Below are 56,301 nucleotides of genomic sequence, written 5' to 3'. Positions count from 1 at the left end.
GCACCAGCCGCACGGGCCGCTTCGGGCGCTCCTCCCGCAGCGCTCTCTCTATCTCGCCTGTGCCCACCGGCGGCTGGCGTCCTCCTTCAGTGTCGGCGGTACGTTCCGCAGCGGTCGCTCACCACGTGCGCCCTTCCGCTCCCGCGCCGCCGAGGCGGTTGCGCCGGCGCCCGGACCTGCCCGTCACCGGCATCCAGGTCGTGCGGCGGCGAGGCAGCTCGGTGCCACCCCGCCGGCCCCCCTTCCGGGCTCAACCCGGCGACTCGTCTCCAGGGTGACGCAACAGACGGCCTCAGAGGCCGGAGTACGGCGGGAGTTCGGTGAGTCGTTCGACCGGCGTGCCGGTTTCGGTCAGTGCGGCCCAGAGAATCTCGTCGCCGCTGATCAGCAGGACCGGGCCGTACGCGGCCGTCCGCTCGACGAGTTCGGTGATGGCCCTGCGCTGCGAGGGGCGGTCCGGCGGTACCGTTTCCAGGGTCCAGCCACTTGCGAGCATTGCCTGCCGGAAGCCGAGCAGCGCCGGGATGTCCGGGCAGCACAGCAGCGGTTCCACGGGGCCGTGGCTCATCAGGGTCTCCAGGAGCAGACCGAGGTCCGGACGCGGTGCCTGGTGCCGCAGCCACCACTGGTCCGCGATCACCATCCGCCGCCGGCGGACGCGCGTCACCGCGGCGGATTCGTCGTCCGGCGTCTCCGATGGGGGAGCCTCCGTCGGCGTCGCGGCACGGGGTGGCGGCTGCGGGGCCGGCAGGGTGGGGCCCAGGACGTCGAGGAAGGTCAGGCCACCCGCGTAGTCGGTCACCAGCAGGCCGCCGGGCAGCGTGAGCAGCCGCAGCGGGGTGTTGGTCATGGCCAGGCGGGTCAGCGGTTCCGGACCATCGGCCGCAGCCGCCCGCCACAGGCGGACCGAGCCGCCGTCCGCCGTCGAGGCGACGACGCCGCTGCCGGGGAGCACCGCCACCGACCGGACCACCGCACCCGGGCGATGCCTGCCCACCACCTGTCCGGGCGCCGGGCCCGCGCCGGGGAACCACCGCACGACATGTCCTTCGTCGTCCCCTGCGTACACCGCGTGGCCGTCGTGCGAGAACGTGAGGCTGCGTCCCCGGCCGGTCAGCGTCCCCAACAGCTCCTGGCCGCTCTCGCCGGTGAGGTCCCACCGCCGGACTGTGCGGTCATGGCCGGTGGTCACAGCCCAGGTGCCTTCGGGATTCACCGCCACCGCACGTACGCGTGTCTTGCGATGGTGGCCCAGCGTCCGCATCTGCCGGGTCCCGGCGTGCCAGAGCTCGACCTGGCCCCCTCGGCCGGTGGCCAGGAAGTGTTCGCCGTCCGGCAGCGCACACACGGCGTCGTACAGCCGGCCGGTGGAGAGCGCGACGGTCTCCGGGGGCTGCGCCGCGGAGACGCTCAGCTCCGGGGCGAGCATCAGATCCCTGCCCTCGGTCACCCAGACCAACGGGCCGTACGGGCCCAGCAGCGCCAGGGCGTTGGCCGCCTGGCCCAGGGCGAGCAGCCGTTCCGGGGGACGCGCGGCGTCGGTGAGCTCCCACAGGGTCATGCCGCCCCGACCGCCGGTGACGATCCGTCGCGCACCGTCCGGGAGAGATGCCGGGGAAGCCGGGGAGGCGGGAACGGACGAGGAAGCGAGGGCAGGGGAAGCCGGGAGCGGTGTCGCGGCGATGGCCCAGGTGTCGGGAGCCCGGGTGGTGACCGGGTCGTCCCGCTGGCCGCCCTCCCACCTCAGGATCAGACCGTCGTTGCCGCCGCTGAACACCACGCTGCCCACCGGGGAGGCGTCCCCCTTGGCCTCTCCGGGGGGCCCGGCGGCGGCCAGCGCGGACACCGAGCGCTCGTGCCGCTGGATCACCCGGCTGTCACCGCCCTCCATGGGCCAGGCCATGACCAGGCAGTCCGCTCCACCGCTGACCACGTATGCCTCGTCAGCACTGACGGCCAGCCCCCACAGGGGCAGGTGGTAGCCGCCGACGGGCCGGGACCCGGTACTGCCCCGCTCCAGCGACCAGCTGAGGACCCGGTTGTCGCGACCCAGGCTCACCACCAGGCCGCGCCGGGGCGCCACGGCCAGCGTGACCGGCCCGGCCGAGTCGTGCGCGCCCAGGAGCGTCGGGGGTTCCTGCGCGCCGTCCGCCGGGTCGAGGTCGAGACGGTGCACCTGCCCACGGCGGTCTCCCGTGGCCACGTGCCCGCCGAGCACCGCCACCGCCGTCAGCAGTTCGTCCGCCAGGGTGCCGAGCACGGCGTCGCGGGTGCCGTTGCCGTCGGCGGACCAGCGCAGCACGCGGCCTTCGTCCCCGACGGAGACCACGAGGCTGCCGTCCTCGCTCAGTGCGACGCCCCGGCAGAACCCCCGGTGCGCGCCGAGCTGGATCGGCGCGGGGTCCTTCTCTCCCGGTGACCACCGGCACACCGCGCCCCCGGCGTCCCCGGTCACCGCCGTACGGCCGTCGCGGGAGAGTGCCAGGGCGTAGATCTGGTAGCCGCACCGGCCCAGCCTCCGGGGCGGATCCGCCGTGGCCGGAGACCACTGCCACAGCACGTCGTCCCTGCCCGCGAAGAGCACTTGGGCGCCGTCGGCGGACGCGGCGATCAGCGCCACCGGACCCGATGGCGTCCGCAGCCGGCGCCGGGAACGGCTGGTGGACCAGCGGGTGGCCAGCCCGGTCCGGCCGACGGCACCGGTGATCTGGCGCAGCCGGGCCGACACCACCGCCAGGAGTTCGGGGCGTGGACGGCCCGAGGTCAGCTCGTGATGGAGCAGCTGCTGGGTGAGGCTCTCCGGGCGCGCGGCCCACTCGTGGGGCGGGAGTTCCGGTACCAGCGCGTGCAACGCCCGCTGGAAGTCCGTCAGCCGTACACCCATGTCAGCCTGCCTCCGTGGGTTCGCCGCCGTCGTCGACGCGCGGGCCGGGCGGGAGGACGTCGTCGTGGCCACCGATGTCCGCAGCCTCCCGCGGTCCGCGGTTCTCCCTGGCGCGGATCACGAAGCCCCCGGGGCAGCGTTCGATGCTCAGGATCTGCTTCACCACCGGAACCTTGCCCGCGGCGAGGCGCCCGCCGTCGTAGACCATGATGTAGAGGAGTCCCGGGTTCGGTATCGACTTGGCCGGATACTCCTCGTGCAGCAGGTCGAGTTCGCGTTGGGCGTGGGCCTGCGTGGCATAGGGGGACGGCGGGGTCTCACGCTGGTTGCGGCGGACCCTGCGCAGGATGGGGTGCCCCCAGTTGGGGTGCGGGGGCTTGCGGCGGGGCACCGGCTGCACGGGCGGTGGAAGGTCCGTGTCGACGGGTGTCGCGGTGAGCGTCCAGCGGCCGCCGATGTGGTCCACGCCGAGCCGGGCATAGTGCCCGCGCACCCCCTGTCGCTTCTCCTGCGGGCTGACGGCGAATCCGGTGATCCACAGTGCGGGCCGTCCGGGGTCGGTGCCCTGCTCGTTGAGCTTGCGGGACAGGACGAAGTACTCCTTGATCGTCCCCAGCATCTCCACTGCCTCCTCGCGCGTCGGGAAGCGGTAGGAGCCGGTCACGACCGCTTTGATGGTCGGATGGCCGATGCTCGCGTAGGCCCGGGAGGTCCCCTTGCGGGCGGGTTTCCGGTGCTGCTGGTTTCCGCCCCGATCGTTGCCGGGCGTCGTCGGCGTGGGCGCCGGAAGTGGCGGAGCCGGTCCGGCGGTCGTGCCGCCCGCCGCGGGACGCGTCGTCGCCGCGGGGGGCGGCCCAGACAGCTCCGGAGGCCCGTCCGGCCACAGTTCCAGAGCTGCCGCGTCGAAGCTCTCCAGGGCCAGGATTTCCCCCAGCTGCCGGTCCACCAGGCCCAGGCCCAGCGGCAGTTCCGTGTCGTCCGCGTGGCCGAGGCAGGTCTCCAGCCAGCGCCAGTCCTCCAGCAGCCGGCGTATCCGCCGCTCGGCCCGCGCGACCTCCGCGGGCTCCGGCGAAGGCCGCAGGGCGGCGTCGAGCAGCCGGGTGAGCACCCCGGCAGTGCAGGCGAGTGCCAGCCGCCCGTCCCGCGGGTCCCACTGCGGGCCGGTGCCGTCCAGTGGTGTCAGCGCCGAGAGGAAGCGGTCCAGTTCGTCGGCGAGGGTGGCCCCCGGTGTCCGGGGACGTTCGGCGAGCACCGCCTCCCGGATCGACGGGTGCAGCACCCGGAACCGACCCCGGCGGTCGTTGTCCCGGGGGAACAGCAGGAACCGGCGTGCGGGCCCCTTCGCGATCTCCTTCGGCAGCCCGTTCTTCCAGCCACGATAGACCGGTGCATCCACCCCGTTCGAGGTCGGCGCCGCCCACAGCGTGGCGAACTCGTCGGCGGTCAGCCCCTGTGGCACCAGCCCGGCCAGCGTGAGGAAACGCTCGGTGTCCTCCCAGGCGCGCACACGCCGCTCGTCGCCGGAGCTCAGCGCCGTCTCCCGCATCCGCTCCAGCCGGTCCGCGAAGTACGAGGCGGCGTTCCCGGCCGCCGTGTCGGACCCCGGCTCCGGCAGGCGTCCAGTCTCCTCCCACTCGTCGAGCAGCCCCGAGGCGACGATGAACAGCCCGCCGGACAGCCTGACGATCTGCCCGGCGAGTTCCTCCGCGTGCTGCCGCCCGCCATCGCCGCCGGCGAGCCGGGCCACGGCGTAGTCCCGGATCTCCAGATCGGTGTCGGCACCCTGCAGGTCGAGCAGGGACGCCCGGCGTAGCCAGTCCGGACGGTCGTGCGAGGAGAGCAGCACCTTGACGCCGAGCCGCGGGGCGCCCGGATCCCGCTGGAACCGCTGCTCGAGCTCGGCCAGGAGCAGACGCAGTCCGCCCAGCTCGGCCTGTGGTTCCTCGCTCAGTTCGTTGAGCGCGTCCACCACGATCACCAGCGGCGCTCCCGGGCCGCCGGGCTGCCCGGCCTGCTGCCGCAGGGCCGCCACCAGCAGGTCGACGGTCGGCGCGGTGCCCTGCAGCACCAGGTTTTGTGCGTACAGGCCGACCACCGGCCCCTGTGCGTCCTGGACCTCCTGGCGGATGTCGACCGCCGGCGCGCCCGGACCTGCTGCCGTGATGCCGCGCCGGTCCAGCGCCTGTGCCACCTCCTGGACCAGCCGGTGCGTCGTCAGGGTGGCGAGGTTCGGCTCGCCCGGATCGCGCAGCAGGGCGAACGCGACATCGGCCGCCGACCCGGACTCCAGGACGTCGACCGCCTGCTGGAGCAGGAGGGTCTTGCCCGAACCCGGTGGTCCGGTGACGAGCAGGACCTCGTCCGTCTGCGGATCGCTCGCCCAGCGGACGATCCGTTCCAGCCGTGCCTGCCGTGGGTGCACGTGGCGGTGGAGGAGCACGGCGGTACGCGGATCGTCCGTTTCCGGCAGCCCGTCAGGGTCCGGCGCGGCGCCGATCAGCAGCCGGATACCGGCCGCGGCGAGCCGGTCGGCGTTACGCGCGGCCCGCTCGACGCGGCGGGCCAACCGCACGGGCAGCTCGTCAAGGTCGTCGACGACCAGCAGGCCGTGCCGGAGGACGCCGTCCGCGTCCTCCTCGGAGCCGTCCAGGGCGGCTTTGAGCAGCCCGCTGACGGTCGCTTCGGCCTCGTCCTCGTCGCCGGCCGCGGTGTCCGCGCTCGCCCGTCCCCCGGCGAGCCTGGCCCACGGCGTCTCCCTCGGGGCGCGGCCCGCGCTGCTGTGCACCTGGCGCCAGATCCGGGTGGCGGCCTCCAGCGAGGGCGCGCGGTCCTCTGGCCGCACGGAGGTGATCACCATCACCGGCGCGACCTCCGTGTCCCCCGCCCGGAGCCATTCCCGCAGCCGGTGGAGCACGGCGGAACGACTCATCGGTTGCGCATCGGACTGTGTCATCTGGGCCTCCCACCCGTCCCGCACCGGGCGCCGGAACTCCCTGCCCCCGTGCCTTGCCCCGGACCACCCGGGACCCCACCGGGCGCACGGGGGCTTCGACCACGCCGCTGGAACGGCCTCAGGTCCGCTCCTCCCCGGCAGACCGGGCGGACCCTTCACCGGTGTGCCGGATGCCGACGACCTCGGATTCCGGGGCGGTGTCCTCGACCTCCTGCCGGACCACGTAGCGGTCCAGCGGCCGGTCGCCCGGCACCTCGGCACCGACGACCCGGCCCCGGATCGCGCGCAGCCGCTGGTCGATCTCGGCACCGCTGGGAGGCTGCTGTTCGCCGCGGAAGGTGATGTGCCGTCCGTAGACGTCCTCCAGCAGCCCTCGCAGCAGGCCGAGCTCCCGCAGCAGCCGTTCGTCGTCGGGGCGGAGGCGGTCCGGGTGGCGCTGGTAGACGGAAAGGGCTCCGGCCAGACGTTCCAGTTCGGCGGCGTGCAGTTCGAGGCGTCCCAGGTCGGGTTCCGCCTCGGTGAGACCCGGATCGCCGTCCAGGCAGGCGGGCGCCGGGACCGGCGGTTCCTGGGCGGCCTCCTGCTGCTCGGCCGACCGGGCCGACCGCCGGTCGATGACCCGGTGCAGATGCTGGAAGAGAAAGCTGAAAGCCGCCGGGAGCGCCGCTCCCACCACTGCCGAGGTCAGCGGATCACTCATCTGGTCCCCCCTGGGCCTGCTGTCGACCACTGATCCGATTCCCCGTCAGATTACCCAGAAACAGGGCGCCGTACCGGAAAACGGTGCGGCGAGGACGGCGGTGGACACCGCGGCCGGTTCTGCTGCCTCGGGGGGGTGCGACACGGCACCCTGGCCGCCCCCGCGTCGGCGTCCCGGGTCGTCACCGTCGGCACGTCCCCGAGCGGGCAGGTCGCGGCGCCTCGCCGGGCGTGGGGCGAGGCGAGCTCCGTGTGCTACCGGGGGCGCCGCCTGCACGGCCGGGACACGCCTTCGGGGCGGGCAAGTGAGCCGGTGAGGGCGGGTGGTTGCCGACGGGTCACGCCCGCGGTGGGGCGTCTTCCTGGTCGTGGGCCGCGGTTGCGCGTCGTTCGAGTACGCGGAGCGCGGTCTCGCCCCACTCGATGTTCTCCCGCTCGAACGCCATGCCGCGCAGGAGTGTCAGGTACGGCCCGACGCGTTCGGCCCGTGCGCAGTACTCGTCCTCCGGACACCCCTTCAGGAGGCGTTCCTTGAGCCGTTCGTACCGGGCGAGCTTGGCAGCGGCCCACTCCGTACGTTCGGTGATCGCCGCTCGTACGGCCTCGGTGTCGCCGATGTCCGCGCAGTGCACCTTGACCAGAAGCTCGTCGCGGATGGTCGTCGGTTTGCCCGGCGGTTCGGCGACGTAGGCGCACACGGCTTCCAGGCCGGCTTCGGTGAGCGAGAAGAGCCGTTTGTTCGGCCTGCGCTCCTGTTCGACGACCCGTGCGGCGATGAGGCCCTCACGTTCCATGCGGTCGAGCTCCCGGTAGAGCTGCTGAGGGGTGGCCATCCAGAAGTTCGCGACGGAGGCGTCGAAGCCCTTTGCCAGGTCGTAGCCGGATGCCTCGCCTTCGAGGAGGGCGGCCATCACCGCGTTGCGCAATGCCATGAGCCGAGGTTATCTCATCGTTGATTAGTCATGGATGCGACTAATCAACAGAGCCGCACCCCCGTCGCCGAGGGGTGGACAACCCCTGGCACTCGAGCCTAATCTCCGATGCACCTATTCAACTAATTGAGCAAAGGTGAGGTCGTGCATCCGTTCCGCCAGGCCGTCGAGAACCGCGACGAGGCAGCCATCGAGGCGCTCCTCGCCGAGAACGTCGTCTTCACCAGCCCCGTCGCCTTCAAGCCGTACCCGGGCAAGGCGATCACCGCCGCGATCCTGCGCGGGGTGATGCGGGTCTTCGAGGACTTCACCTACGTCCGCGAGATCGCGAACCCCGACGGCCGTGACCACGCCTTCCTCTTCACCGCCACCGTCGAAGGACGGCAGATCCAGGGTTGCGACTTCCTCCACTTTGACGAAGAGGGCAGGATCGACGACTTCACCGTCATGGTCCGCCCGCTCTCCGCGGCCAGGGCGCTCGCCGAGGCCATGGGAGCCCAGTTCGACCGCATCGCCCGCGAAGCCGGAGAGGCGGCCGGGGCATGAGCGACGTCGCCGCCGTCGCCATCGGCGCCGGTAACGCCGCACCCACCGCCGCTCCGGCTCTCCCTCCACATCCCGGCCGGCCCTGACGCTCTTCGCCCAGCCGGGGTTCGCGCCCATGAGGCCTGGCACGAGACGGAGTTGGAGGCGGAGCCGCCGCCGTCATCGGCGCGCGGCCACTGGCGGCACGCCCCTGTCCGGACAGCCCCCGAGCCGCCGCGGAGTCAGTGCGCCCCGGCCTGCGCCTGGGCGGGGTCTGGGTGCGAAGGTGTCGACGGCCACGTCGCCCGTCCTAGACGCCCGCGGCACGCATGACGATGCGGTCGAACGCCCGGTCGCTCAGCCACCTGCGCAGCGTGACCAGCGGCCTCCCGTACCGGCCCGCCACATAACGCGTCCGGGGACGCCGGGCCGTGATCGCCCCGACGATCACCTCGGCCAGTCGGGCGGCGGGGGTGGCCTTGCCCGGCGCGTAGTTGGAGCGGCTGGCGGAGGCCAGCTTCCGGGCCAGCCCGGCGTAGGCCGACGACCCCGAGCGCTTCAGCATCGGCTCCACCATCACGTCGCCGAACTCGGTCTCGATCAGGCCCGGCTCGATGATCACCACGTCGACGCCGAACGGGGCGAGCTCCAGGCGCAGGGCGTCGGACCAGCCCTCCAGCGCGTGCTTGGTGGCGTGATACCAGGCACCGAGGGGGGTGTAGATCTTGCCCCCGACGGAGGACACGTTCACGATCCTGCCGAAGCCCTGCTCGCGCATGTGCGGGAGGACCAGTTGGGTCAGCCGGGCCAGGCCGAAGAGGTTGACCTCGAACTGGTACCGGGCGTCGTCCACCGCGGTGTCCTCGACGGCGCCGTACAGGCCGAAGCCGGCGTTGTTCACCAGCACGTCGACCCCGCCGCGCTCAGCGCTCACGCGGTCGACGACCGCCCGGACGTCCTCGTCCCGGGTGATGTCCATGCGCAGCGTGACCGCCCCCCGTTCCTCCAGGTCGGCCATCCGGTCGACGCGGCGGGCCGCGGCGTAGACCGCGAATCCCTTGTCGAGCAGCTGTTTCGCCGTCTCCTTGCCCATTCCGGACGAGGCACCGGTCACCAGTGCAGTGCGCATGATCTCCGCTTTCGCTCCGGCGGTCCCGTCGACCACCTCCGCTGCCCACGGTAGGCAGCCGCGAGGCCCGGGGCACCAGCAGAAGCCGCCAGCTCACTCGCGGAAGGCGCCGCATCCGCTCCCATCGCACCGTGGCGCCCGGCACGCAAACGGCCCTGACCAGGCCTTTTGCCAGGGTCAGGGCCGCGGGTGGCCGCACTCAGGACTGCGGGCGCCGCCCGTGGTTCGCGGCGTTCTTGCGGCGGGCCTTCTTCTTCCGGCGTCGCTTCGAGGACATCGCGCTCCTCCTCCAGGTACGGCGTGCACGTTCGCGAACACCATAGTCCGGGGCGTGCCCGCCTTCCAACGCACGCGCCCGGGGCGGCGGGGGTGCGGTGGGTGTCACGGCCCCGTCGCGAGCCAGCCCTCGCGCACGCCATGGGCGAAGAGCTTCCGCGTGAGATCCCACAGCGTCAGCGAGCCCTCCGCGATGACGGAGGTGCGCTCGCGCACGCGCGCCTCGGTGACGCCGGGGGCGCGCCACGTTCCTCCTTCGTTGCCGGCGTTCAACAGCAGCGGCTGCAGCCGGTCCATGGCCTTGGCGAACCTGGCCTCCGGGGTACGTCGCGCCTCGAACTCTTCCCACAACGCGTGGAACGACTCGTCCTGACCCTCCGGCAGGAGGGCGAACAGCCGCTTCGCCGCGTCGGCCTCGCGTTGCGCCTGGTCCTTCTTGGCGTCGTCGTCGAAGAGGCAGGTGTCCCCCGCGTAGATCTCCACGAGGTCGTGGACCAGCACGAGTTTCAGGGTGTGTTCCACATCGATCGGCTCGTTCGCGTACTCCGCCAGGACCATGACCATCAGTGCCAGGTGCCACGAGTGTTCGGCGTCGTTCTCCCGGCGGTCGGCGGCGAGGAGGGGACTCAGCCGCAGCACGGACTTGAGCCGGTCGATCTCGGTGATGAAAGCGATCTGTTCGACCAGGCGCGAGGGCGTTCCGGGCGCCACCTTCTCGAGGTCCAGCAGGGGGCTCAGCGACTCGGGGATGTGCGGGGGTGTGTTCATGCTTCTCTCCTGTGAGGGTTGCCCGCCGCCACCCACGCGCATCGCGTCGTCGCCCTGCGCCGGGCCACGTTGTGGAAGGCGGAGCGGCTGGGTCGGGGGCGTGGCTTCGCGGTCCCGGGGGGCCGTTCAGATGCGGAGCAGTTCGAGCAGGCGGCCGTGGTCGAGCTCCTCCACGATCGTGACCGCGGGCCGGTCGGAGCGGGAGTCCCGCCAGTCGACGGCGGTCAGACCGTGGCCGAGGCTTCCCGGCCCGTAGCCGACGTAGACGCGGTGACGCACCACCCGGGTGACGACCGAGGGGTCGAGGGCGACGGCCATGGCCAGCGGGTCCGCGCGGAAGTACGCGGAGCGCCGCCCGTAGCCCGGATCGGTGAGGTAGCGGTTGTCCACGAGGCGTCGGAGGCTCGCGGCCGCCTCGCTCCCACCTCGGAAGAAGGCGTCGAACTCCTCTCGCGCGAAGGAGTGGTTGACCGTCGCCTCCCAGGTGACCAGCGTGACGTCGGGGAAGTTGGCGAAGACCAGGTCCGCGGCCACGGGGTCGGCACCGATGTTGAACTCGGCGTTGAGCGTGAGGTTGCCGTGGCCGCGTACGGCGCCGCCCATGACGACGACCCTGCGCAGCAAGCGGGGCAGCCGCGGCTCCAGCCTGAGGGCGAGCGCGATGTTCGTGAGGGGGCCGAGCGTGACCAGCGTGATCTCGCCCGGCCGGCGACGCGCGGTGTCGGTGAGGGCCAGGGCGGCGGGCAGGGTCTCCTCTGCGATGTCCGCCACGGGCCAGCGGGGGATGTCGCCGAGGCCGTCCGTACCGTGGATGTCGGCGGCGTCCGCGACGGCACCGGCCAGGGGGCCGGCGGCCCCCCGGTACACCGGGGGGCGGGCCGCCTCGTCTCCGAAGGCGCCCAACAGCCACCGCGCGTTGCCGGTCACGGCGTCGATGCCGACGTTGCCCGCGACCGTGCAGATCGCGCTCACCGGGACCGAGGGCCGTTTCGGCGAGGGGGTCAGCGCCATGGCGAGGGCGTGGGCGTCGTCCAGTCCGGGATCGGTGTCGATGATCAGCGCACTCAACGCGAGCTCCATGGGTGAGGGAACGGGAGGGGCTGGCGGCCGGGATCCGAGCGGCGGCGGGGCGGCCTCGGAACCGCGCTGCCCGAGGGCGTCGTCCGCCGGTCCGGGCGGCCTGGTGACGGGGCGCCCGGTGGCCTGCCGAAGGCGCGGTGCCGGGCGGACGGAGCGGGCGTTCGGGCCCGAAAGGTGTCACCGGTCGGGCCAGGCGGCCGGCACGAGTCGTCCGGTCAGCTTCCGGTAGCGGAGCATCGGCAGCTCGGGCTCCCGCTCGACCTGCTCCGCACGGAAGTGGACCCCGGCCTTCCGCATCGACTCGAGCAGGACTTCGACCACCGCCCGGGCCAGCGGGGCGCCGGGACAGTAGTGCTTACCCGCGCCGAAGCTGAGGCCGCGGGAGGTGCTGCCCCGGTCCCGGATCCGCAGGGGTTCGGGGAACTGCTCCGGGTCGAGGTTCGCCGTCGCGAGGCACAGGTTGACCCTGTCCCCCACGTCCAGGTGGTAGGGCCCGACGGAGAGCGGGCGACGCGCGTAGCGGCTGGCGAACCGGAAGGGCGTCGCGATCCGGAACACCTCTTCCCTCACCGAGGGGATGGGAACGCGGGCGAGGACGTCGCTGTCGACGCGTTCCCCCACGACGCACAGGGAGGTGGTCGTGGGATCGTAGGCGCCCGTCACGATCTGGGTGAGCAGGGCGGTCGCGGGCTCGGGCCCGTAGGCCGGATCACTCCATAACTCACCCAGCCGCGAAACCAGCGGTGTCGGCGGCTCGGCCCGTGCCGCGTCCAGCCATGCCCTCAGCTCGCCGATGGCGTCCAGCGCCCGGTCGATGCGGGCCATGTCGATACGGGCGGTGGCGAGTTCGTCCATCACGGCCTCGCCCAGGCGGACGAGCCGCACGGCATCGGCACGGCCCACGAGAGCGACGATCGCTTCGAGCGCCATGGGGCGCGCCACGTCCTGGAGCCAGTCGACGGGCTCGTCTCCCTTCGCGGTGAGGCGCCGGTCGGCCAGCCGGGCGCAGGCGGACAGCGTTCCCGGTGCCACCGTGCCCCGAAGGAGGCGGACGGTCACGCGACGCACCCGGTCGTGGTAGGCGGCGTCGGAGAAGACCGGCCAGTAGGCGAGGAAGCGCTTCAGGGCGGCACGTCGTGTCGCGTCCTTCTCATCCATGGCGGCCAGGCGCTGGTCGGTGGACCGCTCGGACCAGACGTCGCGGCTCAGGAGGAGCCGTCGCACGTCCTCGGCCCCGAGCGCGTAGAGGCCGCCGTTCTCGGCCGCCTCCTGGTAGGGGCACGACCGGGCCGCCCGGGCCAGGGCGGTGAACGGGTCGCGCGCGCTGTAGTCGCCGAACACGTCAAGCATGGGGCCCCTCCGCGCGTCCGGCGGCCGGTAAGCGAGCGCCCGTCCGCCCGTCCGCCCGCTGCCCGTCCGTCCCCCTGTTCTTCGCGCCGGACCGGGTCCGGTTGGAGACGTGGAACATCATCGCGGCGCGGTCCCAGGTGGGTTCCTCGTCGGCCATCTCGATGATGCGGCGCAGGACGTCCTGCTCGTCCAGGATCGCTCCGACCGCCTCGGCGACGGTGATGTGCTTGGCCGGACGCCAGACGCGCTCGACGGGGTCTCCCGGCGCGATCGTCCCCTCCTCCAGGACTCGGAGGTAGACCCCGGGCCGGCGTGCGGCGTTGAAGCGCTTGGCCCAGCCTTCCTGCTTCATCCAGCCGCCGAACGTGCCGCACGCCATGCGGGGTGCGGTGACCTGCAGGAGGGCCTCCCCCACCTGCCACTTCTCCGCGAGGACGGCACCGCTGGCGTCGAAGCCGGCCAGGTCGATGTTCTCGCCGAAGACGCCGTTGCGGAGCGGCGTCCGCAGTTGCTCGGACCACCAGTCGAGGTCTTCCCGGGCATAGGCGTAGACGGCCTGGAGTTCGCCGCCGTGGAAGTCCGCCGCCTGCTCGTCGCCCTCCAGGCCTAATTTCGTGACCCGGATATTCCCTTCGACCGGACGTTTGTTGATGGCGGTGTTTCCGCGTCGCGCAAAGCTGGAGGAAACACATGGACCGGTATTGATCGAAACAATGCGTCCCATGCGGGAGAAATTACCATCGCCCCCAGGGGCGGTCAACGGTTCAACTGTTGAAAATCTCGCCACTCGCGGAGAACTTCGAGACGGCAGGGCAATGCACCGACAACGCGTGGATACCGGCACCAGAACCCGGGAGGGAATTCACGGTGAAGCGCCGGCCAAGATAATTCGGCGACTCACTGGTTCGCCGGAAATCATTTCAGTGGGGCCCAGCCGAAAGAGGCGCGTCGCCACGTACTCGACCGGGCCACAGCACTGGCCCACCGGGAGGCGGGGAGCTACCGGGAGTCCCTCGCGCGCGCCACGACGTAGAAGGCGGGGACGTTCACGCGCCGGCCGTCGGCGGTGACCGTTCCCTGGTAGTCGATGGGAGCGCTGGAGAGGATCTCGAAGCCGACGGCCTCCAGTTCCCGCTGCAGGGCGTCCTCCTCCCTGGCCACGGGCAGGGGCACACGGTCGAAGACGAATCCGAACTTCTCCGCGGGGACGCCCTCGCCGGCGAGCTTGCCGAGAATGAACTCCCGGCTGGACGGGGCAAGTTCATAGAAGAAAGCGCCACCCGTGCCGCCGGCCAGATGCGCCAGGGAGGTGGCGGCGAGCTTGAGCTCCTCGGGAGTGAAGGCGTGCAGAACCGTGCGGACGTACAGACCGGCGTCGCCGATCCGCTCGTGCAGGGCCTTGGCCTGCTCGGGCTGGAGCAGGTCTAACTGCTCGTACTCGACGCCGGGAACGCCGTGATGCTTGCGCGCCCGCTCCACGGCACTCGGGGCCACGTCCACGCCGATGACCCGGTCGAAGTGCTGACTGATCGCGACCGTCTGCGCACCATCTCCGCAGCCGACGTCGATGACCGGCTGGGTCGGATCGAGCACGCTGCCGAAAAGGTGGAGATGCGCGTGTGCGACATAGGTGGGGTCCACGTCCCACGGCGAGGCACCGCGGACCTGGGGAAGGTCGGTCCAGAAGCGATCCCACATGGCCTCGAAACGACTCACACTGACTCCTTTTTTTCGGGTGGCGACCGGTTGTCGACACGTATCCCCGCCGATCATGGACCAAGCGTGTCCGACATGTAAAGGGTTCGCCACCGATGCGCCAGAAACGCACTTTCGGCCGGTGACTGAAATCCGCCCCGAAAAATTCACCACACAGGTATCACTCTTCATTTCTGCTTACTCTGGTCACTCCTGGACCACTGGCACCACGACAGGAAGAGAGTTTTTCTCCGGTGACTCATAATCTTCTTGCGTCGCACGCCCCGATGTGCGCACGTGGCATTCCCATCGTGGATTCGGACAGCCACGGTGAGGCTCCCCGTGGACGCCGTAGCGACCGCCGGCACCGGCGGCGGGAGGAAGCGTCAGGGCCTGGCGGCGTCCAGCACGCGAAGACCTCGGGGTCCCGCCCCGGCGTGCCGCACCTCCAGCCCGGCGGTGCGGCACTGCTCGATCAGCCAGTCCTCACCCAGGCGGAGCTTCGGGTAGCCGCTGACCCGCTGCCGCCAGCCGTCCCCCGAGCGGACGTGCAGCAGGTCGTACACCATGACGGTGTCCTCGTCGAGGACGTCGAGGAAGCACGTGAGCAGTCGCTCCTCGGCACTGCGCACGGGGATGAAGCGGTCGGTGCCGCGGACCTCGCGCGTGAAGTCCCGGTAGGTGGCGACGAACCGGCCTCCCGGACGCAACGCGTCCGCGACGTCGCCGAGGAGGCGGGGGACGTCCGCCTTGGACGGCAGGTGGGGCAGCGTGTCCCCCATGCACACGACGGCCGCCGCGGTTCCCGGCTCCACCTCCCGGGGAAGGACGCCGCGGAGGTCCCCCCGCACCGGACGGATCCGGGGCGACACACCCGTGTCCTCAGCATGGGCGGTGAGTTCGCCGAGCAGGCGCGCGCTTGTGTCCACGGCCACGACCTCGGCGAACCCGAGCCGGAGCAGGGCCAGCGTCTGCGGGCCGGGACCGCACCCGAGGTCCACGGCCACGTCGTCGTCGGCGTCCGCGCGCAGGTCCAGCTCGCCCAGAAGTCGCTCCTGCCCGGAGGCTGCGTCCTCGATGTCGCCGCCGAGCATCCAGGTGTAGTGCTCGGCGAGCAGGTGGTCGTAGTGGTCGATCGCAAGGGTCATGTTCCGGTTCCCTCCAGGGCCGACTCCCCCGTGCGCACCCAGGCGGCGAGGTCGGCGAGGTAGACGTTGGCGAGTGAGGCGTCCACCGCGGCGCCGAGTGCCGCGCGGTAGACCGGCGTCGCCTCCGCGTAACGGCGCCGCCCCGCCTCGGTGATGCTTGCCGCGACGGCCCGCCCGTCACCCGGAGCGGCGGCCCGTTCGGCCAGCCGCTGCGCCTCCAGCCGCGCCACCAGGCGGGTGACGGTGCTGTCTTGGAGGCCGATGCGGTCGGCCAGCTCCCCCATCCGCGTCGGCGTGCCGTCGTCGGACCGGACGAGCGCGCACAGCGCCCGGTACTCGGACAGGGGCAGGCCGTGCTGTCGGCGCAGCGTCTCGTCCAGGTGCTTCTCCACGCGGCCCAGCAGCCGTACGGCCATGCACCAGCGGTCGTCCTGGGCGTCGTCGGCGGGTTCGGGTGTCTCGTCGGTCGGCATCGCCGGTGAACTCACCTCGGCAGCCTACCTGCTTGCACAAGCAAGTACTCACGCCCGCGCGTATCGCACCGTCACATGCGCCTGCTCGAAGAGCGGTTCGGCCCCGCGCGCACGAACCGCGCCCAACGGAGGGAGGTTCACGCGGTCACGGGTGAAGGTGGGTGGCGGGACGCGGGGCGGGGGCCCCGCCCCCGGGGGGCAGGCCGATCCGCCAGGAGAAGAGCACGGTCATGGCCACGCAGATCAGCGCGAACACGAGGACGCCTCCGACCTCACCCTGGGCGAAGTAGGAGAACGCCGCCACGGTGAACACGCCGGAGGCCAGTCCGAACGCGGAGGCGAGCATCGGCACCGCGCGGCGCGCCGACAGGCCCGCTCCGGCGGCCAGCGCGGCGCTCACCAGCGCGTCGGGGACGACGAACGCGCTGTCCACGTCGCGCACGAGCAGATTGACGCATGTCACCAGGCTGACGAGGACAGCCACACAGCGGCCGATCGTGAGGGTGGTGGGCATTTTTCCGCCTCCCGCGGTTCGCGGCGGCACGCACCGCCACAGCGACTCATGTGATGTCTACACCGTAGACGATCACGATCCGACGCGTCTACGCCGTAGACGTGATGTGAGAATGGGGCCATGGCCAGAACTCGCTTTCTCACCCCCGAACTGATCGCCCGCAAGGCGCTGGAGGTGGGCGATCGCGGCGGTGCGGAGGCGATGACGATGCGCCGCATCGCTGCGGAGCTGGGGTGCGATCCCATGGCGCTCTACCGGCACTTCGCGAACCGCGAGGCTCTGCTCGACGCGGTCGCCGACCTCGCCGTCGCCGAGGTGGGGGACCCCGGCGTCCGGATGCCGTGGGACGAGCGCATCTCGGTGACCGCCGACGCCGTGCGGGAGGCCGCGCTGAGGCATCCGGGGATCACGGCGCACCTGGCCGCGCGCCCGCCCACGGGGGAGAACGGACGGCGTATCGCCCGCGGCCTCATGGAGGCACTCGGAGCGGCCGGGCTGCCGTCGGCCACGGCGGTGCGAAGCTTCCAGACACTCACGGCCTACCTGGCCTCATCGCTGGCCATGGCGGTCCGGGCGGGGGCGCGGGACCGGCGCTGGGAGCACGTGCGCGACGTCATGGACGAGCTGCCCGACGTCGCCGCTCCGGGAGAGGAGCTGTTCGCCGTCGGGTCGGCCGAGCAGTTCCGCTTCGGGCTGCGGCTGCTGCTGGCCGGCATCAGGGCAGAGGCCGCGGCCGGTCGCTGACCGGCCGCCCGTACGTCAGCTCGTACCCGCTCCGAAGCCATCGCGGTGCGTCTGCGGAGGCGGAATCGGGTGTGGGCCCCGGGCGGCCGTGTCTGCTCGCGCCCAACCGGTGCAGCACGTGCGCATCGGGCTCGGATCGCGGGGCTCCGGAGAGGCGCTGCGCGCCGGATCGCGCAACCTCCGGCGACGCCACCACGGTACCGTCGGGCCTGACCCACCGTGGCAGGCCGCCGGCCGCGAAGTGGCCCCGCCGTCAAGCCCGTTCCGTCCGCCGGACGGCTGGTCGTCGGCTCCGGAGGCCGGCGGCACGAGGACGGGGCCGCTCCCCCAGACGCGCGGCGCTGAGGACGGGTGCCGCCGGTCGCCCGTGCCGTCAGAGGCGACCCGCGGACGACGGCGTCCTTCCCGGCGGCGGTAGGCTGCGCCGCATGACCAGCCACCGACGTCCGCCCCGGCTCCCCGCCGCCCGGGTGGCAGCGCTGCTGGTCCTCGCCGTGCTCGGATGCGTGCTCGGCATGCACGGCCCCCAGCCGCCGGGAGTGGGCTCGGTGCCCTGCGCGGCCTCGGCCCCGCACCCCACCCTCGAATCCCCGGCACCGGGCGTGGGCGCGCACGCCGGCGAGCCGCACGAGGGCGGGAGCGGTCACTCCGAGCAGGCGCGGCAGAGTTGCGAGGCCGCGCCCGGGCCCAACGCCGTTCCCGTCCCGCCCGCGCCGGCACCCGCGCCGCCGCGGGTCCCGCCGCCGTCCGGCCCGGCCACCCCGGGTACGGAGACGGCCGGGGAGCGCTCTCCGCCGTCGCTGGCCCAGTTGCAGATTCTGCGCGTTTAGGACGCGGCCGCGTCGTCCCGCCCTGCGGCGCCGACGCCTGCCCGCGATCCGCTTCCCACCGCACAGGAGTCACCCAGCATGACCACACAGCGAACGACCGCACGCCACTCCTCCGCCCGCCGGCTTGCCACCACGGCGGCGGCCGTGGCCGCCACCCTGGCCCTGGCCGCCTGCGGCGCCGAGGGTTCGAAGCCCTCCGACGGCCACGGCGGAGCGGACGGGGACCCGGGCACCGGACACCTGCACGGGCTCGGCCTCGACCCGGCCGACGGCACCGTGTACGCCGCCGGGCACTTCGGCGTCTTCCGGCTGGCTGACGGGGAGGCGACCCGGATAGCCGACCGTCACCAGGACACGATGGGCTTCACCGTCACCGGCCCCGGAACCTTCCTGGGCAGCGGGCACCCGGCGATGGACGACCCCGAGGCGACTTCCCCGCATCTGGGCCTGATCCGCAGCACCGACGCGGGCAGGACCTGGACGACGGTCTCGGCGCAGGGGAAGGCGGACTTCCACTCCCTGCAGCCCGCCGGCGAGGTGCTGTACGGGTACGACAGCCAGAGCCGGCGGGTGTGGTCGTCGGCCGACGGCGGACGCACCTGGCGGTTCGGGGCCGAGGAGGACGTCGCCGACCTCGCCGCGCACCCGAGCCGTCCGCAGGAGGTCTGGACGACGGGCGGCGAGGGGCTCAAGCGCAGTACGGACGGCGGGCGCACGTTCACCGCCGTCCCGCAGGCACCGGCCCTCGTCGCGGTCGACCGTCCGGAGGCCGACGGCTTCGTGGGGCTCGCCCCCGACGGCACGGTGCTGGCCAGTGGCGACGGCCTGACCTGGTCCGAGGAGGGCGCGCTGCCCGAGGGCGCCGAGCCCACGGTGCTGCACGCCGCCTCCCCCGCCCGCCTGTTGGCGGCGGACACGGACAGCCGGGTCTACTCCTCCCGTGACGGCGGGAGCAGTTGGGAGCTGCTGTACGCGCCCGACGGCATCGGCTAGCCGGTATCCCCCGGCCGCGAGCAGCGTCGGTGCGGGTGCGCTGGGACGCCGACCACGCCGCCCGGAGCCGGCGCTCGCCGCGGGCCGGGGGTTCCGGGCGGTGGACGCCGTCGCGGACGGGCCAGTGGGCTCGCAGCTCGCGGCGCAGTCGGGAGAGTTCGGCGGGGGCACGGGCGGGGACCCGGCTGTGGACCTGACCGTACGGTCCCGGTCGTGCAGGAACGAGTTCCATCGTCCGCCGGGCGTCCATGGAGCCGTGGACGAACGAATGGACCCAGCGGGCGGTGCCGTCGGCCGTCCGTCGTTCCCCGCCTTGCGCGTCCGAAGTCGCCTCCGGACGCCCCCGCCGCGTTCCGCCGGGATGACACCCGCCACCGGACGGGTGCGGTGCGGCCGTACCCCGGACGGTTGGCGCGGGGGCGCCGTCGGACGGGAGTGGCGAGGACCGGGCGCAGGAGGGGGTCGCGGCCCGGCCCTCGCCGTCTGCTCGCCCCGGGCTAGGGCAGGTCGTGGACGTGCGGGCCGACGGCGTTGGACCAGGCGTTGCCCGCCGTGGCGTCCCAGTTGGTCGACCAGGTCATCGCGCCCCGCAGCGAGGGGTAGGTCCTGGACGGCTTGAACTGGCCACAGCCGGTGCCCCGGGTCAGGCAGTCCAGGGCGTCGTTCACCACGGACGGGGGGACGTAGCCGCTGCCCGCGCCCCGGGGTGAGGCGGGTACGCCGAGGCCCACCTGGGACGGGTCGAGGCCGCCCTCCAACTGGATGCAGGCGAGCGCGGTGAGGAAGTCCACCGAGCCCTGGGCGTAGACCTGGCCGTCGCAGCCGAGCATCGAACCGCTGTTGTAGTACTGCATGTTGACGACGGTGAGGATGTCCTTCACATCGAGCGCGAGCTTGAAGTACTCGGTGCCGGTGTGCTGCATGTCGATGGTCTGCGGAGCCATGGTGAGGACCATGGAGGGGCCGGCCTTCGCCGAGAGCTGGCGCAGCGCCTTGCTCAGGTAGGTGGCGTCGATGCCGTGTTCCAGGTCGATGTCGACACCGTCGAAGCCGTACTCCTGCATCAGGGCGTAGGCGCTGTTGGCGAAGGCGGTGGCCGCGGCGTCGCTGTTGACCAGGACGTTGCCCTTCTCGCCGCCGACCGAGATGATCACGGACTTCCCCGCGGCCTGCTTGGCGGCGATGTCCGACCGGAACTCCTCGACGGAGGAGTAGCCGAGGGCGGGGTCGAGGTTGAAGACGATCTCACCCGGTGTGGTGGTGGAGTCGGCGAAGGCCACGGCGATGATGTCGTACTGGTCCTGTACGTCCCGGAGCTTCTGGACGGTGGCGCCGTTGTCGAAGTTCTGCCAGTACCCGGTGACCGCGTGCCGGGGCACGGCCGGGTTGCCCGGGGGCGTGTCCTTGGCGGTGCGGGCGGTCACCGCCGGGGACTTGGGCGACTCGCCCGCCGAGTTGGCGGCGGTCACCCGGAAGGTGTAGTCGGTGTCCGCGGTGAGCCCGGTGACCGTCGCGGAGGTGCCGCTCACCGAGGCGGCACGGGTGCCGTCGCGGTAGACGTGGTAGCCGGTGGCTCCGCTGACGGAGGGCCAGCTCAACGTGACCGAGGACGCGGTGACCGCGCTGGCCTCGGGGGCTCCCGGGGCGTCGGGCACGACCGGGTCGGGGTCGGTGCCGCCTCCGCCGTCGGGGCCGAACACGCTGACGTCGTCCACGTGGTAGGCGGAGGTGCCGTACCAGCCGTGGGTGTAGAGGGTCACCGAGGTGGTGTCGGCGCCGGTGGTGAAGCTGGTGGAGAGCCGGGTCCAGGTGCCTGTGTCGGGCGTCCAGGTGGACACGTCGGTGGTTCCGGTGCCGCGTGCGCCGAGGTAGGCGTAGCCGCCGCGCACCCAGGCTTCGACGGAGTACGTGGAGTCCGGCTTCACCGTGAGGGTCTGGGTGCACTCGGCGCGGTCGAGCCCCTCGGGCGTCGCGCGGAGGGCGCCGGTTCCGGTGCGCACGGGCGAGGTGACGGCCGCACCGCTGCCGGCGGTACAGGACCAGTCGGTGAGGCCGGATTCGAATCCGGGGTTCTTGACGACGTTGACGTCGGCTGCCTGCGCCGTCGTGGACGTGCCCAGGAGGCAGAGCCCGGCTCCGAGGACGAGCGCGAGCCCGGCGCCCAGCCCTCTGCGGGCGGATGTGGTGCGGTCCACTGGGGTCCTCCGGTGGGGAGTTGGGGGTGCGGGAGGCGGGCGTCCCGGCTCCCTGGGTGCGGTGGCCACCGTGGAGGTACAAGCTGGTCCAGACCAATCACATTGTCAAGACCCCGTCAAGACACACTTCACCTGGGCACGTGTCCGCTTCTCGCGCGGACGCGTCGCCCGGCTGGGTAGGAGCAACACGAGCGGCGTACGCCGGCCCGAGGGGGAAGCATGATCTATCTGCTCTGCCTGGTGGTGCTGGGAGCGTCCGCGTGGTGCGGGCACCTGGTCGTCCGCCGGTCGCGCAGACGCCGCGCGGCGTGGACGAGCGGGGTGACCGCCCCGGCCCGGGTGGTCCGCGCCCACGTCCGGAACGCCCAGGGGCCCCGGGGCACCTCGGGACAGGTGCGCTACCACGACTACGCGTTCGCCACCGCGGACGGGATCACGGTGCGCTTCACGGAAGGCGGCGGTCCGGCCAGGGACGTCGGCGACCGGTTGACGGTGTACTACCCGCCGGGCCGGCCGGACTGGGCCACGGCCGCCGCTCCGGCCCCGCGCCGGGAGGCGGCGGTGGCCGTCGTCACGCTGCTGCTGTTGCTGGCCGCCAACGCGGCCATGGGCGTCGCGCTCGTCCTTCACCACCGGTCGTGACGGCCACGGCACCCACACGGCGCGGCCCCGCCCGGGGAGTGCCTCTCCTGTAGGGGTACCCCTCGCCCGCTCACGTATCGTGAGCCGATATCGGAGACCGTAAGCCCGACCGCACGCCGAGGAGCACTGCCATGAGTCAGCCCCCCGCCACCGGTGTGCCGAACGAGCTGCGGCGGCGGCTCGGGCTGGCCGACGCGGTGGTGATCGGTCTGGGCTCGATGATCGGCGCGGGCGTCTTCGCCGCCCTGGCCCCCGCCGCCCGTGCGGCCGGTTCGGGACTGCTGCCGGGGCTGGCCCTCGCCGCCGTCGTCGCCTACTGCAACGCCACCTCCTCGGCCCGGCTCGCCGCCCGCTATCCGGCCTCCGGCGGCACCTACGTCTACGGCCGCGAGCGACTCGGCCCGTTCTGGGGCTACCTGGCGGGCTGGGGCTTCGTGGTGGGCAAGTCCGCCTCCTGCGCAGCGATGGCCCTGGTCGTCGGCGCGTACGTGTGGCCGGGGCACGAACACCTCGTGGCGGTGGCCGCCGTGGTGGCGCTGACGGCGGTGAACTACGCCGGGGTACAGAAGGCGGCCTGGTTCACCCGCGCCGTCGTGGCCGTCGTCCTGGCCGTGCTGGCCGCGGTGGTGGTCGCCTGCCTCAACTCGCCGGCCGCCGAACCGGGCCGGCTCGAGATCGGTGCCGACGCCGGAGCCGCCGGCATCCTGCAGGCCGCCGGGCTGCTCTTCTTCGCCTTCGCCGGATACGCGCGCATCGCGACGCTGGGCGAGGAGGTGCGCGATCCCGCACGGACGATCCCGCGGGCCGTGCCGCTCGCGCTCGGGCTGACACTGCTGGTGTACGCCGCGGTCGCGATCGCGGTGCTGGCGGTGCTGGGGGCCGAGGAGCTGGGCGAGGCCACCGCGCCGCTGTCGGACGCGGTCAGGGTCGCGGGCGCCGGCTGGCTGGAGCCGGTGGTGCGGGCCGGCGCGGCGGTGGCGGCGCTCGGCTCGCTCCTGGCCCTGATCCTCGGCGTCTCCCGGACCACGCTCGCCATGGCCCGCGACCGGCACCTGCCGCATGTCCTGGCCTCGGTGCACCCGCGGTTCCAGGTGCCCCACCGGGCCGAGTTGCTGGTGGGAGCCGTCGTGGCGGTGGCCGCGGCCACGGTGGACCTGCGCGGTGCGATCGGCTTCTCCTCCTTCGGCGTCCTCGTCTACTACGCCGTCGCCAACGCCTCCGCCCTCACGCTGACGCGGCAGGATCGCCGCCCGCCGCGGGTGGTGCCGCTGTTCGGGCTGGCGGGGTGCCTCACGCTGGCCGTGACACTGCCCGCGTCCTCGGCGCTGGCGGGCGCGGCCGTGCTGGCCGTGGGCGCCTCCTGGTACGGGCTGCGGCGGCTCACCGCGAACCGCCGCTGAGGCTCCCTCGCGGCCGGTTCAGCGCCGCGGCTCGTCGCCGGGCGTCGCCGTCCCGTCGCCGAGGACCTCGCGGGCCAGCTCGGCGAGGGCTCTGCGGTCCTCCTCGAGCGCCCGCTCCCCGGCCGCGGTGGCCCGGTAGACGCGCCGGGCGCGCCCGCCGACGACCCGCTGCTCGGAGACGAGCAGCCCGGCCGCCTCCAGCCGGTGCAGCGTCGGGTACAGGGTGCCGGGGCTGATCCGGTAGCCGTGCCGGGTCAGTTCCGCCGTCATCCAGGCGCCGTGGATCTCCTCCCGGGCCGCGTGGTGGAGGATGTGCAGTCGCACCGCGCCCCGCTGGAACTCCCGCACCCGTGGCCCTCCTCCGGCGGTGGCGAAGCCGATATCGGCCGCCGATTCTACGCCGCGCTCCCCCTCCCGTCGCTCAGTCCGGACCACCCGCCGGGCGGAGGGTGCGGAAGCGGACCTCGCCGTCCGCGGCGGTGGAGAAGCCGTACACCGCGGGCACAGGCAGGCTGTTGTAGTGGAAGGGGGTGGAGAAGGCGTACGCGCCGGTGTCGAGGACGGCGACGAGGTCGCCGGGGGCGAGCCGCGGCAGCGGGCGGGCCGTGGCGAGCAGGTCCCCGGCGAAGCAGCAGGGGCCCGCGACGTCCTGGGCCAGGACGTCGCCCCGCTTCTGACGGCCCGACGGATCGTGCGCGGTGACGCGCAGCGGCCAGGCGTCAGGCCGGAAGACGGTGCGGGTGGCGACGTGGGCGCCGGCGTGCGTGATGGCCACCGGGCGCCCTCCTGCGGTCTTGGTGTACTCCACGAAGGCGGTCATGAAACCGTTCTTGGCGAGCAGCGCGCGCCCGAACTCGGTGACGAGCCGGTAGTCGCCACTCAGCAGCCGGGGGGCGTGCCGCCGCAGGGCCGCCACGTAGCCGTCGAATCCGGGGTCGGGATCGTCGCTGTCGAAGTCGACCGAGAGGCCGCCGCCGATGTCGATGCCGACGACCTGCCGGCGGCCGAGCGTGGAGTTGATCTCGTCGGCGAGTTCGACCGTCCTGGCCAGGCCCCGCGCGGTCAGCTCCGGCGCGATGCCCTGCGAGCCGACGTGCGTGTGCAGCCAGGTGAGCCAGGGGCGTTCGCGGAAGGCGTCGATCAGCCGGGCGCGGTTGCCCTCGTCGTCGAGCGCGATGCCGAACTTGGAGGTGTCGGTCGCGGTGCTCATCGCCTCGATGGAGCCGGCGCCGACCTGCGGGTTGACGCGCACCCCGAGCGGCGAGGCGGAGGGGTTCGCGGCCAGGAGGGCGTCGACGCGTTCCAGTTCCTGGAAGTTGTCGACGTTGACGGCCACCCCGAGGCGCAGGGCGCGGGCGAGTTCGGCGCGCGTCTTGGCCGGGGAGTCGAAGACGATCAGCTCGGGGCCGAAGCCCGCGGCCGTGGCCCGGTCCAGCTCACCGGCGCTGGCGACCTCGCAGCCCATGCCGTGCAGCCGCAGGTGCTCCAGCACCGGCACGAGGCTGTTGGCCTTGGCCGCGAAGGTGTGCCGGACGGAGAGGGAGGCGGGGAAGGCCGACCGCAGGGCCGCGACGAGGGCGGCGACGCCGTCGAGGTCGACGAAGGCGGCGAGCACCGCCTCGTCCGGGTCGGTCAGCCCCTCCCGTACCGCCGCGCGGATGACGCGTTCGCGCCGCAGGGCGGCCTCTCCGCCGGGTGAGGGGGACATGGCGGGGGGCGGGGCGTTCACGTCGGGCGTCTCCTGGGGGGGCGAGCGGACGATGCGGGCGCAGTGGTCTGGACCGTGCTTCCGATCATCGGTGCCCGGGGCACGGCTGTCCACGGCGCGGGACGGGTCACGCGGGACGGGTCTTACGGGGGACGGGAGCCGCGACGGGGCGCGAGGTGCCGCCCGTCGTCGCGGCGCCGGGGCCCGCCAGGAGGTCCAGCAGCCTGGCGACCTCGGCGGCCACGGCGTCCCGGGCCGGGCCGAGATAGCGGCGCGGGTCGGCGAGTTCCGGCGCGGCGGCCAGCAGGGAGCGCACGACCCGGGTGAGCGTCCGGTTGAGGTGGGTCGAGATGTTGACCTTGCGCAGCCCGGCGGCCACCGCGCGGCGGAGCCCGTCGTCGGCCACCCCGGAGGAGCCGTGCAGCACGAGCGGTACCGGGACGGCCGCGCGCAGCCGGGTGATCAGCTCCTCGTCGAGGACGGCGTCCCGCGTGGGCATCGCGTGCGAGCTGCCCACGGCGACGGCCAGGGCGTTCACTCCGGTGGCCGCGACGAAGGCCCGGGCCTCGTCGGGGTCGGTGCGCACCCCGGGAGCGTGGGCGCCGTCCTTGCCGCCGACCTCGCCGAGCTCCGCCTCGACCCACACACCCCGGGCGTGGCAGAAGCCGGTGATGTCGCGCGTGGCGGCCACGTTGTCGGCGTAAGGCAGCTTCGCCGCGTCGAACATCACCGAACGGAAACCGAGTTCGACGGCCGCGCGGACGAGCTCGGGGGACTCGGCGTGGTCCAGGTGGACGGCGGCGGGCACGTCGGCGCTTCGGGCGATGGCCAGGGTGGCGAGGGCTACGGGTTCCAGGGCCCCGTGGTAGCGGACGGTGTTCTCGCTGAGCTGGAGGATGACGGGGCGCCCGGCGGCCTCGGCCCCGGCGACGATGGCCTCGGCGTGTTCGAGCTGGACGACGTTGAACGCGCCGACGCCACCGCCCTCTCGCTCGGCCGTGGCCAGGATGTCACCGGTGGGTGTGAGGGGCATGGAGTTCCTCCAGACGCACGGTCGTGCGCAGTCGGTGGTAGGCGGCGGGGTCGACGTCACCGGCGGTGGGACGCAGGACGGCGGCGGCCGACAGGGCCGCGGCCTCGCGCAGGACGCGGCGCCAGGGCCGGCCGTCGGCGAGCCCGGCGGCCAGTGCGGCGACGCAGGCGTCGCCCGCGCCCGTCGGGTTGCCGGTGAGGGCTTCGGGAGGCGCGGCGTGCCAGGCGCCGTCCGGAGTGTGGGCCTCAAGGCCCCGCGGGCCGAGCGAGGCCACGACGGCGCGCGCCCCGGCCGCGCGCAGGGCCAGCGCGGCGGCGGTCATGTCGGTGTGGCCGGTGGCCTCGGCGAGTTCGGCCGCGTTGGGCTTGACGAGGTCCGGACGGGCCCCGAGGGCCTCGCCGAGAGCGGGTCCGGAGGTGTCGAGGACGGTGCGGGCTCCGGCTGCGGCCGCCGTCCGGATCAGCCGGGCGTAGGCGTCGGCCGGGAGGCCGGGCGGAGTGCTGCCGGACAGGACGACGACGCGTGCGTCACGTACGAGGCGGGCGTAGCGGGCCGTGAACTCCGCCCACTCCCCGGGCCCGACGCGGGGGCCGGGCTGGTTGAAGACCGTGGCCTGGCCGTCCGCGTGGGAGACGACGGTGACGGTGCGCCGCGCGTCGCCGCCCACGGGAACGAGCGCCTCGGGCAGGCCCGAGGCGCGCAGTTCGCCACGGATCAGCTCGCCGGTGGGTCCGCCCGCGAGCCCGGTGACGAGCGTGGGCCGCCCGAGGAGGTCGAGCACCCGGGCGACGTTGATCCCCTTGCCGCCCGCGCGTTCGTGGGTCTCCCCCACCCGGTGCGAGGTGCCCGAGACGAGCCGGTCGACGCCGTAGGTGACGTCGAGCGCCGCGTTGAGCGTGACCGTGAGGATCAGCCGGGGCCCCACCGCCCCGCGGACGGCCGCCGGTCCGCCGCCCGGGGCGGGGCGGCCCGGGACGTCCGGGGAGCGCGGCTCCCCGGCCGGCACGGCGCCCTTGGTCCCCGTGCCGCCGACGTCCACGCCGACGACGCGCGCGGGTTCGGGCCGTGGCTCCGGCCGCGGCCCCGGTTCCGGCTCAGGCACGGCCGGTTCCGAGGACGACGGACCGGGTGAGGTTGCGCGGCCGGTCCGGGTCGTGGCCGCGGGACTCGGCGAGGTCGACGGCGAGGCGCTGGGCGCGGACGAGGTCGGCGAGGGGGTCCAGCCCGTCAGGTCCGCCTCCGGAGTGCGCGACGAGGGTGCCGCCGACGCCGGCGACCTCGTCGGCCAGGCCCGGGGGCACCGCGCCGAAGACCCAGACGAGCCGGCCGGGCCCGGTGATGCTGATCGGCCCGTGCCGGTACTCCATGGCCGGATACGCCTCGGTCCACGCCCCGGCGGCCTCGCGCAGCTTCAACGCCGCCTCCAGGGCCAGCCCGTACGTCCAGCCCGTGCCGAGGAAGGTGATCTGCTCCGGGACGCGGCCCTCCAGGGCACCGGGCGCCTCGGCCAGGGCCCGCTCGGCGTCGGCCACGGCCCGCTCGACCGGGCGCACCCCCGCGGGGAGGGCCGCCTCGGCCTCGAGGTGGGCGCGCAGCAGGGCGAGGACGGAGGTGGCGAAGCGGGTCTGGACGACCGACTCCTCGTCGGCGAAATCGAGTACGGCCGCCGCCTCGGCCGCGCGCAGGACGGGGGCCGAGGGGTCGGCGGTGAGCACCGAGATGGCGCTTGGGCCCGTCAACCGCCCCAGGAGGTCGAGCACTTCGGTGGTGGTGCCGGAGCGGGTGACGGCGAGGACGCGGTCGTAGCGGCGCCGGTCGGGGAACTCGGAGGCGGCGAAGGCGTCCGTCTCGCCGTGCCCACCGCGTTCCCGCAGGGCAGCGTACGACTGGGCCATGTACCAGGAAGTGCCGCAGCCGACGACGGCGACGCGTTCGCCGCGGCGGGGCAGGAGGTCGGCACAGCGGGGTGCGAGCTGGGCCGCCCGCCGCCAGGACTCGGGCTGGGAGGCGATCTCCCCGGCGGTGCGGGAGGGGGCTGCGTGGGACATATGGGGAAGGCTCCTCGGAAGACCGGCGGTGGACCCTTGGCGCACCGGGCCCGCGGAACCTCCCGGAGGGCGCTGAAGGCGAACGCCATCCGGGCGACCCTGAGCATCGGTGCGCGTTTCTGCTCGAAGTGAGCTTATTTCGAGCATATACAAGCATCGTTCGTCGAGGAACCGGTCCGCCCGCCCCAGCCGTCACACCTCGCACGAGGCGACCGACCCAGAAGGCCGACATCTGTGCTGAGCCCCGCGAAGAAAACGACGACGCAGCTCGCCGACGGTCGCGAGCTGATCTACTACGACCTCGACCCGAGCGCCGACCGCGAGGCGCGTGACCCACGCTCGCTCCCCGCCGTCGACAGCCGCCCGGAGCTGCGGCGCGACGAGCTCACCGGCGACTGGGTCACCATCGCCTCGCACCGGCAGGGCCGCGTCCACCACCCGCCCGCCGACGCCTGCCCGCTGTGCCCCTCCCGCGACGGACGGCACGGCGAGATCCCCGCCGCGGACTACGAGGTCGCCGTCTTCGAGAACCGCTTTCCCGCGCTCTCCGGGGACGCGGGTCGCTGCGAGGTGGTGTGCTTCACCGCCGACCACACGGCACGCTTCGCCGACCTCGCCCCCGAGCGGGCCCGGCTGGTGCTCGACGCGTGGACGGACCGCACCCGCGAGCTCTCCGCCCTCCCCGGGATCGAACAGGTCTACTGCTTCGAGAACCGCGGCGCCGAGATCGGCGTGACCCTCCCCCACCCGCACGGCCAGATCTACGCCTTCCCCTTCGTCACGCCGCGCACCCGGAAGATGATCGCCTCGGCCGAGGCCCACCGCGCGGCCACCGGCCGCAATCTGTTCGAGGACCTGCTCACGGCCCAGGAGGCCGACCCCGCCAGGACCGTCCTGCGCGGTGAGCGGTGGACCGCGTTCGTGCCCTACGCCGCCCGCTGGCCCTACGAGGTCCATCTCCTGCCGCACCGGCGCGTCACCGACCTCACCCGGCTCTCCGAGGCCGAACGGTCCGAGTTCCCCGACGTCTACCTGGAGTTGCTGCGCCGCTTCGACCGACTCTTCCCCGCCCCGGACTCGGCGGACGGCACCGCACCCACCCCCTACGTCTCCGCCTGGCACCAGGCCCCCCGCACTCGGGGAGACGAACTCGCCCTCCATCTCCAGCTGTTCACCATCCGCCGCACCCGCGACAAGCTGAAGTTCCTGGCGGGAGTGGAATCCGGCATGGACGCGTTCGTCAGCGACGTGGCACCGGAGGCGGCGGCCCGCCGGCTCCGGGAGGTGGCCTCGTGAGCCACCTCCGCCAGCGCCGCTTCCGCGAACTGTTCGCCGCCGAGCCCGAGGGCGTGTGGGCCGCCCCCGGCCGGGTGAACCTGATCGGCGAACACACCGACTACAACGACGGCTTCTGCCTGCCCGTCGCGCTGCCGCACACGACCCGTGTCACGGCACGGCGCCGGGACGACGGCCGGCTGCGGCTCCACAGCGAGCAGCGCGAGCCCGGGCGGATCACCGATCTCACGGTCGCGGAACTCACCCCCGGCTCCGTCACCGCGTGGGCCGCCTACCCGGCCGGGGTCGTCTGGGCACTGCGCGAGGCTGGACACCGGGTGGGCGGGGCCGACCTCCACATCGACGGCACCGTGCCCCCAGGCGCGGGCCTGTCGTCCTCCGCGGCGCTGGAGTGCGCCGTCGCCCTCGCCTACGCCGACCTCCACGGTCTCGGGCTGGACGGCGCCGCGTTGGCGGCCCTCGCCCAGCGGGCGGAGAGCGCCTTCGCCGGGGTGCCGTGCGGAATCATGGACCAGCTGGCCTCCGCGTGCTGTACCGCGGGTTCCGCGCTGTTCCTGGACTGCCGGCACCGGAGCTGGGAGCGGGTGCCCTTCGTTCCGCGGGCGCACGGCCTGGCCCTGCTGGTGGTCGACACCGGGGTCGGCCACGACCTGGGCGACGGCTCCTACGCGGCACGGCGCGCGGGCTGCGAGCGGGCGGCCGCGCTGCTCGGTGTGCCGGCCCTGCGCGACCTCGCGCCGGGGGACCTGCCCGGCGCCTCGGTCCGACTGCCGGGGGAACTGGCCGCGCTGGTCCGGCACGTGGTGACGGAGAACGCTCGGGTCGAGGCCGGCGTGGCGGCCCTGCGCTCTGGCCGGATCACCGAGCTGGGCCGGGTCCTGACGGCGGGCCATGCCTCCCTGCGGGACGACTACCGCGTCTCGTGCCCGCAGTCGGACCTGGCGGTCGACAGCGCACTGGCCGCGGGCGCTGTCGGGGCCCGGATGACCGGCGGCGGGTTCGGCGGCTCCGTCATCGCGCTGGCGCCGCAGGAGGCGGTGGCCTCGGTCTCCGGCGCCGTCTCGGCGGCCTTCGACGCCCACGGGCTGCCCGAGCCGCGCGTGTTCACGGCCGAACCCTCGGCGGGTGCCCGGCGCGTCGCCTGACCGGCGCAGGGCGTGGGCGGCGACGGCGAGCGACGTGGCGGCTCCCGTGGCCAGACCGGCGCGCCAGAAGCGGTGCGGGGTCAGAAGGGCGAGGACGAGGGGCCCGGACCTTGGGACGTCGCCGGGCGGTCCATGCCGGACGAGGCGATCGACGCGGCGCCGACGGCCGCCTCGTTGCCGTGAACCCACCCCATCGTGTTAGCGATAACCCTCCGGATACCCCATCAGTTCCCGCCCGCCCCCGGGACAGCCCGCCATCAGCCCCACGCCGAGCACCGTCTCGGCCGCCGCCCACACGGTCCGTCTCACCCGCCCCCCTTTCCCTGGACCAGGCGGAATGGTCAGACCCGACGCCCTCGCCCCGATGCCGTGGGCGATGCTCCGACACCTCCACACCGGGAGTCCCCGCGCCGGCGCACCGGAACCATGGCCCGGCGTTGATGGCGATGCCGATGACATGGTCATGGATAGACTGCCCGAGCCGACGGCGCGGTGGACGTGCGGCCGCGGTCGGCAGGCCGGAGGAGATGCGAACGATGTCAACGGACGTGAAGGCGACGGGAAAGGGGACCATGAGGAAGCGCGCTGCGGGCGGCGGCGTCCCACGTGAGCCCGGCATGGCCGACGTCGCACGGGTGGCCGGGGTCTCCGCGCAGACGGTGTCGCGGACACTGTCCGGCCACCCCAACGTGCAGCAGAAGACGCGGGCCAAGGTCCTCGCCGCCGTGGAGCAGCTCGGCTACCGCAAGAACAACGCGGCGAGGACGCTGTCCTCCGGGCGCAGCCGCACCATCGGCGTCGTGACCCTGCAGACCAACTCCTCCTCCCGCACGGCACTGACGTTCGGCATCGAGGGCGCCGCCCGCGCGGCCGGGTACGCGGTGTCCACCGCCACCGCCGCCTCCCTGGACACCCACGCCATCGAGGAGGCCATGTCCCGGCTGGCGGACCAACGCGTCGAGGGGGTCATCCTCGCCGTCCCGCTCATCCACGTGAGCCGCAAGATCGAGCAGCTCACCCGCTCCGTGCCGACGATCACCATCGACGGCTCCCGCACACCGGACACCGAGGTCGTCGCCGTCGACCAGACGCTGGCCGCGCGGCTGGCGACGCGTCACCTGCTGGAGCTGGGCCACGAGACGGTGTGGCACGTGTCGGGCCCCACCGAGTGGCTCGACGCCGCCAGCCGCTGCAGCGGCTGGCGGGACACCCTGGAGGCCGCGGGCGCGACCGTGCCGCCCGTGCTCGAGGGGGACTGGTCGCCCGCCTCCGGCTACCGCAACGGGCTGATCCTGGGCAAGATCCCTGACGTCACCGCCGTGTTCGTCGCCAGCGACGAGATGGCCTTCGGCGTCATCCGGGCCCTGCACGAGCTCGGCCGGCGGGTCCCGGAGGACATCTCCGTCGTCGGCGTGGACGACATCGCCCTCGCGGAGTACTGCTCGCCCTCGCTGACGACCGTGGCCCAGCCGTTCGCGGAGATGGGCACGCTGGCCGTCTCCCACCTGCTGCGTCACATCGCCGACCCGGAGGCGGCGCCGGACCCGGCCTCCGTCGAGCCGGCCCTGATCGTCCGCGCCAGCACGGCACCGGCCGCCTGAACCGCCGCTCCGGGTGCGCCCCGGGGGCGGGCCGCGGGCCTCGGTGACGGTACGGTCGGGGCGTTCGGTGGTCAGACGGAGAACGAGGAGTGGCCGGTCATGGGCGAGGCGGGGGCGGCGGTGCGGTCCGAGGTGCGGATTCCGGAGGTCGCGGGGTTCGGGAGACGGTCCGGCGCGGGCGACGGCCCGTCCCCCAAGAAGGCCGGCAAGGCGCTGCGGGAGCGGGTACCGCGCTCCGCCCACCACACGCTGGGGGCCCGGGCCGTCGACGGGGAACGGCCGGGCGCGGTCCAGGCGGTCGAGGAGTCGAGCCGCGGACGGGTTCCGGAGCTGACGCCGATACGGGTCGGACGGATGATGGCCTCGCCGTTCGCGTTCCTGCGGGGCTCGGCGGGGTTGATGGCCTACGACCTGGCCGCCACCCCGGTGACGGGCGTGTCCGCCCAGTTGTGCGGCGACGCGCACGCGGGCAACTTCGGGCTGTACGCGGACGCCCGCGGCCGGCTCGTCATCGACCTCAACGACTTCGACGAGACCGCCGTCGGCCCCTGGGAGTGGGACGTCAAGCGGCTCGCGGTGTCCCTGGTCCTGGCGGGCCGGGCGGCGGGCGCCTCGGAGGAGGTGTGCCGGGCCGCCGCCTTCGACGCCGTGGGCGCCTACCGGCGCACGATGCGCCTGCTGGCCGGGATGTCCGCGCTGGATGCGTGGAACGCCATCCCCGACGAGCGGCTGGTGTCGTACGCGGACGCCCGGGACCTGCTGGGCACGCTGGAGCGGGTGGCGGAGAAGGCGCGCAGGAACACCAGCGCCCGCTTCGCGGCCAAGTCGACCGAGGCGTGCCCGGAGGGTGGACGGCGCTTCGTCGACGCGCTCCCCGTGCTGCGCCGGGTCCCGGACGAGGAGGCCGCCGCCGTGGCGGGGGCGCTCGGTGCGTACCTGGAGACGGTCTCGGAGGACATGCTGCCGCTGCTCGCCCGCCACACCATCGAGGACGTGGCGTTCCGCGTCGTGGGAACGGGCAGTGTGGGCACGCGGTCGTACGTGGTGCTCCTGCTCGACCACCGGGGCGAGCCGCTGGTGCTCCAGGTGAAGGAGGCCCGGGCCTCGGCGTTGTCGCCGTATCTGCCCGACGCCGGGTTCGCCGCCCCCGAGGTGGCGCACGAGGGACGGCGGGTCGTGCTGGGGCAGAAGCGGATGCAGGTCGTCAGTGACATCCTGCTCGGCTGGACGACGGTCCAGGGACGCCCGTTCCAGGTGCGGCAGTTCCGCAACCGCAAGGGCAGCGTCGACCCGGCGGCGCTCGCCCCCGAACAGCTCGACGACTACGGCCGGATGACGGGCGCCTTGCTCGCCCGGGCGCACGCGCACAGCGCCGACCCGCGACTGGTGACCGGGTACTGCGGCAAGAACGAGGAGCTGGACGAGGCGGTGGCCGCGTTCGCCGTCGCCTACGCGGACCGCACCGAGGCCGACCACGCCGAGCTGCTGGCGGCGGTCAGGACCGGCCGGCTGGCGGCCGAGCCGGGGGTGTGACCGGAACGGGCGCCCGCAGCGGCCCCGGGCTCTGCCGCCGCACCCGGAGCCGGGGCCCGGGAAGCGGCCCGGCCCCTACTCCGGTCGCAGGGCCCGGGCCTTGAGGAAGGCGTAGTGGAACGTGCCGTCCGGCTCCGCGGCCCGGAGCAGGTCGCGCACGCCGCGGTCGAAGTCGGCGGGGGTGATGAGCCCGGCGGCGACGGCCTCGTCCCGGACGCCGGCGACCATGGCGGTGAAGGTGTTCCGGGTGAAGCCCTCGGCCAGTTCGGGCCGGCCGCCGTCGACGTACACGGTGCGCGGCCGGACCTGGACGTCCGTGTACCCGGCGGCGGTCAGCAGTGGATACAGCCGCCGCCCGAGCAGCCCGTCGCCCCCGCCCGCCGACTGGAGCCGGACGAGGCAGTCGATCGCGGCCCGGGCGTGCGGGCTGTCGGGGTGGAGGAACGCCGAACCGTGGTCGCCCTCGATCACGGTGAGGCTGCCGCCTGGCCTCAGCACGCGGCGCAGGCCGCTCAGCGCGGCCCCGGGGTCCGGCAGGTGCTCCAGGACGAAGCAGACGAAAAGGTGGTCGAAGGAGGCGTCGGGGAACGGCAGGTCGTGCAGGTCCGCCCGGCGGAACTCGACACCCGGGACCCGGGCTCGGGCCTGGGCGAGGGAGTCCTCCGAGACGTCGACGGCCACCAGGCGGGCGCCCGGGCTGGCCGCGGCCAGGTGCACCGTCTGCGCGCCGACGCCGCAGCCGACCTCCAGGACCGTGCTGCCGGGAGGGTAGGCCGTCCCTCCGTGCAGCAGCTCGGCGAGCGTGCCGGCCTGGTCGTTCAGGCGGCGCGACTCGTCGGCGGAGTAGCCGTGCACGTACGGCGTCGGAGCGCCGGGGGAAAAGGGCAGGGTGGTCTGGGCTGCTGTCATGGGTTTCAGTCTTGGCCCACAATGGTCCGGTGAACAGGTCCAATGACGGCGTGTTCGAGCAGACCAACACAGGTGGCTCCGACTTCCTTCAGCTCGATGCCCGGCAGGCTCCGCCCGGTGGCCTCGCGCACTGGCTGGCCGACCGGCTGCGCCGTGCCGTCGCCGACGGACGGCTGCCGGTGGGCAGCCGGCTGCCGCCGAGCCGGGTGCTCGCCGCCGAACTGCGGGTGTCGCGGGGCGTGGTGACGGAGGCGTACCGACGGCTGGCCGAGGACGGGCACGTGAGCGGGCGGGGACGCGGCGGCACGGTCGTCGTGGCCGCTCCGGTGGCGGTGTCTCCGGCGGTACCGCCCCGGCCTGCCGGACCGGCCCCGGAGGACGGGGCGTTGTTCCGCGGCGCCCCGGGCGCCGACGTCTTCGAGGCGATGCGGGCGTCCGCGGCCCGGATCGACCTCTCCCCCGGTCTCCCCGATCTCGCCGCCTTCCCCCGGGCGGCCTGGCTGCGGGCGGAGCGGGCCGTGCTCGGGGAACTCGCCGCCACCGAGCTCGGCTACGGCGATCCGCGCGGGGCGCCCGTGCTGCGCCGGGCCGTCGCCGGCTGGCTCGCCCGCAACCGCGGCATCCGGGCGGCTCCGGAGGACGTGGTGATCGTGGCCGGGGTGGCCCAGGCTCTGGCACTGCTCGCCCTCGTGCTGCGGGACGAGGGCAAGGACGCGGTCGCCGTGGAGGACCCGGGCTCGCTGGGCGTCCGCCAGCAGTTGCGCGGCTGGGGCGTGCGCACGCCCCCGGTACCGGTGGACGCGGAGGGCCTGCGGGTCGACGCCCTGCGGCAGTCGGGGGCGCCGGCCGTGCTGCTGACACCGGCTCACCAGTTCCCGACGGGCGTGGTCCTCGGTGGCGAGCGGCGCCGCGCGGTGAGGCGCTGGGCGGAGGAGGGCGGCCTGGTTCTGGAGGACGACTACGACGCCGAGCACCGCTACGGCCGACCGCCCGTCGCCGCCCTCCGGGCCCTGCTCCCCGAGCACGTCTGCTACGCGGGCAGCGTGTCCAAGGTGCTGGCCCCCGCGCTACGCGTGGGCTGGCTGCTGGTGCCCCGGCGGTACCGGGACGCCGTCGTCGACGCCAAGCGGCTGATGGACCTCGGCAACGCCGTGCTGCCGCAGGTGGTCCTGGCGCGGCTGATGGAGTCGGGCGAGCTGGAGCGCCATCTGCGGGCGCTGCGACGCCGGCACCGTCGGCGCCGGGACGCGATGGTCTCGGCGATCGCCGAGGAGCTGCCGGGTGCCGTGGTGCACGGAACGGCGGCGGGGCTGCACCTCCTGGTCACCTTCGACGACGGGCTCGGCACGGGCGGGCTCAGCGACGTCGAGGTCGCGGCCGAGGCGCTGGCGCGCGGGGTGAAGGCCCAGCCGCTGTCCTGGCACGCCCGGCTGCCCACGGGACCGGGGCTCGTCCTGGGGTACGCGGCATGCGCGCCGACGCGGATCCGGCAGGGCGTGGCCGTACTCGGCGACATCCTGCGGGACGGCGGTGCCCGGCATTCCCGGCGCCACTCCCGCTGACGGAGCCCGGCCGTCGTCGTCCGCCGACCTGCGGCCGTCCACGGTGTTGACCGGGCGGTGAGACGCCTCCCGTACTGACCGCCGAATCGCTCGGCGCTCTCGGCCCGCAGCTCCTGCGCGCACGCGACCCTGCTCACCCCCGGAAGCCGGCGCTCCTGCGGGACACCGGGGGGGGCTCAGCCACCCCCGGTCGCGAGCGCCTGGAAGGGCAACGCCTCGGCGCCGGCGGTCGTCTGGGCCGGGCACGGCATCCGGTGCGGGCTCGGCACGGACGGCACCCGGGCCGGACGGCGGACGGCCCGGCGCCACGTAGGGCGGCCCGCAGCCGTGCGCCAGGGCGTGTTCGGCCGCCGCGGCCGCGACCTCCACGGAGAACCCGAGCCGCGAGAGCCCCCGGCCACCGCCGTACGCCCGGGTAGCACGGTGGCGGAAACCGTTCCCGGACGCGGTCGGGCGGGTGTGCTTGGCTCCACGTCCCCGGGGTACCCGGGGACTCCGTGCGGCCGGGCGCGGTGCGCCGGAGACGTCGGCGGGCCCGCGGCCGGCGGCGCTGGTGAAAGGCGTCCGAGGAGGTCGGCATGCGTGTTCGCGGATCCGTCGTCGTCGTGACCGGGGCGTCCGGAGGCATCGGACGCGCCACGGCCGAGGCGTTCGCCCGGCGGGGCTGCGCCGTCGTCCTCGCCGCCCGGCGTGAGGGCGCGCTGCGGGCGGCGGCCGAGGAGTGCGAGCGCCACCGCGGCGCCCGGACCCTCGTCGTTCCCACCGATGTCACCGACAACCACCAGGTCACCTGGCTGGCCCACCGTGCGGTGGAGGAGTTCGGGCACGTCGACGTGTGGGTGAACTGCGCCGCCGTCGGCGTGTTCGGCCCCTTCCGCCGTGTGCCACTGCCGGATCTGCGCACGGTCCTGGACGTCAACGTGCTCGGCTCCGTGCACGGCTCCCGCTCCGCGTTGCGGACGATGCGGGCGCACGGCGGCGGCACCCTGGTGAACGTCTCCTCGGTGGTGGGCGAGGTGAGCCAGCCCTACACCCACCTGTACGGGATGTCGCAGGCCGCGATCCGCTCGCTGAGCGGCAGTCTGCGGCAGGAGCTGCGGCTGAGCGGCGACCGGAACATCCGGGTGTGCACCGTGCTGACCGGGACGGTCGACACGCCGCTCTTCCGGGAGGCAGCCAACTACACGCGGCGCGCGGTACGGCCGATGCCACCGGTGTACAGCCCCGAGCGGGTGGCGCGGGCGATCGTGCACGCCGTCGAGCGACCGCGGCGGGAGATCGTGGTGGGGGCGGGGAGCCGCTCCCTGATGCGGGGCGCGCGGTTCGCTCCGGCGCGCGCGGAGCGGCGGATGGCCCGCCGGGTGGACCGGGAGCACCTCTCACGGCGGCGGTCCGCCCGCCCCGGGCACGGGAACCTGTACACCCCGGAGCCCGGGACGGGCAGTGTGCACGGCGCGCGGTCCGGACACCGGACCGCCGTGCGCCGGGCGACTCTCGCGGCCGGGCTGGCGTGCGCGGCGGCGGCCGGCGGGCGGGCGCTCACGCGCTGAGCGCGGCGATCCGCCCGGGGACACGCGCCCGCCGGACGGATCAGGTGCGGTGGGCCTCGGTGCCGAAGCCCAGGGCGCGCATGATCTCCTGGACGTTGTCGTAGGTGTGCCCGGCGGGCAGCCCCGAGACGAGGTCCACGAGCCGGTCGGGGGCGTTGTTCTCGCGCAGCGTGCGCAGGAGGTCGTTGCGCTGGGCGGGGTAGACGCTGATGCCCAGGTGCCGGGCCAGCTCGTTGCGCAGACCGACGTCGTCGGGGGTCATCCCGGGCGGGGTCCCGCCGGTCAGGGTCGTGCCGGGCGCGAGGTCCGCCTCCGGCTGGTCCTCTCCCGGGGGTTCGGCCTCCCGGGAGTCGTCGGCGCGCGTCGAGCGGCCCGCCCGGAGCTCGCTGCGCACCGCCTCCTTGGCCGCGTCGTCCCGCATCGGGCCGCCCTTGTTCGGTCCGTGCTGCATCGTCATCGGGTCCTCTCCTCCAAGGAAGGACGGGCGACGGCTGAGCCGCGCCGGGGCGCAGGCCGGTTGGCGGCGGCTCACGCCGTACGGCGTGTGGGGCCGCTGGGTACCCGCCGGGCGGGGCCGCGAAACGATCGCCTCGGCCGGCCGCCGCCGGGAGGACGCCCGGCCCCGGGGCAACGGGGCGCCCCGGGGCAGGGCGGCTTCACCCGGCCGGTGTCATCGGGTGGCGCGCCTCAGAAGTCGACCAGGACGCGGTGGTCCACGCGGCCGACGGACTCCAGGTCCCAGCGGGTGGTGTAGGCGCGGCGGATCTCCTCGATCGACGCGTCACTGCGCCAGGCGGTGTGGGCCGGGTACAGGAGGATCAGCTCGTAGGACTCCTCGCTGTTGATGTCGCCCTCGTGGTCACGCCACTGCCCGTGGCCCTTCTGCAGAGTGAGGCCCGAGGGGAAGCGCGGGGTGATCTCCTCGTCCAGGAAGGCGTGGAACTGCTCGTCGGTTATCGGTGGTTCGCCGTTGTGGCGGCCGGTGCCGAAGAACAGGCGGGTCTCCAGCCAGCGCTCGCCCCGGTACGGCCGGGTCTCGGAGCCGGGCGCGGCCTCGGCGGCCCCGGCGGGGGCGAGGCTGGTCGGCGCCGGGGCGGAGGCCGGGTCGGAGTGGCGGTCGAGGGCGAGCGCGAGGAGTGACAGCGCGCTGATGAGCAGGGCCGTGACGGTCAGGTTCACCAGCAGCCGGTGTGACGCTCGCAGCGGTGCTCCGCCCGGGGTGCTCCACACGGTGGCACGCTCCCTTCTGGGCCCGTGGGGGACGGGCCCGACGTCCCGCCGCCGTACGGTGGCGGCAGGGTGGTCTGGAGGTGCCGCGCGGCGTCGCGCAGCGCACCGGGAAGGTGCGGGGCGGCGACGGCGGAGCGCGCGGCCCGCCGCGCGAGCGTCGCCGCACGGGCCGAGCCGATGCCGCCAGCGCTCTGGGCCATGCGAGCCGCCAGCGCCGTCGCGTCGTGCCACGCCCCGGCGCGGAGCGTGGCGGTGAGCAGCTCGGCGTCGAACAGGGCCCGGAAGCCCGTGGTGCCCGGTTCGCCGTCCGTCGCCATGGTCAGTGTGTCGACGGCGCGGTGCCACTCCCCGAGGCCCGCGTGGGTGAGCCCGAGATGCCCGGCGACCTCGTCCTCGTCCACCCACCAGGCCCAGGCCGGATCGCGCGGGGACGGGCCTTCGCCGACGAGGCCGCGGGCGAGGTCGGCGGCGGCCAGGGCGGCGCCGCGACGGCCGCCGAGGGCGTGGGCGCGGGCGCGGCGGAGGTGGAAGACGGCCGCGACTCGGGCGGGCAGGCGGGGCTGCTCCAGCGCGGCGTCGGCGAGACGGAGCGCGGTGTCCGGGCGGCCGAGGTGTGCGGCCTGCATGCTGAGCGTGGCCAGGGTGAGTTGCTCAGTGGCCCGGTCCCCGCAGCGGCGCGCCAGGGCCAGGGAGAGCCGGCAGAAGCGGTGCGCGGCGTGGTGTCGCTCGGCGTCGAAGAGGAGCCATCCGGCGACCTGGGCCAGCTCCCCGAGGGCCGCCCCGACGTCGCTCCCCCACCCGAGCTGCGGCCCTGCGGCCGTGCCCGGCGGCACGGCCCGGACGCCCGCCCACGCGCCCAGGGCCGCGCGGGCCGCCTCGGGCCCGGCGACCGTCGCCCCGGCGCGGGCCTCCAGGGCCAGAACCCGCGTGGTGGCTCCACGCACCCGTGCGGCGTACTCCCCCGCGGCGCGGGCCGACCAGCCGGCCTCCATCAGCGACTCCTCGTCTCGCACGTCCTGCGGGCCGAGGGCGCCCGGCCGCCACGGGGGCACGACCGGAACGTCACGCCCCGGTCCGGGCACGCTCCGCCTCGGCCGGATCACGGCCTGCGGTCAAGACTCTGAAATGGTCCGCGACGCGTGTCAACCACGCGATCTCCTCGTCGATGTCCCCGTCGGGGGCGTGGGTGACGGACTCCGGGCCGCCGGAGCCGGGGCCCGGGGGCCCGGCGGTGCGGGCCGTCAGGGCGCTGCGCAGGAGCAGCGCCTCGTAGGAGGGCGCGGTGTCGGACAGGCCCAGGCGCCGGGCCTCGGCGCGGACGCTGTCCGGGTCCATGTAGGGGCGCAGGGCGAGTTGGCCGTCGCGTATCTCGATGACCCGCCGGTAGAGCCGGTACTCGAGGTCCCGGCCCGGGACGAACTCGTGCAGCCGGGTGGGCGGGGCTTCCAGCGCGATGCCGGGGTTGGCGCGGTAGAGCGCCCACCACAGCGGCCGCAGCCGCCGGTAGGAGCGGTAGTGCCCGCACCACTGGGCGGCCTCGGACAGCCTCGGCCCCCAGGAGGGGACGGTCCAGCCGAACACCTGGAGGAGCGAGCCGATGCTCCCGGCGATCCAGTACAGGTCCGACCACGGCTCGACGAAGCCGGTGGAGACGGCGAGGATCTGCCAGTAGCGGATCAGGCAGTAGACGAGGATGAGCGAGCCGCCGACGGCCACGGCCCACATGCCCGAGCGCAGCCAGGAGCGGTGGGCTATGCGGGCGTAGCGCAGGGACAGCCGTACCGCCTCGACCTGGCCGACGGCACAGACGGCGAGGTACAGCGCGAAGTAGGCGGCGTACCGGGGGTTCTCCAGGTTGAGCAGGACGGTGACCTCCGCCGAGCCCTGCCGCTTGGGCGGGTTGACGAAGAAGAACAGGACCGCCAGCACGGCGAGGGCGAGTCCGTAGCCGAGCATGCGGTTGCGGGCCTTGACCGCCGCCTGCCCGGGGCCGTGGGACCAGTGGACGAGCACGACCTGCTGGGCGGCGGTGAGCACGACGACGAGGGCCTGGCACAGGAAGGTGGTGATGTTCGGGTAGTGCAGGATCCGCGCGATGTCGTCGCGCACCTGGTCCAGTTCGACGAAGAAGCTGAGACTGGAACACAGGAAGTACACGCACAGGGCGATGTAGGCGGCGTCGCGCCGGTGGCGGGGCAGCGCGGGCAGCTTGTACAGGACGGCGGCGAGACCGCCGAGCGCGCAGGTCCACGACAGGACTTGGTAGAACATCCTAGGGCCGCTCCTGGGGTGCTTCCTGGCCGACGACGCTCTCGATCCGGGCGATCGTCTGGGCGGCCTCGGCCGAGACGTCCCAGGTCGCTTCGGCGGGTTTGCGCTGCACCCGGGTCAGCAGCACGGAGGCCATGACCTCGGCTTCCTGTTCCTCGGCGGCCAGATATCCGCAGCGCCCCAGCATGCCGCGCACGACGGACGGTTCGAGGTTGGGGAAGAGCAGCTGGATGGACTGGTCGTCCAGGTCCCCGCCGCGGTGGTGGTCGCAGAGGATGTGCGCGAGCTCGTGCGCGACGATGTGCTCCTGGTGCAGCCTGCTGGTGTGGCTCTCGTACAGCACGAAGTCCTCGTCCTGGGTGGCGATCCACAGTCCGTAGACGCCGGTGTCCCGCAGGTCGACGGCGGCGAGCCGGACGGGGCGGTCGCGCCGCCGGCCCACCTGCTCGGACAGGGCGAACATGTCGGGCGAGTCGGCGACTTCCAGAGCGCCGAGGATGTCCTCGCAGGTGCGGCGCAGGGCCTTGAGGTGACGGCCTCGCCGCTGCCGTTCGTTCCGGCGGGAAGGGGCGGCGTTCATCAGTACTCCGTCGGTGGGGTCCCAGCGGGACCGGGTGGGGGTGGGGCTCCTCGTGGCGTCCGTGTGACGAACAGGGTAATGGCGTGCTCACCCGTGTGGGCACCCCGTGCGACGGCCGCGTGACCTCATCGGGGTCCGCCCCGTTGGCTGGTTGTGACAGCAACCTCCTCGGGCGCCCCGTGGCGAGGGCGCGGACCCATGCCACGTCCCGCATCTGACGAAACGGTTCCTCACGCCGGGACCACGCCCATCTACACCGCCCTGCTGCGGCAGTGGACCGCCCAGGACCGCGCGGTGCCCGGCCGGGTGGACGCGGAGTGGGCGGCGCTGGCCGACTACGCGTCCTGGCGCGCGCGAAGCGCCACCGACCGGCGTCCGCACCCCCCGCGGCTCAGCCGCGCGGCCCGGGCGGGGCAGGACACCCGTCACCTCCCGCCGGCACCCTCTGCCTCCTGACACGCCGGTACGCCGCACCTCCGCGAGCGCCTGCGGACACGGCGGGCCCGGGCAGCGAGGAAGAGCCCGCGGGTCCGGCGCAAGTTTCAGAACGTGGCCGCCTTCTGACGGCACGGCACCGCTCCCGCCACGCACCCAGGGGCTCCCCACAGGCGCCGGGAGCCCCTTCCGTTTTCGGCCGCTTCACCCGCTTCTCCCCACACGCGTCCGCACCCGGGTCTAGCCTGAGCGGCCCGGACACCGCGAAGCGGACGACGAGAGGTGCTGATGGGTGAGTTACGGGTGGCGATGGACATCGGCGGCACGTTCACCGATGTCGTCGTCTACGACGAACGGACCGGACGGTACCGGGCTGGCAAGGCCTCGACGACGCCCGGGGACCTGACCGGGGGCGTCCTCGCGGCCCTGGACTCGGTCGTGACGGACGAGGCGGACATCTCCTTCCTGGTACACGGCACGACCCAGGGCCTCAACGCACTGCTCCAACGGAGCGGGGCCCGCGTCCTGTTGCTGGCCGGAGCCGCGGCGCCCGACACCTACCACATCGCCCGGGGCCCGCGAACGCGCCTGTACGACCTGCGCTACCGCAAGCCCGAACCGCTGGTGCCCCTGCGCGACATCGTCCCGGTCGGCGGCCGGCTCGACGCCGCGGGGCGGGAGATCGAACCGCTGGACGAGGCCGCGGTGCGCAAGGCCGCGGAACGCTACCGCGACGAGGGGTTCACCGCGATCGCGGTCGGCTACCTCTTCAGCCACGTCGATCCGGCGCACGAGCTGCGCACCCGGGAGATCCTCGTGGAGGAGTTGGGGCCCGAGCTGACGGTGTCGCTGTCCCACGAGGCGGCCAACGAGTGGCGGGAGTACGAGCGCACCTCCTCGGCGGTCATGGAGGCCTACATCGGCCCGGTGGTCCGGCGGTACCTGGCCGGGCTGACCGGCACCCTCGCCGAGCGGAGGACGACGGCGCCCCTGCACGTCATGCAGTCCTCCGGGGGCGTCATCACCGCGGAGACGGCCCGCCGCAGGCCGCTGCAGACGCTGCTGTCCGGTCCGGTGGGCGGGACGATGGGCGGGGTCGCGCTGGCTGAGGCGCTGGAGCGGCCGAACCTCGTGTGCGTGGACATGGGCGGCACCTCCTTCGACGTGTCCCTGGTCGTCGACGGCCGGCCGGACCTCGCCGCCGAGACGCGGTTCGAGGGGCTGCCGGTCCTGATGAGCGTGGTGGACATCCACACCATCGGCGCCGGCGGCGGCTCGGTGGCCTGGACGGAGGCGGGCGGCCTGCGGGTGGGCCCGCGCTCGGCGGGCGCGGACCCGGGGCCGGTCTGCTACGGCAGAGGCGGGACCGAGCCGACGGTGACCGACGCGAACCTGGTGCTGGGACGGATCGACGCAGAGGGGTTCGCGGGCGGCCGGATGGCCCTGGACCGGGTGGCGGCCGAGCGGGCGCTGGCGGGCCTCGGCGGAGAGCTGGGGCTGGACGTCCGGGCCATGGCCGAGGGCGTCTGCGACGTGGCCAACGCCAAGATGGCGCAGGCGATCCGCACCATCACGGTCGCCCGCGGCATCGAGCCGAAGCGCTTCGCCCTGGTGGCGTTCGGGGGCGCCGGCCCGATGCACAGCGTCTTCCTCGCCCGCGAGCTGGGGATCGAGGAGGTCGTCGTCCCGCGCTTCCCCGGCGCGCTGTCCGCCTGGGGCATGCTCCAGACGGAGATCCGCCGGGATTTCGCCGAGCCGTTCCTCTGCCTGGACGCCGACCTCGACGGGGCCGCGCTGGCGACCCGGCTGGGCGAGGCGGCCGAGCGGGCGCTGGCCTCGCTGGACAGCGAGGGCGTGCCGCGCGCGGACCGCCGCGTCCGGACGTTCCTCGACATCCGCTACGCCGCGCAGGAGTACACGCTCACCGTGCCGCTCACCCGTCCCGACGAGCCGGCCGACCCCGGTTTCCGGGCCACGGTGGCACAGCGCTTCGCCGAGCTCCACCAGGGCCGCTACGGGCACGCCAACCCCGGCGCCCCCATCGAGTTCACGGCACTGCGCGTCACGGCCCTGGGCGAGCTGCGACGGGCGCGGGCCGAGCGGCTGCCACCGGCCGGCGGGGCGGAGTTCGCCCGGGCCGAGCGGCCGGTCGTCTTCGGTGGCCGGGAGCACGCGACGCGGATCGTGGCCCGTGACGGGCTGCGCCCCGGGCACACGTTCGCGGGCCCGGCCGTCGTCACCGAGCCCACCGCCACCACCGTCGTCCCGCCCGGCCACCGGGTGCACATGGACGCCTTCGGCTCGCTCGTCATCCGCGGGGAGGCCCGATGAGCGCCACAGAGGTACGGAACCCCGGCGAGGGGCCCGACCCCGTCACCGTGGAGATCATCCGCAACGCGGTCATCGCCGCGGCGGACGACATGAACGCCACGCTCATGCGCTCGTCGTACACACCGATCATCTACGAGTGCGGCGACTGCGTGGTGGCGTTGCTGGACGACGAGCACCGGGTGCTCGGCCAGTCCGCCGGGCTGCCCATCTTCCTGGGCAACCTGGAGAGCTGCACGCTGGCGACCGAGGAGCGGTTCGGACGGGAGGTGTGGCGCCCCGGCGACGTGTGGATCCTCAACGACGCCTACCTCGGCGGTACGCACCTCAACGACGTGACGATCTTCGGCCCGGTGTTCACCGGCGGCGAGCTGGCCGGTTTCACCGCCACCCGGGCCCACTGGATCGACGTGGGGTCCAAGGACCCCGGCGGCTCCATGGACTCGGTGAACATCTTCCAGGAGGGCCTGCGCATGGGTCCGCAGAAGCTGGTGGAGGCGGGCGAGGAGGTGCCGGGCGTGATCGACACCATCGCCACGAACGTGCGCTTCCCCTACCCCACGACGGGCGACATGAACGCGATGATCGCCACCATCCGCATGGGCCAGCGGCGGCTCGCGGAGATCGTCGGACGGTTCGGCCTGTCCACGGTCCGGGCGGCGCGGGACGAGATCTTCCGGCAGACCGAGCGGCTGGAGCGCGAGGTCGTCGAGCGCATCCCCGACGGCGTCTACACGGCCGAGGGGTTCCTCGACAACGACGGCGTCGACCTGGCCGCGCCGGTGCCCGTGCGGCTGCGGATCACGGTCGCGGGTTCCGAGGTCGAGTTCGACGTCACCGAGTCGGCCGACCAGACGACCGGGCCGGTCAACTGTGGGACGGCCCAGACCGTCTCGGCCTGCCGGGTCGGCTACAAGCTGCTGGTGAGCCCGGACGTGCCCGGCAACGGCGGCTCGTTTAGGCCGCTGAGCGTCCGGGTGCGCGAGGGTTCGGTCTTCGGCGCCCGCCCCCCGGCGGCCTGCCAGTGGTACTTCTCGCATCTGGGCCTGCTCATCGACCTGGTGGCCCGGGCCCTCGCACCGGTGCTGCCGGAGCGGGTCGCGGCGGCCAGCCACGGCGACTCCATGGTGGTGATGTTCGCCGGGACCGACCCGCGGGTGGAGCGCCCGTATGTGAGCCTGGAGGCGACGCTCGGCGGCTGGGGCGCGTGGGAGGGCTCCGACGGCCAGGACGCGCTGATCAACAACGTCAACGGTTCGCTCAAGGACCTCCCGGTCGAGGTGTTCGAGGCGCGGTTCCCGCTGCGGGTCACGCGCTACGCCATCCGGCCCGACTCCGGCGGCGCCGGCCGGTGGCGGGGCGGCAACGGGGTGCTGCGCGAGTACCGGGCCCTCGCGGACTGCACGGTGTCCCTGTGGTTCGAGCGGTCGGTCACGCCCGCCTGGGGGCTGGCCGGGGGCGGGGACGCGGCGCCGCCCGAGGTCGTCGTCAATCCGGGGCGCCCCGACGAGCGGCGGATGCTGAAGTGCAACGGGGTGCCGTTGCACGCCGGGGACGTCGTGCGCTGCATGACCGGTGGCGGCGGCGGGTACGGCGACGCCGCCGCGCGCGACCCGGAGGCCGTCCGGGGTGACCTGCTGGACGGTCAGATCTCACCCGGACACGCGGAGGCGGTGTACGGGACGCCTGCGCATGCGGGGTCAGCCGGTCACCGGACGGGTGCTCAGGAGAGCGTGGCAGGCCAGGTGGAGGGCTAGCCGGCCGTCGGGCGCGTCCGGGTCGACGCCGCGGGCCCGGATGCGCTCCACCCGGCCGAGGACGGTGTTGCGGTGGACGCCGAGCCGGGCCGCCGTCTGCCCGGTGGAGCCGGCGCAGTCGAGCAGGGCGGCGAGGGTGGTCAGCAGGACGTCGGCCTTGGCGTCGGCCAGCAGCGGCGCGAGCAGGGTCCGGGCGGCGGCGGCCAGTTCGGTCACGGGCAGGGCTGCCAGCACGGCACGCGGACCCAGCTCGGCGTAGCGCTCGACGGTCCCGGGCGGTCTTCGGCTGGCCGCCGTCGCGGCCAGTTCGGCCTCGGCCAGCGAGCGGCGCAGGCCCGCCACGCCCTCGCCCGGCTCCCCCACCCCCGCGGTCAGCGGGAGGGGGATGCGGGCGTGGGCGATGCGCCGCTGGACCTGCCGCACCACCTGGCCGACGTCGCAGCCGGTGAACCAGGTCGTCCAGCCGCCGTGCTGGGGCACCAGCGGGGCGGCGGAGCGGCCCGTCTGCCAGCCGGCGACGACTCCGGCGGAGGCCGCCTCCAGGTCGGCGGTGACCGGCTCGGCCGGGCGCAGCTGGACGCCGACGTGCAGCCCGTCGACGGGCCAGCCCGCCTCCCTGGCCATCTGCTCGGGCCCCGGGCCGCCACCGTCCCCGGCCACTGCGGTGCCGCCGCCCTCGGGCAGGACGCTCGCGCCCCCGCTGAGCAACGACTCCAGCAGCAGCCGGTCGCGTCCGACCTGGTGGGACAGCGACAGCCGCAGCCCGGCTCCGGCCGCGGTCAGGGAGGAGCGGGCGAGGCGCAGGATCGTCGTCACCGTCTCCGTCCACGCGGGCGAGACGTCGCTGAGGCGGGCGACGAGTGTGGCCCAGGGGCGCCCGTCGGGGCCGGGCACCGGGACGGTGACCCGGCGCTGCTGCCCGGCGCCGGCCTCGTCCGTCCGCTGGGCCGCGGCCCGCCCGGCCAGCAGGTAGCCCTCCTGGGTGACCAGGGCGACGAGGGCGCCGGGGACCTCGGTGTTGATGGCCCCGACGATGTCCCGCAGGCTGGACCGTTCGCTGAACAGGACGGCGCACCGCGCGACGAGGCGGGCGCGGGCGGCCTCGGTGTCCGCGACGGCGACGGCCAGGTCGAGGGCGAGGCGGGCCGGATCGGCGACGGAGAGCAGCGGCATCCGCAGCCGCTCGGCCAGCTGCGGCGTGGAGCCGGTGACGGGGATGTCGGCGGGCGCCACCACGCAGGCGGCGTTGCGCTCCCAGGCGAAGCGCATCGCCGCCTCCAGCGCCCAGCTTCCGTGGGCCGCGGCCGGATGGAGCACCATGGCGGTCTCCGGGCTGCACCGTCGGGCCTGGTCCAGGTCGGAGATGAGGGTGACGCCGGTGACGGGCCTCTCCAGTCGGTCTCCGGCCCAGATCCGGGCCTCGCCGAGGGGGCCGAAGCGCACCAGCTCGGCGACGGTCAGCGGACCGGCGGGACGGCTGCGGCTCATCGGCTGCCTTCCTCGTTCGGGTGACGCACGGGGAACCCGAAGGCGCGCGGACCGGCGAGCGCGAGGCCCTCGGGGGTGTGCCACATGGGTGCGGCCGGTACGACGAGGACGTCCACGTGGTCGCCGACGGCCACGCCCTCCAACCCGACCGGGCGCAGCTTCTGCCGGTCCAGCAGACACACCACGTCGGGCACGGCGGCCACGACGGCGCCGTCCACGAGGGCCAGCAGGATCTCGTTCTGCGCCTCCAGCCGGACGACGGGGCCGTCCGAGGCCGGGTCGGACACCACGATGCTGGTGGGCATGGACGGGTAGTGGCGGGCGCCCCCGGCGGGTTCCGGCAGGTCGAGCGCGACGACGCGGCCGCTGGCCAGCAGCCGGGCGCCGACGGTGCGGGCGAGCCCGGCCAGCACGGCGGCGTGCCGGCTCTGGGTGAGGAGCAGCTCGCCCATGCGCAGGATGCGGCTCGTCGAGCCGCGGATGGCGGCGTGCCGCAGTCGTTCGACGGTCGCGGGGTACATGGCGCACGTCATGAGCCCGCCGGAGGCGTCGACGACCCCGCGCAGCAGCAGGTCCGCGCGGGCCGTGGAGCAGTCGAGCACGACGCTGTCGCCCGCGGCGCTCATCGCGGCCAGCGGGGCGACGGGCAGCCCGGCGAGGGCGTAGGTGGTCTGGTGGATGAGCGGGAGGATGCGCCCCATGCCGTCGCAGTCCACCAGGGGCACGCCCAGGGCCGCCGCGGCGGCGACGGGTACCAGGGCGTTGGGGCCGGCGGAGTTGAGCGCCACGACGGCGTCCACGCGTTCCCCGGTGCGGTCCTCCAGAGCGCGGACGGCTGCCGCGAACTCATCGCCACTGAAGGGAAGTTCGATGAGCGGCGCGAAGCCGCCGACGGCCCCGACGGCCACGCAGCGGGTGCCGGACGGCAGCCCGTCCAGCGGAACCAGTGGCACCGGGCCGTACCGGTCGAGCAGCGCGCCGACGCACACGGTCAGGCCGTCCAGGCCGGCGGCGCCCCGGCCGGAGCTGAGGAGTTCGTTCCCGGCGACGAGGGCGGGCAGGTCGGCGGCGGCGATGTGCCGCAGCGGCACGGGCGCGTTCACCGGCCGTCCTCCGCCCGCCGCGGCTCCCCCGTTCGGGGCCGCCCCTCGACGCGTGGGCCGCTGCCGGCCCGTATCTGGATGCGGTAGATCCGCAGGTACCCCACAGCCGTGGCGGAGGAGCGGACCACCGTGGCGGTGCCCGGTTCGGCACCGTGCGCGGCGACGAGCGCGAGCGCCCGGTGTTCGGCCTGGGCCTGGACCCCTTCGAGCGTCTCGCCCACGCCCACCGGCACCAGGAGGTCGAGCCAGGCGCCCGGCTCGGTGCCCGCCGCTCCGGCCGCCGCGAGATCGGCCTGGGGCCGCAGCAGGACGGCCTGTCTCCCGGCCTGCTCGGCGAGTTCCTCGGCCGTCCGCCGCCCGCTGTCGTCCAGCGGGGCGATCACGTCGGCGGTCTGCCGGCTGCGCGCCCCGGGCAGGTTCACCCCGGCGCTGCGGGCCGGGGCGGTGGTGAGGACGGGCTGGGGTGCGGACACCCGCACGCCGCCGGTTCCCGGCAGGTCGGCCTCGACGTGCGGCAGGCCGTCCCGGACCTGGCCGACCGTCACGGTGCCGCTCTGGGCGAGCACGACGAGGGCGTCGGCGGTGCCCGACTGCCGGGCGGCGGCGATCAGGGCGGCGGCCGCGGTGGCGGCGAGCCCGAGCACCGGCAGCCAGCACAGCCGCCGGGCCGATACGCGGCCGCCGTCTCCGGTGGCGAACCAGCAGGCGGGGGCGCCGGGCAGCGTGGCGGTGGACTCCTCGCAGTGCGCGATGACGCTCTCGGCCGGGTCGAGCAGGGCGGCGTTGATGACGGTCGTCGCCTCACGTTCCAGGAGCCCGAGGCCGCCCGTCTCGTGCGAGAGGCACAGCCGAAGCCGCGGGTCGCGCTCCAGGAGGGCCGCGGCCGCCCCCACCTCGTGGTCGGGGCAGGCGGTGGCGCCGGTGGCGGTGATGGCGACGGTGCCGATTCCGGCGGCGGCGACGGCGTCCGCGCACCGGAGCGCGGCCGTGAGATCGGGTGCGGCCAGTTCGGTGCCGAAGAGGTCGTGCCCGCCCCGGGCGGTGCCGCGCCACGCCACCAGCGAGCGGATGAGCGCGGCCGGGTGGCAGCCGGCCCCGGCGACGGCGGGCGGGCGGGGCACCAGCCGGAGGGCGGCCACCGGGCGCCGCCCGGGCGGCCAGGAGGGGGCGCGGCCCGCGGGCCGGTCCTCCTCCGGCGCGGCGGCCCGGGTCAGGGCGGACTCCAGGACGGCCGAGACGTCCCAGGTGACCGAGGCGACGGCGGACGCCGCGCGGTCGGCCAGCCGGCGCAGAAGCCGGTCGGCCACCTCGCGCGGGCGCGGACCGGCTCCCTCGTCGAGCGAAGCACCGGCCGCTGTGACGATCCGGTCGCCGTCGAGCAGCGCCGCGTGGATGTCGCGGGTGCCCAGGCGGACCCCGATGCGCATGCGTCCCCTTCGTGCGGTGCGTGTGGGCGGCCGGTTCCCTCACGACGTCCAGCGGTAGTACACATCGGCCGGTTGGTGTGGTCCATGCTCGTCCTGAGCCTGGTGTGGTTGCTGTGGCGATTCTTCCGGATGAAGGGCCTCCATGGGGAGGGCGGTGGTGAACCTGTTCGGGCCGTGGCGACGCAGTGAACGGACCCGGCACAGCGTGTCGTAGAGCGCGACACCGTCGGTCAGCACGTGGGTGCGCTCCGGCGGCTGGAGCCAGAAGCGGGCCGTGCACGGCCGGTAGTCGAGCCCGCTGCCGTCCGGCGAGCTACAGCGGGTGGTCAGACGCCGGTACAGGGCGCTGGGCGGCGGCCACTGCCAGGGCCCGTCCTCCGGGTCGATCGGCGCGTGGGCCAACTCGTGGACGAGACAGATGAGTACGGCCCCCACCCGCATCCCCTGGTGGCGCATGGCCTGCAGGGAGTCCACCAGACTGCGGCGCGGCGCCTGCACGATGCCGCCCTGGTGGCCGTTCAGCTCGGGCGGCGGCGTCTCACCGAAGGTGACGAGCCACGGTAACTCGAAGGTCTCCATCACGACCGGCTCCACCGGGAACGCGGCTGACGCGGGACCACGAACGCTCCCCCCGTCCGGTGAACCCCCCTTCCGTCTGGGCGAAGACGGCTGTACGTTGACAGCTCAACCATCCTCTGCATGACTGCCCCCCAGTGGCAAGCACAGCACCTCGGCCTCGGTCGGTCGGCCGGGCGCTGCGGATGTGTGGTGCACGGTCGCAAGGGACGCTAGTGGGACGCCGACGGTTGTCCCTGTGCACCGTGCACAGTCGAGCCCCCATCAGGTGTGCCGCACGCACGGCTCACTGTAGAGCGCTTCCGTTCATCCGACCATCATCCCAGGATGCCGTGGGGTTACCCGTCGTTGTACCGACGGCGAAGGAGTGCCCGCATTCCGTGACCGACGCCACGTCGGCGACATGGCGGGGCGTCAGTCGGCCGGGAAGAGGACCGGAACCCGCCGCTATCCGCGCAGTCTCGGCGCGATGGATGCGGCGGCCGGCGCCTCGCCGAACCGCCCCACCCGCTCGGCGAGCTCGTGCGCCCACGCGACGAGCCCGGGCACGTCCACCCCGTGCGGGTGCGCCTCGGCCATGGGCCCGATGCTCTCCGCACCGCGCCGCAGCAGAGCTCCGGCGCCCACCGGGTTGCCGCGGGCCGCGTGGGTCACCCCCACGGCCAACTGGGCCAGCCCGCGCCACAGTTCCCGCTCGGCGGCCGGACCCGACTTCCAGGCGTCCTCCAACACCTCGTGGGCGTGGAACGGCCTGCCCGCGTCCAGCAGGCGCTGGGCCTCCGTCAGGGACTCCTCCGGGGTCCGCACGACGCCCTCGGGCTGCCGGGCCACGCCCGTCTCGCCGTAGGGCAGCGGGCGGCCGAGCCCGTCCCGCGGGCGGGCGCTGCGGGCCCGGCCCGCCTCGTCCCGGTCACGCACCACCGCGTCTCCTTACACGTCCATGTCCCCAGGGGCGATTCTAGGGAGACGGCACGGGCGGCGAGGCGGGCGGGGGCCGCCGTCCTGCGCCGGGCGGGGCGGCGGGCGAGCATGGACGCATGCTGCTCGCGGATCTCGCCAGGACCTCGAACGCCGTGGCCGCCACCTCCTCCCGCTCGGCGAAGGTGGCCCTCCTCGCGGAGCTGTTCCGCACCGCCGAGCCAAACGAGGCGCCGATCGCCGTCACCTATCTGGCGGGACGGCTGCCGCAGCGGCGCACCGGCGTGGGCTGGCGCACGCTCGCCGAGCCGGTACCCCCGGCGGCCCAGGGGGCTCTGACCGTCTCCGAGGTCGACGCGGCGCTGAGCGCCCTCGCCGCCGTCGCCGGGAAGGGCGCGCGGACGGAACGCCGCCGGCTGCTGGACGGCCTGCTGCGGGCGGCGACCGCCGAGGAGCAGCACTTCCTGGTGCGGCTCCTCACCGGGGAGCTGCGGCAGGGTGCCCTGGACGCGCTCGCCGTCGAGGGGCTGGCGGCGGCGAGCGGGGCGGACGTCGCCGCGGTGCGGCGCGCGGTCATGCTCGGCGGCTCGCTGGGCGCGGTGGCCGAGGCCGTGCTGGCCCGGGGCCCGGCCGCGCTCGCGGACTTCCGGCTCACCGTGGGCCGGCCGGTGCTCCCGATGCTCGCCCAGACCGCCGGCGACGTGGACGAGGCGCTGGACCGGCTCGGGCCGTGCGCGGTGGAGGAGAAGCTCGACGGCATCCGGGTGCAGGTCCACCTCGACGGGGCCGAGGTCGCCGTCTACACCCGCACGCTGGACGAGATCACCGAGCGGCTGCCCGAGGTGGTGGGCGCGGCCCGGGAGCTGTCGGCGCACGCAGCCGTGCTGGACGGCGAGGTGATCGCGCTGGACACGGCGGGCCGCCCGCGGCCGTTCCAGGAGGTCTCCGGACGGGTCGGCTCCCGCTCGGACGTCGGGACGGCGCGGGCCGCCCTGCCTCTGTCCGCCGTCTTCTTCGACCTGCTGTCCGTGGACGGGCGCACGCTGCTCGACCTGCCCGCGCACGAGCGCCACGCCGCGCTGGCCGCGGTGGTGCCCGAGCCGCTGCGCGTGCGGCGGCTCACCGTCACCGACCCGGCCGCCCCGGCCGGGCGGGCCGAGGCCCGGCGCTTCACCGAGGAGGTGCTCGCCCGCGGCCACGAGGGGATCGTCGTCAAGGCGCTGGACGCCCCGTACAGCGCGGGGCGCCGGGGCGCGTCGTGGCTGAAGGTCAAGCCGGTCCACACGCTGGACCTGGTCGTGCTGGCGGCGGAGTGGGGGCACGGCCGCCGCACCGGCACCCTGTCGAACCTGCACCTGGGGGCGCGGCGGGCGGACGGGACGTTCGCGATGCTGGGCAAGACGTTCAAGGGCCTGACGGACGCCCTGCTGGCCTGGCAGACGCGACGGCTGACGGAGCTGGCCGCCGCACGCGAGCCGTGGGGTGTACGGGTGCGTCCCGAACTGGTCGTCGAGGTGGCCTTCGACGGGGTCCAGCGCTCCTCCCGCTACCCGGACGGCCTGACGCTGCGCTTCGCACGGGTGCTGCGCTACCGGGAGGACAAGCGGGCCGAGGAGGCCGACACCGTCGAGACGGTCCGGGCCCTGCACGAGCACGGAGGCGGGGCGGCGGCCTGAACCGGCCGCCGCGCGCCCCTGCTAGGTGTCCCCGTCGGCCAGCGCGGCGCGCACCCGAGCGGCGACGGCGGCAGCCTCGTCCGCGTCCGCGTAGCGGGTGCGCGGCCAGAAGAACCCCCGCAGCCCGTCCTTGCGGTTGCGCGGCACGACGTGGGTGTGGAAGTGCGGCACCGACTGGCTGACCCGGTTGTTGGCGGCGACGAACGTGCCCGCGGCGGCCATGGCCCGCTCCACCGCCCCGGCGATCCGCCGGACCCGCAGGTAGTACGGGCCGACCTCCTCGGGGGCGAGGTCCGTGAGGGTCTCCCGGTGCGCGCGGGGGACGACGAGCACATGGCCGGGGAACAGCGGGCGGTGGTCGAGGAAGGCGACGGCCACGTCGTCCTCGACCACCCGGTGGGCCGCGGTGTCCCCGGCGACGACGGAACAGAAGAGGCAGCTCATGAAAGCCAGTCAACCGGGTGGCCGAGCGCCGCGCCGCCACCCGGGCGCACCGGGGTCGTCCGGGCGGGTGGTCGCGGCTGGGCCGGTCGGGCGGGCGGGACGCGTCGCGCAGGCCCGCCCGGCGGCGCGGCGCCATCCTTGGCCGGTGGCGGACGACCGAGCGTCCGCCACCGTCCGAGCAGTGTGGGAGAACAGCCATGGCCGTGTGCGAAGTGTGCAGCAACGAGTACGAGATGTCCTTCGAGGTCCACGCACAGGGCGGCGCCGTCCATGTGTTCGACAGCCTGGAGTGCATGGCCCAGAAGATGGCGCCGATCTGTGAGAACTGCTCGTGCCGGATTCTGGGGCACGGCGTGCAGTCGGACGGGCAGTTCTTCTGCTGTGCCCACTGCGCCCGCGTCCAGGGCCACGCCGAGCTGGTCGACCACGCCTGAGGCCGGCCGCCGACCTCAGGTGTACAGGGCCTCGACCTCCTCCGCGAAGGCCGTGAGGACGGCCTGTCGCTTGACCTTCAGCGAGGGCGTCAGCATCCCGTTCTCCTCGGTGAACTCCCCCGGCACCAGCCGGAAGGTGCGGATCGACTCGGCCCGCGAGACGGCCTCGTTGGCGTGCTCGACGGCCCTGCCGATGTCGGCGAGGAGTTCGGGGTCCTCCCGCAGTCGCTCGAACGGCGTGTCCCGGGGCCGCCTGCGGACGGCCAGCCAGTGCTCCACGGCCTCCGGGTCGAGGGTGATCAACGCGCCGACGCAGGGCCGGTTGTCGCCGACGACCAGGCACTGGCCCACCGGCGGACGGCTGCGCAGGCGGTCTTCCAGCACCGCCGGGGAGACGTTCTTGCCTCCGGAGGTGACGATGATGTCCTTCTTGCGCCCGGTGATGGTGAGATAGCCGTCGTCGTCGAGGGTTCCCAGGTCGCCGGTGGCGAACCAGCCGTCGCTCAGGGCCTCCCGGGTGGCGGCCTCGTTGTTCCAGTAGGACGTGAACACGATGCCGCCCCTGACCAGGACCTCGCCGTCGTCGGCGATGCGGACGGCGGTGCCCGGGACGGGCTGTCCGACGGTGCCGGGACGGGGGTCGAGCGGCGGGATGACGGTGGCCGCGGCGGTGGTCTCGGTCAGGCCGTAGCCCTCGTAGATGAGCACGCGGCTGGCCAGGAAGAAGAGGTTGAGGTCGCGGTCCAGCGGGGAGCCGCCGCTGATGGCGTACCGCAGCCTGCCGCCCAGCTCCTTGCGCACGCGGCGGTAGACGAGCAGGTCGTACAGCTTCCACGCGAGGGCGAGCCCGGGCCCTGGCCCCCTGCCGGTGCCCAGGAACTCGGCCAGGACGGCTTCGGCGTAGCGCACGGCGATCCGGTCGGCGCGCTCGAAGGAGGAACCGCGGCCCAGCTTCTCGGCGGTGGCCCGGCCGGTGTCGTGGATCTTCTCGAACAGATAGGGCACGCCGACGAGGAACGTGGGCTGGAACCGGCGCAGTTCGGGGCGCAGCTCATCGGGCTTGATGCTCGGCCAGTGGCCGAGCTCGATCCGGGCCGTCAGGCAGGCGATCTGGATGGTGCGCCCGAGGATGTGGGCCAGCGGCAGGAACAGCAGCGTGGAGGCGGCCTGGCCGGTGACGGCCTGGAAGACGGGATGCAGGAGCTGGACGGTGTTGTTCGCCTCGGCGTGCAGGTTGGCGTGGGTGAGCACGCAGCCCTTTGGCCGTCCTGTCGTGCCGGAGGTGTAGCAGACGGTGGCGATGGTCCCGGGGGTCAGGGCGGCGCGCCGCCCTGCCACCTCCTCGTCGGCGATCCGTCCTCCGGCTGCCGTGAGTTCGGCCACGCCCTCGGCGTCGAACTCCCAGATCCGCACCGGCTCGCCGAGCCGGCCGGCCGCCTCCTCGACGGTGGCGCGGTGTTCGGCGTTCTCCACGACAGCGAACCGGGCACCGGAGTCCTCCAGGATCCAGCGCACCTGGTCGGCCGCCGAGGTGGCGTACACGGGGACGCTCTGCCCTCCGGCGGCCCAGATCGCGAAGTCCACCAGGGCCCACTCGTAGCGGGTGCGGGACATCACCGCGACCCGCCCGCCGGGCCGCAGCCCGGCGGCGACGAGCCCCTTGGCCACCGCGGTGACCTCGGCGGCGAACTGCGCGGCGGTGACGGGCTGCCAGCTCTCCCCGCGCCTGCGCCGCATCACCACGGCGTCCGGCGCCTCCAGGGCGTTGGTGAAGGGGATGTCGGCCGTGCTGCCGGCGACCGGCGCGGGCGTGAGGGCCGCGGACCGCGCCTCCCGCACGACGCCTCCTTCCCGGATCACCTCGACGGCGGCCCGGGCGGCCAGGTCACGACGGCTGCGTGCTGCTTTCAGATCCTTGCGTACTCCCATGGAGGCGGCTCCTGTTCGCGAGGGGCGGGGTGGACAGGCGGATGCCGGGGCGCGGCGGGGGTCGGGGCGCGGGCCGGGGGCCCTGGCGGG

The 56,301-nt window shown here is 74.3% G+C and carries 49 protein-coding genes; 17 read left to right on the top strand and 32 right to left on the bottom strand.

Going from position 1 to position 56,301, the window contains the following annotated elements; translation table 11 throughout:
* Positions 1-292 precede the first annotated feature (292 nt).
* The 4 genes from HPT28_RS03820 to HPT28_RS03805 all read right to left on the bottom strand — a co-directional run bounded on the left by HPT28_RS03820 (position 293) and on the right by HPT28_RS03805 (position 7,468).
* The gene (locus HPT28_RS03820) at positions 293-2,884 is read right to left on the bottom strand and encodes a WD40 repeat domain-containing protein (RefSeq protein ID WP_219089197.1); all 2,592 of its coding nucleotides are present in this window, start codon (positions 2,882-2,884) and stop codon (positions 293-295) included.
* Between the two features lies 1 nt (position 2,885).
* Positions 2,886-5,813: an AAA family ATPase gene (locus HPT28_RS03815; protein WP_219089195.1), complete on the bottom strand. Its 2,928-nt coding sequence runs from the start codon at positions 5,811-5,813 to the stop codon at positions 2,886-2,888.
* Positions 5,814-5,955: 142 nt separating this feature from the next.
* Positions 5,956-6,537 carry a hypothetical protein gene (locus HPT28_RS03810; protein ID WP_219089194.1) on the bottom strand — a complete coding sequence of 194 codons (582 nt, stop codon included), beginning with the start codon at positions 6,535-6,537 and terminating at the stop codon, positions 5,956-5,958.
* Between the two features lie 337 nt (positions 6,538-6,874).
* Positions 6,875-7,468, bottom strand: a complete 594-nt coding sequence (locus tag HPT28_RS03805; protein WP_219089192.1) for a PadR family transcriptional regulator — start codon at positions 7,466-7,468, stop codon at positions 6,875-6,877.
* Positions 7,469-7,612: 144 nt separating this feature from the next.
* On the opposite strand from HPT28_RS03805, the gene HPT28_RS03800 reads away from it, so the two are divergent.
* The gene (locus HPT28_RS03800) at positions 7,613-8,014 is read left to right on the top strand and encodes a nuclear transport factor 2 family protein (protein WP_219089190.1); all 402 of its coding nucleotides are present in this window, start codon (positions 7,613-7,615) and stop codon (positions 8,012-8,014) included.
* Positions 8,015-8,303: 289 nt separating this feature from the next.
* Here the strand turns inward: HPT28_RS03800 and HPT28_RS03795 are convergent, their stop codons facing one another.
* From HPT28_RS03795 to HPT28_RS03755, 9 genes are all read right to left on the bottom strand, one after another.
* Positions 8,304-9,122, bottom strand: a complete 819-nt coding sequence (locus HPT28_RS03795) for an oxidoreductase (protein ID WP_219089189.1) — start codon at positions 9,120-9,122, stop codon at positions 8,304-8,306.
* 381 nt (positions 9,123-9,503) lie between these two features.
* Positions 9,504-10,166 (bottom strand): HD family hydrolase, encoded by a 663-nt coding sequence (locus HPT28_RS03790; RefSeq protein ID WP_219089186.1) that lies wholly within the window; start codon positions 10,164-10,166, stop codon positions 9,504-9,506.
* A 126-nt stretch (positions 10,167-10,292) separates the two neighbouring features.
* Complete coding sequence (locus HPT28_RS03785; protein WP_219089185.1) at positions 10,293-11,234, bottom strand: nucleoside hydrolase; 942 nt, start codon at positions 11,232-11,234, stop codon at positions 10,293-10,295.
* 189 nt (positions 11,235-11,423) lie between these two features.
* Complete coding sequence (locus tag HPT28_RS03780; RefSeq protein ID WP_219089183.1) at positions 11,424-12,596, bottom strand: cytochrome P450; 1,173 nt, start codon at positions 12,594-12,596, stop codon at positions 11,424-11,426.
* Entirely contained in the window at positions 12,589-13,320 is a 732-nt protein-coding gene (locus HPT28_RS03775; protein ID WP_219089181.1) for an MOSC domain-containing protein, read from the bottom strand. The genes HPT28_RS03780 and HPT28_RS03775 overlap by 8 nt, the downstream gene beginning before the upstream one ends.
* 275 nt (positions 13,321-13,595) lie before the next feature.
* Positions 13,596-14,312 carry a class I SAM-dependent methyltransferase gene (locus HPT28_RS03770; RefSeq protein ID WP_219089179.1) on the bottom strand — a complete coding sequence of 239 codons (717 nt, stop codon included), beginning with the start codon at positions 14,310-14,312 and terminating at the stop codon, positions 13,596-13,598.
* A 365-nt stretch (positions 14,313-14,677) separates the two neighbouring features.
* A complete protein-coding gene (locus HPT28_RS03765) occupies positions 14,678-15,439 on the bottom strand; it encodes a class I SAM-dependent methyltransferase (RefSeq protein WP_219089178.1) in 762 nt (253 codons plus the stop codon).
* The gene (locus HPT28_RS03760) at positions 15,436-15,927 is read right to left on the bottom strand and encodes a MarR family winged helix-turn-helix transcriptional regulator (protein WP_308119059.1); all 492 of its coding nucleotides are present in this window, start codon (positions 15,925-15,927) and stop codon (positions 15,436-15,438) included. The genes HPT28_RS03765 and HPT28_RS03760 overlap by 4 nt, the downstream gene beginning before the upstream one ends.
* Before the next feature lie 130 nt (positions 15,928-16,057).
* Positions 16,058-16,426 carry a hypothetical protein gene (locus HPT28_RS03755; RefSeq protein WP_219089176.1) on the bottom strand — a complete coding sequence of 123 codons (369 nt, stop codon included), beginning with the start codon at positions 16,424-16,426 and terminating at the stop codon, positions 16,058-16,060.
* A gap of 120 nt (positions 16,427-16,546) precedes the next feature.
* Between HPT28_RS03755 and HPT28_RS03750 the strand changes: the two genes are divergently transcribed.
* The 3 genes from HPT28_RS03750 (at position 16,547) to HPT28_RS03740 (ending at position 18,993) form a co-directional block, all read left to right on the top strand.
* Positions 16,547-17,170 (top strand): TetR/AcrR family transcriptional regulator C-terminal domain-containing protein, encoded by a 624-nt coding sequence (locus tag HPT28_RS03750; RefSeq protein ID WP_219089175.1) that lies wholly within the window; start codon positions 16,547-16,549, stop codon positions 17,168-17,170.
* Positions 17,171-17,598: 428 nt separating this feature from the next.
* Positions 17,599-18,000 (top strand): DUF6153 family protein, encoded by a 402-nt coding sequence (locus HPT28_RS03745; protein ID WP_219089173.1) that lies wholly within the window; start codon positions 17,599-17,601, stop codon positions 17,998-18,000.
* 78 nt (positions 18,001-18,078) lie between these two features.
* Positions 18,079-18,993 carry a F510_1955 family glycosylhydrolase gene (locus tag HPT28_RS03740; RefSeq protein ID WP_219089171.1) on the top strand — a complete coding sequence of 305 codons (915 nt, stop codon included), beginning with the start codon at positions 18,079-18,081 and terminating at the stop codon, positions 18,991-18,993.
* A 497-nt stretch (positions 18,994-19,490) separates the two neighbouring features.
* Here the strand turns inward: HPT28_RS03740 and HPT28_RS03735 are convergent, their stop codons facing one another.
* Complete coding sequence (locus tag HPT28_RS03735; RefSeq protein ID WP_219089169.1) at positions 19,491-21,188, bottom strand: chitinase; 1,698 nt, start codon at positions 21,186-21,188, stop codon at positions 19,491-19,493.
* A gap of 219 nt (positions 21,189-21,407) precedes the next feature.
* Between HPT28_RS03735 and HPT28_RS03730 the strand changes: the two genes are divergently transcribed.
* Positions 21,408-21,830 carry a DUF3592 domain-containing protein gene (locus tag HPT28_RS03730; RefSeq protein ID WP_219089167.1) on the top strand — a complete coding sequence of 141 codons (423 nt, stop codon included), beginning with the start codon at positions 21,408-21,410 and terminating at the stop codon, positions 21,828-21,830.
* A 131-nt stretch (positions 21,831-21,961) separates the two neighbouring features.
* Positions 21,962-23,230: an APC family permease gene (locus HPT28_RS03725; RefSeq protein ID WP_219089165.1), complete on the top strand. Its 1,269-nt coding sequence runs from the start codon at positions 21,962-21,964 to the stop codon at positions 23,228-23,230.
* Between the two features lie 18 nt (positions 23,231-23,248).
* On the opposite strand, the gene HPT28_RS03720 is transcribed toward HPT28_RS03725, so the two are convergent.
* From HPT28_RS03720 to HPT28_RS03700, 5 genes are all read right to left on the bottom strand, one after another.
* Entirely contained in the window at positions 23,249-23,578 is a 330-nt protein-coding gene (locus HPT28_RS03720; protein WP_219089163.1) for a PadR family transcriptional regulator, read from the bottom strand.
* Between the two features lie 73 nt (positions 23,579-23,651).
* Positions 23,652-24,938 carry a diaminopimelate decarboxylase gene (locus HPT28_RS03715; RefSeq protein WP_219089363.1) on the bottom strand — a complete coding sequence of 429 codons (1,287 nt, stop codon included), beginning with the start codon at positions 24,936-24,938 and terminating at the stop codon, positions 23,652-23,654.
* 127 nt (positions 24,939-25,065) lie between these two features.
* Complete coding sequence (locus tag HPT28_RS03710) at positions 25,066-25,971, bottom strand: class II fructose-bisphosphate aldolase (RefSeq protein ID WP_219089160.1); 906 nt, start codon at positions 25,969-25,971, stop codon at positions 25,066-25,068.
* Positions 25,949-26,884 carry a 1-phosphofructokinase family hexose kinase gene (locus HPT28_RS03705; protein WP_219089361.1) on the bottom strand — a complete coding sequence of 312 codons (936 nt, stop codon included), beginning with the start codon at positions 26,882-26,884 and terminating at the stop codon, positions 25,949-25,951. Before HPT28_RS03705 ends, HPT28_RS03710 begins: the two co-directional genes overlap by 23 nt.
* Before the next feature lie 181 nt (positions 26,885-27,065).
* A complete protein-coding gene (locus tag HPT28_RS03700) occupies positions 27,066-28,019 on the bottom strand; it encodes an SIS domain-containing protein (RefSeq protein ID WP_219089158.1) in 954 nt (317 codons plus the stop codon).
* 234 nt (positions 28,020-28,253) lie between these two features.
* Here HPT28_RS03700 and galT point away from each other — a divergent pair, with 234 nt between their 5' ends.
* From galT to HPT28_RS03680, 4 genes are all read left to right on the top strand, one after another.
* On the top strand, positions 28,254-29,315 hold the full coding sequence (gene galT / locus HPT28_RS03695; RefSeq protein ID WP_308119058.1) for a galactose-1-phosphate uridylyltransferase: 1,062 nt from the start codon (positions 28,254-28,256) through the stop codon (positions 29,313-29,315).
* Positions 29,312-30,460: a galactokinase gene (galK, locus tag HPT28_RS03690; protein ID WP_219089157.1), complete on the top strand. Its 1,149-nt coding sequence runs from the start codon at positions 29,312-29,314 to the stop codon at positions 30,458-30,460. Before galT ends, galK begins: the two co-directional genes overlap by 4 nt.
* Positions 30,461-31,032: 572 nt before the next feature.
* Positions 31,033-32,061, top strand: a complete 1,029-nt coding sequence (locus HPT28_RS03685) for a LacI family DNA-binding transcriptional regulator (RefSeq protein WP_257578001.1) — start codon at positions 31,033-31,035, stop codon at positions 32,059-32,061.
* Positions 32,062-32,160: 99 nt separating this feature from the next.
* Positions 32,161-33,594, top strand: coding sequence for a DUF2252 domain-containing protein (locus tag HPT28_RS03680; RefSeq protein WP_219089155.1), 1,434 nt, complete (start codon positions 32,161-32,163; stop codon positions 33,592-33,594).
* A gap of 75 nt (positions 33,595-33,669) precedes the next feature.
* On the opposite strand, the gene HPT28_RS03675 is transcribed toward HPT28_RS03680, so the two are convergent.
* The gene (locus HPT28_RS03675; protein ID WP_219089153.1) at positions 33,670-34,503 is read right to left on the bottom strand and encodes a methyltransferase domain-containing protein; all 834 of its coding nucleotides are present in this window, start codon (positions 34,501-34,503) and stop codon (positions 33,670-33,672) included.
* A 29-nt stretch (positions 34,504-34,532) separates the two neighbouring features.
* Between HPT28_RS03675 and HPT28_RS03670 the strand changes: the two genes are divergently transcribed.
* Together HPT28_RS03670 and HPT28_RS03665 are read left to right on the top strand one after the other, a co-directional pair.
* Complete coding sequence (locus tag HPT28_RS03670) at positions 34,533-36,065, top strand: PLP-dependent aminotransferase family protein (RefSeq protein ID WP_219089151.1); 1,533 nt, start codon at positions 34,533-34,535, stop codon at positions 36,063-36,065.
* 578 nt (positions 36,066-36,643) lie between these two features.
* Positions 36,644-37,615 carry an SDR family oxidoreductase gene (locus HPT28_RS03665; RefSeq protein ID WP_219089150.1) on the top strand — a complete coding sequence of 324 codons (972 nt, stop codon included), beginning with the start codon at positions 36,644-36,646 and terminating at the stop codon, positions 37,613-37,615.
* A 40-nt stretch (positions 37,616-37,655) separates the two neighbouring features.
* Here HPT28_RS03665 and HPT28_RS03660 read toward each other — a convergent pair whose 3' ends face one another.
* From HPT28_RS03660 to HPT28_RS03640, 5 genes are all read right to left on the bottom strand, one after another.
* A complete protein-coding gene (locus HPT28_RS03660) occupies positions 37,656-38,072 on the bottom strand; it encodes a DUF2795 domain-containing protein (protein ID WP_219089148.1) in 417 nt (138 codons plus the stop codon).
* Positions 38,073-38,302: 230 nt separating this feature from the next.
* Positions 38,303-38,794, bottom strand: a complete 492-nt coding sequence (locus tag HPT28_RS03655; RefSeq protein WP_219089146.1) for a DUF3574 domain-containing protein — start codon at positions 38,792-38,794, stop codon at positions 38,303-38,305.
* Entirely contained in the window at positions 38,791-39,897 is a 1,107-nt protein-coding gene (locus HPT28_RS03650; RefSeq protein WP_219089144.1) for a DNA-binding protein, read from the bottom strand. Before HPT28_RS03650 ends, HPT28_RS03655 begins: the two co-directional genes overlap by 4 nt.
* 10 nt (positions 39,898-39,907) lie before the next feature.
* Entirely contained in the window at positions 39,908-41,116 is a 1,209-nt protein-coding gene (locus HPT28_RS03645) for an MAB_1171c family putative transporter (RefSeq protein ID WP_219089143.1), read from the bottom strand.
* A gap of 1 nt (position 41,117) precedes the next feature.
* Positions 41,118-41,696 (bottom strand): ImmA/IrrE family metallo-endopeptidase, encoded by a 579-nt coding sequence (locus HPT28_RS03640; protein WP_219089141.1) that lies wholly within the window; start codon positions 41,694-41,696, stop codon positions 41,118-41,120.
* A 198-nt stretch (positions 41,697-41,894) separates the two neighbouring features.
* On the opposite strand from HPT28_RS03640, the gene HPT28_RS03635 reads away from it, so the two are divergent.
* From HPT28_RS03635 to HPT28_RS03625, 3 genes are all read left to right on the top strand, one after another.
* A complete protein-coding gene (locus HPT28_RS03635; RefSeq protein ID WP_219089139.1) occupies positions 41,895-42,152 on the top strand; it encodes a hypothetical protein in 258 nt (85 codons plus the stop codon).
* A gap of 267 nt (positions 42,153-42,419) precedes the next feature.
* Positions 42,420-44,462, top strand: a complete 2,043-nt coding sequence (locus HPT28_RS03630) for a hydantoinase/oxoprolinase family protein (RefSeq protein ID WP_257577999.1) — start codon at positions 42,420-42,422, stop codon at positions 44,460-44,462.
* Positions 44,459-46,216 carry a hydantoinase B/oxoprolinase family protein gene (locus HPT28_RS03625; protein ID WP_219089137.1) on the top strand — a complete coding sequence of 586 codons (1,758 nt, stop codon included), beginning with the start codon at positions 44,459-44,461 and terminating at the stop codon, positions 46,214-46,216. Before HPT28_RS03630 ends, HPT28_RS03625 begins: the two co-directional genes overlap by 4 nt.
* Here HPT28_RS03625 and HPT28_RS03620 read toward each other — a convergent pair.
* From HPT28_RS03620 to HPT28_RS03600, 5 genes are all read right to left on the bottom strand, one after another.
* Complete coding sequence (locus tag HPT28_RS03620; protein ID WP_219089135.1) at positions 46,160-47,704, bottom strand: helix-turn-helix domain-containing protein; 1,545 nt, start codon at positions 47,702-47,704, stop codon at positions 46,160-46,162. The two genes, HPT28_RS03625 and HPT28_RS03620, sit on opposite strands and share 57 nt — an antisense overlap.
* Entirely contained in the window at positions 47,701-48,807 is a 1,107-nt protein-coding gene (locus HPT28_RS03615; RefSeq protein WP_219089133.1) for a DUF917 domain-containing protein, read from the bottom strand. Before HPT28_RS03615 ends, HPT28_RS03620 begins: the two co-directional genes overlap by 4 nt.
* Positions 48,804-50,234 carry a hypothetical protein gene (locus HPT28_RS03610; RefSeq protein ID WP_219089131.1) on the bottom strand — a complete coding sequence of 477 codons (1,431 nt, stop codon included), beginning with the start codon at positions 50,232-50,234 and terminating at the stop codon, positions 48,804-48,806. The genes HPT28_RS03615 and HPT28_RS03610 overlap by 4 nt, the downstream gene beginning before the upstream one ends.
* Positions 50,235-50,273: 39 nt before the next feature.
* On the bottom strand, positions 50,274-50,813 hold the full coding sequence (locus tag HPT28_RS03605; protein WP_219089130.1) for a hypothetical protein: 540 nt from the start codon (positions 50,811-50,813) through the stop codon (positions 50,274-50,276).
* A 444-nt stretch (positions 50,814-51,257) separates the two neighbouring features.
* Positions 51,258-51,731 carry a DUF309 domain-containing protein gene (locus tag HPT28_RS03600; protein WP_219089128.1) on the bottom strand — a complete coding sequence of 158 codons (474 nt, stop codon included), beginning with the start codon at positions 51,729-51,731 and terminating at the stop codon, positions 51,258-51,260.
* 116 nt (positions 51,732-51,847) lie between these two features.
* Between HPT28_RS03600 and HPT28_RS03595 the strand changes: the two genes are divergently transcribed.
* Positions 51,848-53,404: an ATP-dependent DNA ligase gene (locus HPT28_RS03595; protein WP_219089126.1), complete on the top strand. Its 1,557-nt coding sequence runs from the start codon at positions 51,848-51,850 to the stop codon at positions 53,402-53,404.
* Positions 53,405-53,425: 21 nt separating this feature from the next.
* Here HPT28_RS03595 and HPT28_RS03590 read toward each other — a convergent pair whose 3' ends face one another.
* A complete protein-coding gene (locus HPT28_RS03590; RefSeq protein ID WP_219089124.1) occupies positions 53,426-53,848 on the bottom strand; it encodes an HIT family protein in 423 nt (140 codons plus the stop codon).
* Positions 53,849-54,045: 197 nt separating this feature from the next.
* On the opposite strand from HPT28_RS03590, the gene HPT28_RS03585 reads away from it, so the two are divergent.
* A complete protein-coding gene (locus HPT28_RS03585; RefSeq protein WP_219089122.1) occupies positions 54,046-54,282 on the top strand; it encodes a hypothetical protein in 237 nt (78 codons plus the stop codon).
* A 15-nt stretch (positions 54,283-54,297) separates the two neighbouring features.
* On the opposite strand, the gene HPT28_RS03580 is transcribed toward HPT28_RS03585, so the two are convergent.
* Positions 54,298-56,211: a long-chain fatty acid--CoA ligase gene (locus HPT28_RS03580; RefSeq protein WP_219089120.1), complete on the bottom strand. Its 1,914-nt coding sequence runs from the start codon at positions 56,209-56,211 to the stop codon at positions 54,298-54,300.
* Positions 56,212-56,301 lie beyond the last annotated feature (90 nt).

It is taken from the genome of Streptomyces sp. JJ38, from assembly GCF_019303475.1.
Taxonomy (GTDB): domain Bacteria; phylum Actinomycetota; class Actinomycetes; order Streptomycetales; family Streptomycetaceae; genus Streptomyces.
Note: the sequence above shows the minus strand (reverse complement) of the source record. Positions and strands in the feature narration are given on the sequence as shown.

Excerpts from the sequence above, each read along its gene's own strand:
- HPT28_RS03645 (WP_219089143.1), bottom strand. The coding sequence starts at position 41,116 with ATGTTCTACCAAGTCCTGTCGTGGACCTGCGCGCTCGGCGGTCTCGCC.
- HPT28_RS03810 (WP_219089194.1), bottom strand. The coding sequence starts at position 6,537 with ATGAGTGATCCGCTGACCTCGGCAGTGGTGGGAGCGGCGCTCCCGGCG.
- HPT28_RS03725 (WP_219089165.1), top strand. The coding sequence starts at position 21,962 with ATGAGTCAGCCCCCCGCCACCGGTGTGCCGAACGAGCTGCGGCGGCGG.
- HPT28_RS03765 (WP_219089178.1), bottom strand. The coding sequence starts at position 15,439 with ATGACCCTTGCGATCGACCACTACGACCACCTGCTCGCCGAGCACTAC.
- HPT28_RS03630 (WP_257577999.1), top strand. The coding sequence starts at position 42,420 with ATGGGTGAGTTACGGGTGGCGATGGACATCGGCGGCACGTTCACCGAT.
- HPT28_RS03815 (WP_219089195.1), bottom strand. The coding sequence starts at position 5,813 with ATGAGTCGTTCCGCCGTGCTCCACCGGCTGCGGGAATGGCTCCGGGCG.
- HPT28_RS03750 (WP_219089175.1), top strand. The coding sequence starts at position 16,547 with ATGGCCAGAACTCGCTTTCTCACCCCCGAACTGATCGCCCGCAAGGCG.
- HPT28_RS03805 (WP_219089192.1), bottom strand. The coding sequence starts at position 7,468 with ATGGCATTGCGCAACGCGGTGATGGCCGCCCTCCTCGAAGGCGAGGCA.
- HPT28_RS03715 (WP_219089363.1), bottom strand. The coding sequence starts at position 24,938 with ATGTCCCCCTCACCCGGCGGAGAGGCCGCCCTGCGGCGCGAACGCGTC.
- HPT28_RS03745 (WP_219089173.1), top strand. The coding sequence starts at position 17,599 with ATGACCAGCCACCGACGTCCGCCCCGGCTCCCCGCCGCCCGGGTGGCA.
- HPT28_RS03700 (WP_219089158.1), bottom strand. The coding sequence starts at position 28,019 with ATGTCCCACGCAGCCCCCTCCCGCACCGCCGGGGAGATCGCCTCCCAG.
- HPT28_RS03680 (WP_219089155.1), top strand. The coding sequence starts at position 32,161 with ATGGGCGAGGCGGGGGCGGCGGTGCGGTCCGAGGTGCGGATTCCGGAG.
- HPT28_RS03730 (WP_219089167.1), top strand. The coding sequence starts at position 21,408 with ATGATCTATCTGCTCTGCCTGGTGGTGCTGGGAGCGTCCGCGTGGTGC.
- HPT28_RS03795 (WP_219089189.1), bottom strand. The coding sequence starts at position 9,122 with ATGCGCACTGCACTGGTGACCGGTGCCTCGTCCGGAATGGGCAAGGAG.
- HPT28_RS03665 (WP_219089150.1), top strand. The coding sequence starts at position 36,644 with ATGCGTGTTCGCGGATCCGTCGTCGTCGTGACCGGGGCGTCCGGAGGC.
- HPT28_RS03620 (WP_219089135.1), bottom strand. The coding sequence starts at position 47,704 with ATGAGCCGCAGCCGTCCCGCCGGTCCGCTGACCGTCGCCGAGCTGGTG.
- HPT28_RS03675 (WP_219089153.1), bottom strand. The coding sequence starts at position 34,503 with ATGACAGCAGCCCAGACCACCCTGCCCTTTTCCCCCGGCGCTCCGACG.
- HPT28_RS03625 (WP_219089137.1), top strand. The coding sequence starts at position 44,459 with ATGAGCGCCACAGAGGTACGGAACCCCGGCGAGGGGCCCGACCCCGTC.
- HPT28_RS03820 (WP_219089197.1), bottom strand. The coding sequence starts at position 2,884 with ATGGGTGTACGGCTGACGGACTTCCAGCGGGCGTTGCACGCGCTGGTA.
- HPT28_RS03580 (WP_219089120.1), bottom strand. The coding sequence starts at position 56,211 with ATGGGAGTACGCAAGGATCTGAAAGCAGCACGCAGCCGTCGTGACCTG.
- HPT28_RS03755 (WP_219089176.1), bottom strand. The coding sequence starts at position 16,426 with ATGCCCACCACCCTCACGATCGGCCGCTGTGTGGCTGTCCTCGTCAGC.
- HPT28_RS03775 (WP_219089181.1), bottom strand. The coding sequence starts at position 13,320 with ATGGGACGCATTGTTTCGATCAATACCGGTCCATGTGTTTCCTCCAGC.
- HPT28_RS03710 (WP_219089160.1), bottom strand. The coding sequence starts at position 25,971 with ATGCCCCTCACACCCACCGGTGACATCCTGGCCACGGCCGAGCGAGAG.
- HPT28_RS03660 (WP_219089148.1), bottom strand. The coding sequence starts at position 38,072 with ATGACGATGCAGCACGGACCGAACAAGGGCGGCCCGATGCGGGACGAC.
- HPT28_RS03610 (WP_219089131.1), bottom strand. The coding sequence starts at position 50,234 with ATGCGCATCGGGGTCCGCCTGGGCACCCGCGACATCCACGCGGCGCTG.
- HPT28_RS03685 (WP_257578001.1), top strand. The coding sequence starts at position 31,033 with ATGAGGAAGCGCGCTGCGGGCGGCGGCGTCCCACGTGAGCCCGGCATG.
- HPT28_RS03585 (WP_219089122.1), top strand. The coding sequence starts at position 54,046 with ATGGCCGTGTGCGAAGTGTGCAGCAACGAGTACGAGATGTCCTTCGAG.
- HPT28_RS03635 (WP_219089139.1), top strand. The coding sequence starts at position 41,895 with ATGCCACGTCCCGCATCTGACGAAACGGTTCCTCACGCCGGGACCACG.
- HPT28_RS03640 (WP_219089141.1), bottom strand. The coding sequence starts at position 41,696 with ATGAACGCCGCCCCTTCCCGCCGGAACGAACGGCAGCGGCGAGGCCGT.
- HPT28_RS03605 (WP_219089130.1), bottom strand. The coding sequence starts at position 50,813 with ATGGAGACCTTCGAGTTACCGTGGCTCGTCACCTTCGGTGAGACGCCG.
- HPT28_RS03595 (WP_219089126.1), top strand. The coding sequence starts at position 51,848 with ATGCTGCTCGCGGATCTCGCCAGGACCTCGAACGCCGTGGCCGCCACC.
- HPT28_RS03740 (WP_219089171.1), top strand. The coding sequence starts at position 18,079 with ATGACCACACAGCGAACGACCGCACGCCACTCCTCCGCCCGCCGGCTT.
- HPT28_RS03780 (WP_219089183.1), bottom strand. The coding sequence starts at position 12,596 with ATGCTTGACGTGTTCGGCGACTACAGCGCGCGCGACCCGTTCACCGCC.
- HPT28_RS03790 (WP_219089186.1), bottom strand. The coding sequence starts at position 10,166 with ATGAACACACCCCCGCACATCCCCGAGTCGCTGAGCCCCCTGCTGGAC.
- HPT28_RS03590 (WP_219089124.1), bottom strand. The coding sequence starts at position 53,848 with ATGAGCTGCCTCTTCTGTTCCGTCGTCGCCGGGGACACCGCGGCCCAC.